Annotated in this window: 50 protein-coding genes (1 of these 50 only partly in view); 16 read left to right on the forward strand and 34 right to left on the reverse strand. The window is 71.3% G+C overall.

Translation table 11 applies throughout. From position 1 onward, the window contains the following. From QMK24_RS16640 to QMK24_RS16655, 4 genes are all read right to left on the reverse strand, one after another. Positions 1-561, reverse strand: a 561-nt coding sequence (locus QMK24_RS16640; protein ID WP_283466802.1) for an alcohol dehydrogenase catalytic domain-containing protein, incomplete at its 3' end; no start/stop codon positions are given. A 298-nt stretch (positions 562-859) separates the two neighbouring features. Then, on the reverse strand, positions 860-2260 hold the full coding sequence (locus tag QMK24_RS16645; RefSeq protein WP_283466803.1) for an aldehyde dehydrogenase family protein: 1401 nt from the start codon (positions 2258-2260) through the stop codon (positions 860-862). 159 nt (positions 2261-2419) lie between these two features. After that, positions 2420-4630: a molybdopterin-dependent oxidoreductase gene (locus tag QMK24_RS16650; RefSeq protein ID WP_283466805.1), complete on the reverse strand. Its 2211-nt coding sequence runs from the start codon at positions 4628-4630 to the stop codon at positions 2420-2422. A gap of 120 nt (positions 4631-4750) precedes the next feature. Continuing rightward, complete coding sequence (locus tag QMK24_RS16655) at positions 4751-5371, reverse strand: TetR/AcrR family transcriptional regulator (protein ID WP_283466806.1); 621 nt, start codon at positions 5369-5371, stop codon at positions 4751-4753. Positions 5372-5489: 118 nt separating this feature from the next. Here QMK24_RS16655 and hmgA point away from each other — a divergent pair, with 118 nt between their 5' ends. From hmgA to QMK24_RS16670, 3 genes are all read left to right on the forward strand, one after another. After that, positions 5490-6797, forward strand: a complete 1308-nt coding sequence (gene hmgA, locus QMK24_RS16660) for a homogentisate 1,2-dioxygenase (RefSeq protein ID WP_283466808.1) — start codon at positions 5490-5492, stop codon at positions 6795-6797. Then, on the forward strand, positions 6794-7540 hold the full coding sequence (locus QMK24_RS16665; protein WP_283466810.1) for a GntR family transcriptional regulator: 747 nt from the start codon (positions 6794-6796) through the stop codon (positions 7538-7540). The genes hmgA and QMK24_RS16665 overlap by 4 nt, the downstream gene beginning before the upstream one ends. Positions 7541-7711: 171 nt before the next feature. Further along, positions 7712-9019, forward strand: a complete 1308-nt coding sequence (locus tag QMK24_RS16670) for a type ISP restriction/modification enzyme (RefSeq protein WP_502962531.1) — start codon at positions 7712-7714, stop codon at positions 9017-9019. Between the two features lie 210 nt (positions 9020-9229). Here the strand turns inward: QMK24_RS16670 and QMK24_RS16675 are convergent, their stop codons facing one another. Continuing rightward, positions 9230-9493: a hypothetical protein gene (locus QMK24_RS16675; RefSeq protein WP_283466813.1), complete on the reverse strand. Its 264-nt coding sequence runs from the start codon at positions 9491-9493 to the stop codon at positions 9230-9232. A gap of 289 nt (positions 9494-9782) precedes the next feature. Here QMK24_RS16675 and QMK24_RS41830 point away from each other — a divergent pair, with 289 nt between their 5' ends. Then, on the forward strand, positions 9783-10181 hold the full coding sequence (locus QMK24_RS41830; protein ID WP_502962532.1) for a hypothetical protein: 399 nt from the start codon (positions 9783-9785) through the stop codon (positions 10179-10181). On the opposite strand, the gene QMK24_RS16685 is transcribed toward QMK24_RS41830, so the two are convergent. Continuing rightward, on the reverse strand, positions 10151-10945 hold the full coding sequence (locus QMK24_RS16685; protein ID WP_283466817.1) for an SGNH/GDSL hydrolase family protein: 795 nt from the start codon (positions 10943-10945) through the stop codon (positions 10151-10153). The two genes, QMK24_RS41830 and QMK24_RS16685, sit on opposite strands and share 31 nt — an antisense overlap. A gap of 241 nt (positions 10946-11186) precedes the next feature. Between QMK24_RS16685 and QMK24_RS16690 the strand changes: the two genes are divergently transcribed. Continuing rightward, positions 11187-12356: a DUF5925 domain-containing protein gene (locus tag QMK24_RS16690; RefSeq protein WP_502962533.1), complete on the forward strand. Its 1170-nt coding sequence runs from the start codon at positions 11187-11189 to the stop codon at positions 12354-12356. A 103-nt stretch (positions 12357-12459) separates the two neighbouring features. Here the strand turns inward: QMK24_RS16690 and QMK24_RS16695 are convergent, their stop codons facing one another. From QMK24_RS16695 to QMK24_RS16710, 4 genes are all read right to left on the reverse strand, one after another. Further along, a complete protein-coding gene (locus tag QMK24_RS16695; protein WP_283466822.1) occupies positions 12460-12834 on the reverse strand; it encodes a GntR family transcriptional regulator in 375 nt (124 codons plus the stop codon). 27 nt (positions 12835-12861) lie between these two features. Beyond that, a complete protein-coding gene (locus QMK24_RS16700; RefSeq protein WP_283466824.1) occupies positions 12862-13473 on the reverse strand; it encodes a CGNR zinc finger domain-containing protein in 612 nt (203 codons plus the stop codon). Positions 13474-13593: 120 nt separating this feature from the next. After that, entirely contained in the window at positions 13594-14241 is a 648-nt protein-coding gene (locus QMK24_RS16705; protein ID WP_283466827.1) for a class I SAM-dependent methyltransferase, read from the reverse strand. Then, the gene (locus QMK24_RS16710) at positions 14238-15818 is read right to left on the reverse strand and encodes a carboxyl transferase domain-containing protein (protein WP_283466829.1); all 1581 of its coding nucleotides are present in this window, start codon (positions 15816-15818) and stop codon (positions 14238-14240) included. Before QMK24_RS16710 ends, QMK24_RS16705 begins: the two co-directional genes overlap by 4 nt. Positions 15819-16050: 232 nt before the next feature. Between QMK24_RS16710 and QMK24_RS16715 the strand changes: the two genes are divergently transcribed. Further along, positions 16051-17061, forward strand: coding sequence for a lytic polysaccharide monooxygenase auxiliary activity family 9 protein (locus tag QMK24_RS16715; RefSeq protein ID WP_283466832.1), 1011 nt, complete (start codon positions 16051-16053; stop codon positions 17059-17061). Positions 17062-17170: 109 nt separating this feature from the next. Here the strand turns inward: QMK24_RS16715 and QMK24_RS16720 are convergent, their stop codons facing one another. Beyond that, complete coding sequence (locus QMK24_RS16720; RefSeq protein WP_283466834.1) at positions 17171-17617, reverse strand: MarR family winged helix-turn-helix transcriptional regulator; 447 nt, start codon at positions 17615-17617, stop codon at positions 17171-17173. Positions 17618-17702: 85 nt separating this feature from the next. On the opposite strand from QMK24_RS16720, the gene QMK24_RS16725 reads away from it, so the two are divergent. Next, positions 17703-18077 carry a cupin domain-containing protein gene (locus QMK24_RS16725; RefSeq protein ID WP_283466836.1) on the forward strand — a complete coding sequence of 125 codons (375 nt, stop codon included), beginning with the start codon at positions 17703-17705 and terminating at the stop codon, positions 18075-18077. 36 nt (positions 18078-18113) lie between these two features. On the opposite strand, the gene QMK24_RS16730 is transcribed toward QMK24_RS16725, so the two are convergent. Then, positions 18114-18974, reverse strand: a complete 861-nt coding sequence (locus tag QMK24_RS16730; protein WP_283466838.1) for an esterase/lipase family protein — start codon at positions 18972-18974, stop codon at positions 18114-18116. A 183-nt stretch (positions 18975-19157) separates the two neighbouring features. Then, entirely contained in the window at positions 19158-20390 is a 1233-nt protein-coding gene (locus tag QMK24_RS16735; protein WP_283466840.1) for an MFS transporter, read from the reverse strand. Between the two features lie 110 nt (positions 20391-20500). Here QMK24_RS16735 and QMK24_RS16740 point away from each other — a divergent pair, with 110 nt between their 5' ends. After that, a complete protein-coding gene (locus QMK24_RS16740) occupies positions 20501-20968 on the forward strand; it encodes a PPOX class F420-dependent oxidoreductase (RefSeq protein WP_283466841.1) in 468 nt (155 codons plus the stop codon). Positions 20969-21042: 74 nt separating this feature from the next. Here QMK24_RS16740 and QMK24_RS16745 read toward each other — a convergent pair whose 3' ends face one another. Continuing rightward, the gene (locus QMK24_RS16745; protein ID WP_283466843.1) at positions 21043-21972 is read right to left on the reverse strand and encodes a slipin family protein; all 930 of its coding nucleotides are present in this window, start codon (positions 21970-21972) and stop codon (positions 21043-21045) included. 204 nt (positions 21973-22176) lie between these two features. On the opposite strand from QMK24_RS16745, the gene QMK24_RS16750 reads away from it, so the two are divergent. After that, positions 22177-23067, forward strand: coding sequence for an alpha/beta fold hydrolase (locus tag QMK24_RS16750; RefSeq protein ID WP_283466919.1), 891 nt, complete (start codon positions 22177-22179; stop codon positions 23065-23067). A gap of 7 nt (positions 23068-23074) precedes the next feature. Here QMK24_RS16750 and fxsT read toward each other — a convergent pair whose 3' ends face one another. The 5 genes from fxsT to fxsA form a co-directional block, all read right to left on the reverse strand. Next, positions 23075-26983, reverse strand: a complete 3909-nt coding sequence (gene fxsT / locus QMK24_RS16755) for an FxSxx-COOH system tetratricopeptide repeat protein (RefSeq protein ID WP_283466844.1) — start codon at positions 26981-26983, stop codon at positions 23075-23077. Next, positions 26983-28326 carry a TIR-like protein FxsC gene (locus QMK24_RS16760; protein WP_283466846.1) on the reverse strand — a complete coding sequence of 448 codons (1344 nt, stop codon included), beginning with the start codon at positions 28324-28326 and terminating at the stop codon, positions 26983-26985. The genes fxsT and QMK24_RS16760 overlap by 1 nt, the downstream gene beginning before the upstream one ends. Before the next feature lie 87 nt (positions 28327-28413). Continuing rightward, positions 28414-29229: an AAC(3) family N-acetyltransferase gene (locus QMK24_RS16765; RefSeq protein ID WP_349307851.1), complete on the reverse strand. Its 816-nt coding sequence runs from the start codon at positions 29227-29229 to the stop codon at positions 28414-28416. A gap of 13 nt (positions 29230-29242) precedes the next feature. Then, a complete protein-coding gene (fxsBH, locus tag QMK24_RS16770; RefSeq protein WP_283466848.1) occupies positions 29243-31603 on the reverse strand; it encodes a radical SAM/SPASM protein FxsBH, inactivated beta-hydroxylase extension form in 2361 nt (786 codons plus the stop codon). Positions 31604-31612: 9 nt separating this feature from the next. Beyond that, entirely contained in the window at positions 31613-31783 is a 171-nt protein-coding gene (fxsA, locus tag QMK24_RS16775) for an FxSxx-COOH cyclophane-containing RiPP peptide (protein ID WP_283466851.1), read from the reverse strand. A 279-nt stretch (positions 31784-32062) separates the two neighbouring features. On the opposite strand from fxsA, the gene QMK24_RS16780 reads away from it, so the two are divergent. Then, positions 32063-32998, forward strand: coding sequence for a DUF4231 domain-containing protein (locus QMK24_RS16780; protein ID WP_283466852.1), 936 nt, complete (start codon positions 32063-32065; stop codon positions 32996-32998). A gap of 80 nt (positions 32999-33078) precedes the next feature. Here QMK24_RS16780 and QMK24_RS16785 read toward each other — a convergent pair whose 3' ends face one another. From QMK24_RS16785 to QMK24_RS16815, 7 genes are all read right to left on the reverse strand, one after another. Further along, positions 33079-33558 (reverse strand): hypothetical protein, encoded by a 480-nt coding sequence (locus QMK24_RS16785; protein ID WP_283466853.1) that lies wholly within the window; start codon positions 33556-33558, stop codon positions 33079-33081. After that, positions 33555-34523 carry a helix-turn-helix transcriptional regulator gene (locus QMK24_RS16790; RefSeq protein ID WP_283466854.1) on the reverse strand — a complete coding sequence of 323 codons (969 nt, stop codon included), beginning with the start codon at positions 34521-34523 and terminating at the stop codon, positions 33555-33557. Before QMK24_RS16790 ends, QMK24_RS16785 begins: the two co-directional genes overlap by 4 nt. A gap of 150 nt (positions 34524-34673) precedes the next feature. Further along, positions 34674-35702 carry a S1 family peptidase gene (locus QMK24_RS16795; protein ID WP_283466856.1) on the reverse strand — a complete coding sequence of 343 codons (1029 nt, stop codon included), beginning with the start codon at positions 35700-35702 and terminating at the stop codon, positions 34674-34676. Positions 35703-35907: 205 nt separating this feature from the next. Continuing rightward, on the reverse strand, positions 35908-36645 hold the full coding sequence (locus QMK24_RS16800) for a DUF1684 domain-containing protein (protein WP_283466858.1): 738 nt from the start codon (positions 36643-36645) through the stop codon (positions 35908-35910). Positions 36646-36650: 5 nt separating this feature from the next. Continuing rightward, positions 36651-36860, reverse strand: coding sequence for a hypothetical protein (locus QMK24_RS16805; protein WP_283466927.1), 210 nt, complete (start codon positions 36858-36860; stop codon positions 36651-36653). Continuing rightward, a complete protein-coding gene (locus tag QMK24_RS16810; RefSeq protein ID WP_283466861.1) occupies positions 36860-37864 on the reverse strand; it encodes an LLM class flavin-dependent oxidoreductase in 1005 nt (334 codons plus the stop codon). The genes QMK24_RS16805 and QMK24_RS16810 overlap by 1 nt, the downstream gene beginning before the upstream one ends. 731 nt (positions 37865-38595) lie before the next feature. Further along, positions 38596-39804 (reverse strand): DUF5685 family protein, encoded by a 1209-nt coding sequence (locus tag QMK24_RS16815; protein WP_283466863.1) that lies wholly within the window; start codon positions 39802-39804, stop codon positions 38596-38598. A gap of 290 nt (positions 39805-40094) precedes the next feature. Here QMK24_RS16815 and QMK24_RS16820 point away from each other — a divergent pair, with 290 nt between their 5' ends. After that, on the forward strand, positions 40095-40538 hold the full coding sequence (locus tag QMK24_RS16820) for a cell division protein SepF (protein WP_283466864.1): 444 nt from the start codon (positions 40095-40097) through the stop codon (positions 40536-40538). A gap of 101 nt (positions 40539-40639) precedes the next feature. Here the strand turns inward: QMK24_RS16820 and QMK24_RS16825 are convergent, their stop codons facing one another. Both QMK24_RS16825 and QMK24_RS16830 read right to left on the reverse strand, forming a co-directional pair. Then, complete coding sequence (locus tag QMK24_RS16825) at positions 40640-41842, reverse strand: acyl-CoA dehydrogenase family protein (RefSeq protein WP_283466865.1); 1203 nt, start codon at positions 41840-41842, stop codon at positions 40640-40642. Between the two features lie 48 nt (positions 41843-41890). Continuing rightward, complete coding sequence (locus QMK24_RS16830; RefSeq protein ID WP_283466866.1) at positions 41891-43609, reverse strand: MFS transporter; 1719 nt, start codon at positions 43607-43609, stop codon at positions 41891-41893. 812 nt (positions 43610-44421) lie between these two features. Here QMK24_RS16830 and QMK24_RS16835 point away from each other — a divergent pair. After that, positions 44422-45432: a phosphatase PAP2 family protein gene (locus tag QMK24_RS16835; RefSeq protein WP_283466867.1), complete on the forward strand. Its 1011-nt coding sequence runs from the start codon at positions 44422-44424 to the stop codon at positions 45430-45432. A 172-nt stretch (positions 45433-45604) separates the two neighbouring features. On the opposite strand, the gene QMK24_RS16840 is transcribed toward QMK24_RS16835, so the two are convergent. The 3 genes from QMK24_RS16840 to adh all read right to left on the reverse strand — a co-directional run bounded on the left by QMK24_RS16840 (position 45605) and on the right by adh (position 48040). Beyond that, positions 45605-45823, reverse strand: a complete 219-nt coding sequence (locus QMK24_RS16840) for an I78 family peptidase inhibitor (RefSeq protein ID WP_283466868.1) — start codon at positions 45821-45823, stop codon at positions 45605-45607. A gap of 181 nt (positions 45824-46004) precedes the next feature. Further along, on the reverse strand, positions 46005-46349 hold the full coding sequence (locus QMK24_RS16845; protein ID WP_283466870.1) for a DUF779 domain-containing protein: 345 nt from the start codon (positions 46347-46349) through the stop codon (positions 46005-46007). Between the two features lie 167 nt (positions 46350-46516). Beyond that, positions 46517-48040, reverse strand: coding sequence for an aldehyde dehydrogenase (gene adh, locus QMK24_RS16850; RefSeq protein ID WP_283466872.1), 1524 nt, complete (start codon positions 48038-48040; stop codon positions 46517-46519). A 178-nt stretch (positions 48041-48218) separates the two neighbouring features. Here adh and ctaD point away from each other — a divergent pair, with 178 nt between their 5' ends. Next, on the forward strand, positions 48219-49910 hold the full coding sequence (gene ctaD / locus QMK24_RS16855) for an aa3-type cytochrome oxidase subunit I (RefSeq protein ID WP_283466921.1): 1692 nt from the start codon (positions 48219-48221) through the stop codon (positions 49908-49910). Between the two features lie 21 nt (positions 49911-49931). On the opposite strand, the gene QMK24_RS16860 is transcribed toward ctaD, so the two are convergent. From QMK24_RS16860 to QMK24_RS16870, 3 genes are all read right to left on the reverse strand, one after another. Beyond that, on the reverse strand, positions 49932-51200 hold the full coding sequence (locus QMK24_RS16860; RefSeq protein WP_283466874.1) for a glycosyltransferase: 1269 nt from the start codon (positions 51198-51200) through the stop codon (positions 49932-49934). A gap of 88 nt (positions 51201-51288) precedes the next feature. After that, positions 51289-52578: an ABC transporter substrate-binding protein gene (locus QMK24_RS16865; RefSeq protein ID WP_283466875.1), complete on the reverse strand. Its 1290-nt coding sequence runs from the start codon at positions 52576-52578 to the stop codon at positions 51289-51291. Positions 52579-52666: 88 nt separating this feature from the next. After that, a complete protein-coding gene (locus QMK24_RS16870) occupies positions 52667-53191 on the reverse strand; it encodes an MTB12 C-terminal domain-containing protein (protein WP_283466876.1) in 525 nt (174 codons plus the stop codon). A 77-nt stretch (positions 53192-53268) separates the two neighbouring features. Here QMK24_RS16870 and QMK24_RS16875 point away from each other — a divergent pair, with 77 nt between their 5' ends. The 3 genes in view from QMK24_RS16875 to QMK24_RS16885 are tightly spaced (at most 1 nt apart) and all read left to right on the forward strand, a layout consistent with a single transcriptional unit that may run on beyond the window. Next, positions 53269-53811 (forward strand): hypothetical protein, encoded by a 543-nt coding sequence (locus QMK24_RS16875; RefSeq protein ID WP_283466878.1) that lies wholly within the window; start codon positions 53269-53271, stop codon positions 53809-53811. A gap of 1 nt (position 53812) precedes the next feature. Then, a complete protein-coding gene (locus QMK24_RS16880; protein ID WP_283466879.1) occupies positions 53813-56494 on the forward strand; it encodes a branched-chain amino acid ABC transporter permease/ATP-binding protein in 2682 nt (893 codons plus the stop codon). Continuing rightward, positions 56491-56892 carry the 5' portion of an ABC transporter ATP-binding protein gene (locus tag QMK24_RS16885; protein WP_283466880.1) on the forward strand. Its footprint extends 357 nt past the window's final position, so 402 of the gene's 759 nt are visible here — the first part of the coding sequence; the start codon lies at positions 56491-56493; the stop codon falls past the right edge of the window. The genes QMK24_RS16880 and QMK24_RS16885 overlap by 4 nt, the downstream gene beginning before the upstream one ends.

Genomic DNA, 56892 nt, shown 5'->3' on the forward strand with positions numbered 1-56892 from the left:
CCCGAAGACCGCGACCGACTCACCGGTACGGACCCGGGCGGCATGGTGGACCGCCCCGTAACCGGTGAGGACGGCGCAGCCGAGCAGCGCGGCGTCGGTGAGCGGAATGCCGTCCGGCAGCGGCAGGACGGCGTTCTCGGAGACGACCGTCTCCTCGGCGAAGACGGCGGTGCCCAGGCCGGGGTACAACTCGCTCCCGTCGGCGGCGAGTTTCGCGTAGGGGACGGTGGCCGCGGCTCCCGCGTTGGCGCACAGCCACGGCTCGTCCAGCGCACAGAAGTGGCAGGCACCGCAGGAGGGTGCCCAGTTGAGGACGACGCGGTCGCCCGGCACGACAGCCGTGACGCCCTCGCCGACCTCGGTGACGGTCCCGGCGCCCTCGTGGCCGAGGACGGCCGGGACCGGCTGCCGCAGGGTCCCGTTGGACAGGGACAGGTCGGAGTGGCAGACGCCCGCGGCGGCGAGCCGGATCCGTACCTGGCCGGGACCGGGGGCGGGGATCTCGATCTCAGTGACGATCAGGGGCTGGCTGACGGCGGGAAGGACGGCGGCGCGGACCACGGGGTTCCTCTCGGACGCACTGTTGGCGCACTGTTGGCGCACTGTTCGGGGCGCGGAAGTCATCAGGACCGGCCGGAACCGGCCCGGTGCAGCAGGACCGGGCCGGTTCTTCCCGGGCAGGCCCTGGCCGGCCAGGAACAGGAAAAGGACCGGGCCGGCCAGGGCGGAGCCTGCCAGAACGGACCGGGGCAGGTCACATCCGGCGGGAGCGGGTCGGAAACGCGAGCGGGTCGGAAACGCGAGCGGGTCGGAAACGCGAGCGGGTCAAAACCAGGAGCCGGTCAGAAGCAGAAGCCGGTCAGAACTGGAGCGACTTGGTCTGCAGGTACTCCGCCAGTCCGTGGGCGCCCAGCTCGCGGCCGACACCCGACTGCTTGTACCCGCCGAACGGCGCCAGCGGATTGAACCGGCCACCGTTGATGTCGACCTGGCCGGCGTCCATCCGGCGGGCGAAGGCGACGGCTTCCGACTCCTCGGCGGACCAGACCGCGCCCGCGAGACCGTAGACGGTGCCGTTGGCGATCCGCAGGGCGTCGTCCTCGTCCTCGTACTTCAGGATGGCGACGACCGGGCCGAAGATCTCCTCCTGGGCGATGGTCATCTCCGGGGTGACGTCGGCGAAGACGGTGGGCCGGATGTAGTAGCCGGTCCCGAGTCCCGCAGGGGCGTCGGGGCCGCCCACGACGACCCGGGCGCCTTCCTCGATACCGCGCTGGATGTAGCCGCGGACGCGGTCGCGCTGCTTGGCGTTGACGACCGGGCCGAGCCGTTCACCCGGTACGTACTTGGCCGCCGCGGCTGTGGCGATCTCCACCGCCTCGTCGTAGCGGTCGGCGTCGACGAGCATGCGGGTCCAGGCGCTGCAGGTCTGGCCGGAGTTGGAGAAGACGTTGCCGAGGCCGGTGTTGACGGCCTTGGCGAGGTCGGCGCTCGGCAGGATGACGTTGGCGGACTTGCCGCCGAGTTCGAGGGCGACGCGCTTGACGGCGCCGCCCGCGGTGGCGCCGATCTGCTTGCCGACGGCGGTGGATCCGGTGAAGGAGACCAGGTCCACACCGTCGTGGGCGGCCAGAGCCTGTCCCGCGACCGGGCCGAGACCGGTGACGAGGTTGAACACCCCGGCCGGGATGCCCGCCTCATGGACTGCCTCGGCGAAGAGCTGGGCGGTGAGCGGGGTGTCCTCGGCGGGCTTGAGGACGATCGTGCAGCCCGCGGCGAGTGCGGGTGCGACCTTGGCGACGATCTGGTGCAGCGGGTAGTTCCAGGGGGTGATGGCGCCGACGACGCCCACCGGCTCCTGGAAGACGGTGGAGTTGCCGACCTTCTCCTCGAAGGCGTACGAGGCGGCGAGCAGCGCGTACGAACCGGCCACGGCGATCGGCAGATCGGTGTGGACCGCGGCGGCGAAGGCGAGCGGGGCGCCCAGCTCGGCGCTGATCGTCCCGGCGATCTCCTCACGGCGGGCGGCCAGCCGGTCGCGCAGCGCGCCGATGAGGGCGGCGCGGTCGGCGGGCGCGGTCGCGGCCCAGCCGGGGAGCGCGGCCCGGGCCGCGCTCACGGCGGCGTCCACGTCCTGCGCCGTACCGGCCGGTACGGATGCGATGACCTGCTCGTCCGCCGGGTTGACCACCTCGATCGACTCGTGCCCGGCGGCCGGCCGCCACGCCCCGTCGATGTACATCCCGTCGTGAGCCTTCACGTCGTCGTCCTCCCGGTATGGCGGATCTGTCTGACCCACCCAAACTAGCGCCGTTAGTTTTTGCACGCCAGAGGCCCTCACGTGCCCTGGCTCACGCCCTCGCCCGTCCCGTCCGGACGGGCGGACGGCCGGATCCCCGGCTGTCGGTATCCCCCGCTGTCAGCGACCTCCGGAGGCGGCCGAGATCTGGACCGGGAACCCGTTGAGTACGGCGGTGCCGGAGAGCGGGTCCAGCCGGGTGCCGTCCAGGAGTTGGTTGACGTTGGCCCCGGGGTGGAGGCCCGCGGTGGCGAGCCGGGTGCCGTCGCGGTCGTGCCCCCAGCCGTGCGGAAGGCTGACGACACCGGGACGTACGGCGTCGGTGACCTCGACCGGGGCCTCGATCTCACCGCCGTCGCCCTTCACGAGGGCGGTGGAGCCGTCGGTGAGCCCGAACCGGGCGGCGTCGTCGGGGTGGACCTGCAGGGTGCACAGGTTCGTACCGCCGGCGAGCGCCGGCACGTTGTGCATCCAGCTGTTGTTGGACCGCAGGTGGCGGCGGCCGATGAGGACGGGCCCCGCGGCCCGTCCGGTCAGGGAGCGCAGCAGCCGCGGCACATCGGCGGCGATGGGCGCCGGGGCGAGTTCGATCCGGCCCGAGGGGGTGCGGAGGATCTCGGGGACGCGCGGGGCGAGCGGCCCGAGGTCGATGCCGTGCGGGTGGGCGAGCACATCGTCGAGTGTGAGGGCGTAGGGGCCCATCCGGAGCATCAGGTCCAGGCGCCGCTCGTATCCGGTCCTGCCGCTGAGCCGGCCCGCCGCCGCGCCCGGATCATCGCCGTGGAACGGCGACTGCGGGTCGGCGGTCGCGCGGGTGAGCAGCCGGGCGATGGCCTGCTCGTCCACGACGGCGGGGTCCGCCCCGGCTCCCGCGCCGGACAGGATGTGGACGAGCCGGGCGTAGATCTCGGGCTCGTCCGGCCGGCCGTCCTCCAGGGGAACGGCCGCGCGGGTGTAGCGCACGGTGTTGCGGACGGCGAGCGTGGAGAAGGCGAAGTCGTAGTGAGCGCTCTGCGCCGGCCGCGGCGGCGGCAGGACGACGTGGGCGTGCCGGGACGTCTCGTTGAGGTACGGGTCCACGCTGATCATGAAGTCCAGCCCGGCCAGCGCCCGGTCGAGACGGTGGCCGTCCGGCGCGGAGAGCACCGGGTTCGCGGCGAGGGCGATGACGGCCCGGATCCGGCCTTCGCCGGGGGTGTCGATCTCCTCGGCGAAGGCGGCGGCGGGGAGTTCGCCCTTCACCTCGGGATGGCCGGAGACCCGGCTGTACCAGCGGCCGACGGTGAACCCCTTGCCGGGCGCGGCGGCCCGGGGAGCGCGGGCGGTGGGGGCGAGCGGGAACATGGCGCCGCCGGGCCGGTCGAGATTGCCGGTCAGCACATTGAGCACGTCGACGAGCCAGCTGCCCAGGGTGCCGAACTCGACGGCGGTACTGCCGAGCCGCCCGTAGACGGCGGCGCTGGGCGCGGCGGCCAGTTCGCGGGCGAGGGCGCGGATCTCACCGGCCGGCACCTCGCAGACGCCCTCGACGGCCTCCGGGGTGAACTCCGCAGCGAGGGCGCGTACCTCCTCCACGCCGGTGACCTGGTCGGCGAGCGTGCCGAGATCGGTCAGCCCCTCCGCGAACAGCACCTGGACGAGGGCGAAGAGCAGGGCCGCATCCGTGCCCGGCCGCAGGGAGATGTGCCGGTCGGCGGCCTCCGCGGTGCGGGTCCGCTTGGGGTCGATGACCGTGATCCGTCCGCCGCGCCGCCGCAGGGCCTTGAGCTTGCCGGGGAAGTCGGCGGCGGTGGCCAGGCTGCCGTTGGAGACGAGCGGGTTCGCGCCGAGGATGAGCAGGTAGTCCGTGCGGTCCAGGTCGGGGACCGGAATCGCGTTGGGGTCGCCGAAGAGGTAGCCGCACGAGACGTGCTTGGGCATCTGGTCGAGGGTGCTGGCGGAGAAGATGTTGCGGCTGCGCAGGGCGCCGATGAGCTGCGAGGGGTAGAGGCCGCCCGCGACGGTGTGGACGTTGGGGTTGCCGAGGACGACACCCACGGCGTCGGGCCCGTGCGCGGCGGTGACCGTGCCGAGTCCCGCGGCGGCCGCCGCGAACGCCTCGGCCCAGCCGGTCTCGACGAGCCGGCCGTCCTTGCGGACGAGGGGCCGTCGCAGCCGGTCGGGATCGGCGTCGAGGGCGCCGAAGGTGGCGCCCTTGGGGCAGATGAAGCCGGCGCTGAACACGTCGTCGCGGTCACCGCGCGCGCTGGTGACCTTGTCGTCCTCGATGGTGAGCGTCAGGCCGCAGGTGGCCTCGCACAGCGGGCAGATACGCAGAGCGGTACGGGTCATCAGGCTCTCCTGGGACGGCGGCAGCGCACGTACACGGCGAGCATACCGACCGGTATGCATGCGGGAACCCCCGTGGCTGAATCAATTGACCGAATCCATTGACCGCATCAAGCGGCCGAATCAATCGGCCGCGCGGTCGAGATAGGCGCGCAGCAGGCGCTTGGTCTCGGCGATGACGGCCGGGTCCCCCGACGGGTCGGTACGGAAGGCGAGCTGGATCAGGGCGTCGGCCGCTTCCACGCTGATCACGAAGGTGAGCCGGGTGTACACGTCCTCCGGATCGAGGCCCAGCCGGCCGGCGAGCAGGGCGAGCAGCCGGTCGGCGAGGTGGTGGTTGGGCTCACCGGAAATGCCGAATTCAACGAGTTCGAATCCGGGGGTGACCCCCTTCATGGCGATGTACTCGTCGACGACGACGTCGATGGCGAGATCGAGGGACAGGAGTCCACCGGTCCTCCGCCGGCCCGGGGCAGCGGAGGCCGGTTCCGCGAGGCGGGCCGTGACGCGGTCGAGGTACCGGTCGAGATTGCGGTGGGCCAGGGCGTCGGCCATCGCGCGCTTGTTGCAGAAGAACCGGTAGACGGAGCCGATGGGAACGGCGGCGCGGGCGGCCACCGCGCGGGTGCTGAGGCTCTCGTACCCGCCTTCGTCGAGCAGTTCCGCGCAGGCGTCGAGGATGCGGGTGAGGCGTTCGGTGCTGCGCTGCTGCACCGGGGTTCGGCGGAGCCCTTGGCCGGTCACGGCACACCCTCCTTTTCAGGCCACCCTAGCGGCGGCCCGCCACAAGGTCATTGACGGTTTGCACCACCCATTCCTATGGTCGACCATAGGAATGGGACAACGGCACCGGGAGCGCACGATGGGCAGCACACACGACACAGACCTCACGTACTCCCCCGGTTTTGGGAACGAGCACGTCAGCGAGGCGGTGCCCGGAGCGCTGCCGATCGGCCGGAACTCTCCCCAGCGCGCCCCGCTCGGCCTGTATGCGGAGCAGCTCAGCGGTACGGCGTTCACCGAGCCCCGGCACCACAACCGCCGCAGCTGGCTCTACCGGATCCGCCCGTCGGCCGCCCACCCGCCGTTCCGCCGAACCGACAACGGGTCGCTGCGCAGCGCGCCCTTCCTCGATGTGGAGCCGGACCCCAACCGGCTGCGCTGGAGCGCCCCCGCCCTGCCGGAGACCCCCACCGACTTCGTCCAGGGCCTGGTCTCCGTCGGCGGCAACGGTGACGTACTGCGTCGCGAGGGCATCGGCATCCACTGGTACGCGGCCAACAGGTCGATGACGGAGCGGGTCTTCTCGTCCTCCGACGGCGAGTTCCTGATCGTGCCCGAGCACGGCACTCTGCTGCTCCGTACCGAGCTGGGCGTGCTCCGGGCCGGTCCCGGCGAGGTCGCGCTGATCCCACGGGGCATGCGTTTCCGGGTGGAGCTGCTGGATCCCACCGCCCGCGGCTATGTGTGCGAGAACTACGGGCAGGCCTTCCGGCTCCCCGACCTCGGCCCGATCGGTGCGAACGGGCTGGCCGCCGCACGGGACTTCCTGGCGCCCGTGGCCGCCTTCGAGGACCGCGAGGAACCGGTCGAGGTGATCAACAAATTCGGCGGAAACCTCTGGGCCGCCACCTACGACCACTCACCGCTCGATGTCGTCGCCTGGCACGGCAGCCTCGTCCCGTACGTCTACGACCTGCGGCGGTTCAATGTCCTGGGCTCGCTGAGCTACGACCACCCGGACCCGTCGATCTTCACGGTGCTGACCTCACCGTCCGACACCCCCGGACTGGCCAACGCCGACTTCGTGGTCTTCGCGCCGCGCTGGCTGGTCGGCGAGGACACCTTCCGCCCGCCGTACTTCCACCGCAATGTCATGAGCGAGTTCATGGGCCTGATCGAGGGCGCGTACGACGCGAAGGCCGAGGGCTTCGTCCCCGGCGGCGCCTCCCTGCACAACATGATGTCGGCGCACGGCCCCGACCGCGCCACCTTCGACAAGGCCAGCGCCGCCGAGCTGAGGCCCCAGAAGGTCGACGACGGCCTGGCCTTCATGTTCGAGACCCGCTGGCCCGTCGTACCGACCGCCGGCGCGCTCACCGCGGATCACCGGCAGGAAGGCTACGACCAGGTGTGGCACGGCCTTGAGCGGCACTTCAGGGCGTCATGACCCCCTTCGCCCCGGACTCGATAGTCCTCAACCGCAAACTGCCGCTCTGGTACCAGGTCTCGCAGTCGCTGCGCGCCTCGATACTGGGCCGCCGCCCGGACGCCTCGCTGCGGCTGCCGACCGAGGACGACCTGGCCGGCCACTACGGCGTGAGCGTGCTGACCATGCGCCAGGCCCTCAAGGAACTGGAGACGGAGGGGCTGATCAGCCGGCACCGGCGGCGCGGCACCTTCATCGAGCCGACCGCGCTGCGCGGCGCGCCGGTACGGCTGCTGGGCTCGGTCGACGCGATCGTGGCCCAGCAGTCCGGCGGCCACACGGCCGTCATCGGGCGCGAGACCGTGCCCGTTCCGCCGGAGGTCGCCGAGCACTTCCCGGACCTGGCGGAGGCGACCGCCTTCCGGCGGCTGCGCTGCGAGGAGAGCGGTGAGCCGGCCAACTGGGCGGAGAATTTCGTCCGCCCGGAACTCGGCGACCGCATCGACCTCGCCGATCTCGAACGCTGGCCGATGACCAAGGTGCTGCGGGACGTGCTCGGCGTACGGATCAGCCGGATCACCGACACCGTGGAGGCCCGGCTGGCGGACCCGGAGACCGCGCGGCTGCTCCAGGTCCCGCTGCTCAGCCCGATCCTCCACTACACCGGGGTGACCTACGACGAGGCGGGCCGCGCGGTGGACGTGGTACGGATCCACTACCGCGGGGACCGGTTCTCGTTCACGGTGACGATGGAGGCGCGCTAGCTGGTTACGCGTCCTTCGGCCGCGTTGTCCTCAATCTCCGGACGGGCTTGATTTCAAGCCCGTCCGGAGATTGAGGACGAAACGGCGACAGTGCGGCCCCGTCCGAGGCTCAGTACCATGCCGACGGTGGGAAGCGCATCCGCGAATCCAGGCGCTGGGGAGGCCCGTCACGTGACGCCGCCACGAGCCGTCGGCTCCAACGCCGGGGCGGGCCATGACGCTCCCGCGCTCGCGGACCTGATGCCGTGGTCCGTCGCGCCGCTGCTCTACGGGCGGTCCTGGGCGGTGGCACCGGATGCACAGGCCCTCCGGGCCCGCTGGGCCGCGCTGCTCGCGGCGCCCGACGAGGCCGAACGGGAGCGGCTGCTGCGCCCGAGCCGGGCTCGTGGACTGCACACCCCGGTCCCCCAGCTGCCGGTGCCGCGGCTGGCGGGCCTGCCCGCCGCCACCACCCGGCTCGCCCGCGAGACCGGGCCCTGCCCGGACCCCGTCCGCGTGCTGCACGGGGCCTTCGACCAGCAGTGGCTGATCCCCGACCACCGGCTCATCGACGCCGCCCGTCCCGAGCTGTGGCGGGTCGCCGACGAGCGACAGATCTTCGCCGTGGAGCAGGCCCGTATCCCGAACGTCCCCGGACCTGCCCTGTCGTTCAGCGCCGTACTGCCCGACGGCCGCTCCCCCGCGGGGAAACCGGGCCGTATCCGGCCGCTGTACCGGCGGCCCGGCGGCCAGGACCCCAATCTCGCGCCCGGCCTGACCGAGCTGCTGGGCGAACTGCTCGGCCTGCCCGTGACCGCCGAGGACGTCCTCGCCTGGATCACGGTCGCCGGGCTGCCGGGACGGGACGGCGTCGTGGTGCCGCTCACCCGCGACCCGGACCTCTGGCTCGCGGCCGTCGGGCTGGGGCGTACCACGATCTGGCTGCACACCCGGGGCGAGCGCTGCGCGGATCCCGCCGCGGGGCGGCCCGGCGGCCAGCCCCGGCTGCCGGGCGGGCGGCGCCCCTACGTACGCGCTCCGCTGCCCGGTGTCCCGCGCGCCGGCGAGCTGGAGTACGACCCGGAGCAACAGGCGCTACGGGTCGGAGCCGGGCTGGTCTCACCGGTGCCGGCCGCCGCCTGGGACTTCCACGCGGGCGGAGTGCGGGTGCTGGAAGCCTGGTACGAACGGCGGACGGCCGTCGCGGCGCCGGGGACGCTGGAGGCGCTCCGCCCCTCGCGCTGGACCCGCGCGACCACCACGGAGCTGCTCGAACTCGTCAGCGTGCTCGCGATGCTGGCCGAGCTCCGGCCGGAGCGACGGCGGCTGGCGGAGCGGCTGGAGAGGGAGGCCGGGGCACGGCGGGCGGGCGCGGCGGGGATCTCCGCCGACGCCCTGCGCCGAGCGGGGGTGCTGCCCGCTCCCGTGGGAGCGCGGCGCCCCGCCTCGGTGCTCGACCACCACGAGGAAGGGCCGGACGGTCAGTTCGCGTTGCTGTGAGCTGTGCGGTGCCGTCCTGAGCTGCCGTGCTGAGCTGTGCCGTGCCGTGCCGTGCGGTGCCGGGCTGAAGCCATGCGGTGAGTCGTGCGGCAGGCACGGCGCGTTGACGCACGCGGACGCGCGTAGAGCCCCTGCCGTTCACGGCGAGCACACCGAAACGCCGCTGGCCGCAGCGCTGTGCCGGGACGGTGTGACCGCCGGAAGGTGGGATCAGCGGCGGCTGCCGAACAGCGAGCGCTGCAGGCGCCGCAGAGGCGCGAACAGCGACACTCTCGCACTGCGGCTCGCCTTGGTGCGCGCCGAATCCCGCGAGGTCAGCTCCCGCATCAGCAGCGTCGCCTCCGCGCTCTCACGGTGTGGTACGGCAGGGCCGCCCAGTATCGCGAGATGACGGTCCAGACGCGTGCTGGTCGTGCTGCTTCCGCAGTTGATGGCAGGCACTCTCGGCCTGCTCCGCATTGCTATTTGTTCCATGACACTCCCCACCCGTACGAGGGCACCCGGCCCGGGCAGGGTAACCCTATCGTCCCGCCGCGTCACCTGCGCATCCCCGGTCCCGGATTCACCTTCCCACCTTGGGTGTTGACGCGGAATCAGCGAATTACCGGTCCACGAACGGCAGTTGGACGCAGGTCCAGCGGCCGGGAACCGACGGCGAACCCCGGTTCCGGCCCCGCCCGGCATCGCGGTGACCGGCATCAACCGCACGCGATTGAGGTAGATTTCCCCCGAATCACTCCGGTTGCGGACAGGGGTTCGCGTTATGAGCGCAGGCACGGGTGATGAGCGCGTGATCGCGGACCGCTACCGGCTGATCGGCGGGCTCGGACGCGGCGGAATGGGCGTGGCGTGGCGGGCCCGCGACGAGCTGCTGGGCCGCGAGGTCGCCGTCAAGGAGGTACGGGCTCCGGCCGGGCCCGACGAGCGCGAGGTGCGGCAGCTGTACGCCCGCCTGGAACAGGAGGACAGGGCGGCGGCCCGGATCGTCCACCGGAACGTCATCTGGATGGCGGTGGAGGTCGTGAGTCCGAAGGCGTTCCCGTCGGACCATGTTCCGTTCACGGTGGACTGCCGGGCACCGACGACGCCGCCGTCAACGACGCCGGCGCCGGCAGTGACGACCGGGATCGGTCAGGCGGCTCCGCTGAACGCGGGGAGGTAACCGCCGGACTGCCCGGCCGCCTTGGGGTGATAGGACTCGTCGATCGGCCAGGTCAGGCTGTTCAGCCACGGTGAGCCGGAGCAGAGTTCATGCCCGGTGAAGGTGCCGCGCACATCGGCGAAGGTGAAGCCGTGATCGGCGACGCGCTTGGAGATCACCGTGTCGAGTTCGTCGGCCGCGCCGTTGATGGCGGCGCGGGAGGTATCACTGAGACCGCCCCAGCAGCTGCCGCCGATCTTGTAGAAGTGCGGGTAGCCGAGGACGACGACATGGGCGTTGGGGGCCTTGGAGCCGATGGCGTTGTATACGCCGTCGAGAAGACCGGGGAGGGTGTTGTCCGCGTAGGCGCGGGCTTGCGCGATACGGGCCAGGCAGGTGCTCTCGGAATTGAGCACGCAGGTGGTCATCACGTCGGAGAAGCCCGCGTCATTACCGCCGATGCTGATGCTCACCAGGCCCGTGGACGAATTGAGCGCTCCGAGCTGATTGTTGACGACGTCACCCGTACGGGCACCCGAACAGGCGATGAAGGAGAACCCGGACGGGGCATGGGCCGCCGCCCACAGGGCCGGGTATGCCTTGGTGCTGCGCTTGCAGGAGCCGCTGGCGCTGTCGTAGCTGCCGGCTCCGACACCTGCGGAGTACGAGTCTCCGAGGGCCGCGTACGCGGGGGTGGTGGCGTGCGCGGGTACCGCGCCTATGAGAGCGAGGCCGGTGGTGAGGATCAGCGCGGATGCGGCTGACGCAAAACGGGACAGTCTCATGGAACCTCCCTGGGCAGGATCTCTGCAACACCCGTTGTACCCGCCGGTAACCCTCGGGCGTAAGTGTCATGCTCATGAATTTTTTGCCGTGCACGTTGCATTCATATGAAACGTCCGCAACTCATCAACTCCCCAGCACAGCAGCCGACTCCGCTCGAAGTCCGCTCGAAGTCCGCAGCCGGTTCCGGGTAAGGCTTCCGGCCCGGAAAAGCACTGGGCGGATGCGGGCCCGTGCCGGATCATGGGCCGCATGTCCGTGAACCCCCGTGAACCGAGGAGGCTTGTGCCGCCGAGCCCGCCCGCCCTCGCACACACCCCACTGGTGCCACGTCCGCCGCACCGCGCCGTACCCGTTCATCTGCGCCTGGACGACAGCGATTCACCGTCCGACGTCGTCGACGCGCTCTTCCTGGGCCGCTTCACGTCCGGCGAACAGCCGTACTCGCGCGGCGCGTCGCTGGAGAACGTCAAGTCCGGTCTGACGCTGATCCCGCCGGACGCCGCCGTGCTGCGCCAGGCCCGCGACAAGGACCGCAGCGCCACCCTCGCCGAAGGCGACGGCTGGACGATCCTGATCTCCCGCTGGAACCGCGGCGCCGACGTCACCGTCGCCGCAGTCACCGACGAACTGGCCGAGCAGGTGCTCGCCCGGGCCGTCGAGGACGCCGAGGACGAACCGGAACCACAGCCCGAGAGCGTCACCATGGGCTTCTGGTACGTCTCACCCCGGCGCGGCCCGCACCGCACCACCCGGCAGATCTCCGCGGCCACTTGGGAAGAGCTGCGGGGCAACTACACGGCCCCGGTGGCCGAGGCCATGGACGGCCTCATGAAGCTCACCAAGGACGACATCACCGGCCGCCTGCTCCTCCTCCACGGCCCGCCCGGCACGGGGAAGACCTCAGCGCTGCGCACCCTCGCCCGCTCCTGGCGCGACTGGTGCCAGGTGGACTGCGTCCTTGACCCCGAACGGCTCTTCAACGATGTCGGCTATCTGATGGACATCGCCATCGGCGAGGACGACGGCACCGCCGGCGGCCGCTGGCGGCTGCTCCTGCTCGAGGACTGCGACGAACTGATCCGCGGCCAGGCCAAGCACCAGACGGGCCAGGCCCTGTCCCGTCTCCTCAACCTCACCGACGGACTCCTCGGCCAGGGCCGCAACGTCCTCGTCGGCATCACCACCAACGAGGACCTGGAACGGCTGCACCCCGCCGTCGTCCGGCCGGGCCGCTGTCTGTCCCGCATCGAGGTCGGACCGCTGACCCGTGACGAGTCCGCCGCCTGGCTCGGCACCACCGAGGGAATCGGGCGCGAGGGCGCCACCCTCGCGGAGCTGTACGCGCTGCGGCGCGGCGCGGGCTCCTCGATCCCGGCTCCCGCCGCGGCTTCCGACGGCCTGTACCTCTGAGTTCCGGCGGGCGGTTCGGGTGTCCGCACGTCGGCGCCCGCGTCGCGTGACAGCCCGGGCCCCGACCCGCAACGGGTCGGACGCGAACCACCAGCCAGCCGCACTACCCCTCGTAAGCGGCGCGCAGCGCGTCCTGGACGGCAGCGAGGGCGGAGGCGCGGTCCAGGCCGAGGCGGCGGGCGCGTTGCGCGAAGTCCGCGGCGGCGGCCGCGGCCTGACGCTCGGCGGCATCGCCCGCGGCAGCGACGAACGTGCCGTGGCGGCCCCGGGTCTCCACGACACCATCGGCTTCGAGCGCGCGGTAGGCCTTGGCCACCGTATTGGCCGCCAGACCCAGTTCCTCGGCGAGACCGCGGACGGTCGGGAGCTTGTAGCCGACGGGGATGCGGCCCGAGCGGGCCTGGTCGGCGATCTGCTCGCGCACTTGCTCGAAGGGGGCGGTGGCCGCATCGGGGGCGACGGTGATCCTCAGGCTCATGCCGGGATCCTGGCACAACGGACCGGATCAGCCCGCCTCCACGTCCGCCGACCCGCGCCGCCGTTGATAGTGGCGGGCGACCCTGGCCCGGTTGCCGCAGGCCGGCTTGCACCACTCCTGGCGGCCGTGTCCCTTGACGAAGTAGCGCACGCACCGTGGTGCGGCGCAGGCCCGCAGCTGGTCGCGTTGCGGGCCCGTCAGGAAGTCGATGGCGGAACGCGCCAGGCCGGCGATGAGCCGCACCCGCGAGTCGAGTTCCGTGGACAGCACCAGGGCGGCGGGGGCTTCGCCGTGGCGCCAGTCCAGCTGGGGGGCGACCGGTTCGCGGGCGGCGGCGCTGTTGAGGCGCGCCAGGGCCTGGTCGGTGGGTATGAGACGGTGGGCGTCCGCGCGGCTCGGCGGGGCGGGGCTCACGGCCTGGGCGAACAGCGCCCGTACCGCCTGCCGCAGGGCGACGATCTCGCTCCTGAGTTCCTCGTCGGCGGCGAAATCCCCGGCGGAGAGGCTGCCGGTGAGCAGGGCGTCCTGACCCCGGACCCAGCGGGTCGTCTCCTCGACGGTGGCCAGGTCGTCGGCGACACCGCCCTCCCCGTCGTGCCGGATCGTGCTCACCAGATCCAACGCCGGACAGCGCTCCATCGGACTCCCCCTCTCCGCCGCGGATCCATTCCTCGGGCCATGCGTTCACAGCCTACGACCCCTAATGAGAATGGGAGACTCACTCATTAGCCGCCCGGCACCTGGCGCCCGGCGGCGGCCCTACACGCTCGCGAACCGGACGACCGCGGCGTACCGCTCGTCGTGAACGGCCTTCCCCCAAAGGGCGGGGTCGTGTGCCAGCTGCTCGACGCGGATGTGTCCTGCGAGGGGCGCGGCCAGTTCGGCGAGGGCGTCGGCGGCGATGCCCACCGGGCTGATGTCGCCCCACCTGCCTTCGATGAGGACCATGCGTCCGCCGGGCCTCAGCAGCCGCGCCCAGTGCCGCAGCACCTCCGCCGGGTCGCGCAGCGTCCACAGCACATGGCGGACCAGCACCACATCGAACTGCCCGGCCTCGACAGGCGGTTCTGCCGCGTCCCCCTCCAGCACCCGCGCGCCGGTGCCGTCGAGTTTCCTGCGGGCCTGCTCCACCATTCGCGGCGACAGGTCGACGGCCGTGACACGGTGGCCCTGCCGCGCCGCGAGCAGCGTCAGGCTGCCGGTGCCGCACCCGAGATCGAGGACATCGCTGGCCCCGCCGGGCAGCCAGGACCGCAATCGTTCGTCCCAGGCGGCCCGTATCCCGGGGTTGCGCAGGCCGTGGTCCGGCTCGTCGTCGAACCGCTCGGCGGCGGCGTCCCAGTACTCCGTACTCCCGGTGCTCCCGGTGCTCCCGGCACTCCCAGTACTCCCGGTCTCAGCGCTCATACCGGAATCGTGTCACCCGCCTCTGACAATCCGAGGTTGCGATACCTGCGGCGCCGGGCGGCCAGCCGCTCGTCACGGTCACGGACCCGCAGAGCGGCCAGCTCGGTGCCCAGCAGAGCGCCGAGACGGGTGAGGAATTCCGTGGGGTCGTCGGCCGCGTCGGGGGTCTCCTCGACGATGGTGTCGACGATCCGGTTGGCGAGCAGATCGGCGGAGCCCACGCCCTGCCGGTCCGCGACCTCGAACGCCCGGTCCGTCGTCCGGTAGAGGATCGCGGACGCGCCTTCCGGCGGGAGCGGCGAGAGCCAGGCGTGCCGTGCGGCGATGACCCGGTCGGCGGGAAGGAGCGCCAGCGCGCCGCCTCCGGCGCCCTGGCCGAGCAGCAGGCACAGGGTGGGAGCGGGGAGGGTGACCAGATCGGCGAGGCAGCGGGCGATCTCCCCAGCGAGGCCGCCCTCCTCGGCCTCGCGGCTGAGTGCCGCGCCCGCCGTGTCGATGACGGTGAGCAGCGGAAGGCCGAGCTCGGCGGCGATCCGCATTCCGCGCCGTGCCTCACGCAGCCCGGCAGGCCCCAGCGGGGCGGGCCCGGCCTCGCCGGGGCGCCGGTCGTGGCCCAGGACGACGCACGGGGTCGGCCCGAACCGGGCCAGCGCGAGCAGCAGTCCGGGGTCTCGTTCCCCCGCGCCCGTACCGCTCAGCGGCGTGACCTCGCGCCCGGCCCCCGCCAGCAGCGCCCGCAGCCCCGGCCGGTCCGGCCTGCGCGAGCGCCGGATCGACTCCGCCGTGGAGACCCCGTCGACCCCGTCGACCGCTGCCGACCGCGCGGCGGCACCGCCGGAATCGACACGAGAACCCCTCTCGATACCCGTCTCACCACCCAACTCGTCACCCGCCTCGCCGCACAGCACGTCCAGCGCCCGGGCCGCGGCCTCCGCCAGCTGCCCAGCCGGGAGCACGGCGTCGACCAGCCCGTTGGCCAGCAGGTTCTCGGCGACCTGGACGCCGGCCGGGAAGGGCTCGCCGTACAGCGCCTCATGGACCCGCGGGCCGAGAAACCCGATCAGCGCGCCCGGTTCCGCGGCCGTGACATGGCCGAGTGATCCCCAGGAGGCGAGCACCCCGCCCGTGGTCGGATGCCGCAGATAGACGAGGTAGGGCAGTTGGGCCGCCTTGTGGTCGGTGATGGCGGCAGCGACCTTGACCATCTGCAGGAACGCGATGGTCCCTTCCTGCATCCGCGTACCGCCGGAAGCAGGGGAAGCGAGCAGCGGCAGTTGCTCCCGGGTGGCCCGCTCCACCGCTGTCACCAGCCGCGTCCCGGCCGCCACCCCGATCGATCCACCGAGGAACCCGAACTCCCCCACGATGAGCGCGACCCGCCGCCCCCGGATCCGGCCCTCACCCGTGACCACGGATTCATCAAGTCCGGTACGCAGCTGTGCCTTCTCGACATCGGCGCGATAGTCCTCCGCCACGGGCAGCCCGGTGACGGGTTCGTCCCATCGACGCCAGCTGCCGGCATCGACGGCGGCCTCGATCAGTTGCAGCGCGGCGGGCCGCCGGCTCGGTTCAGTCATGGCGCCACCCTGCCACGAGCCCTCACGCGAGCGCGTTCTTAATCGGCGCTCAGGGGCCCCTTAATGGCGGCATAAGGATCGGCTTTGCGCAGTTGGCGGCGTGATTTCGGCGGGTGGACGCGGCTAGCGTGCTGGTCGTCCGGCCGGTGTGCGGACGGAGAGCGGATCCGGACCGGATGTCGTTCTCCGCTTCTTGCCGGACCTGGCACCACCGTCGAAGGAGACACCCGGAATGACCGTACGTCGCAAGGCCGCCGCAGTCGCCGTCATGGGCTTCGCGCCGCTTGTGCTGACCGGCCTCGCCGCCGCTCCCGCGAGCGCGCACGGCTCCATGGAGAATCCCGTCAGCCGGGTGTCCGCCTGCTATGCGGAGGGCCCGGAGAATCCGCGGTCGGCCGCGTGCAAGGCCGCTGTTGCGGCCGGCGGGAGGCAGGCGCTCTACGACTGGAACTCGGTGCGGGACGGTGAAGCGGGCGGGCGCAGCCGGTCGAAGGTACCCGACGGGCAGCTGTGCAGCGGAGGCAATGCGGAGTACAAGGGCCTCGACCTGGCACGAGCGGACTGGCCGGCCACCGGCATGAGCAGTGGTTCGTTCACCTTCAAGTACCGGGCGACCGCACCGCACAAGGGCTCCTTCGACCTGTACATCACGAAGGACGGTTACGATCCGTCGAAGCAGCTCAAGTGGTCGGACCTGGAGGCGAAGCCCTTCGCGTCCGTCACCGATCCGACGCTCACGAACGGCAGTTACGTGTTCTCCGGCACGGTGCCGAAGCGGGCGGGCCGGCATCTGATCTACAGCGTCTGGCAGCGTTCCGACAGCACCGAGGCCTTCTACTCCTGCTCGGACGTGGTCTTCGGCAAGGACACCGGAGGCTCGGCTCCCGCTCCCTCCGTTCCTTCGCACACTCCCGCGCAGGGCGCCTCGCACAGCGCTCCGGCCACCGCCGATCCCGCGCCGTCCGCGTCCGCGCCGTCCGAGGCGCAGATAGCCGCGGGCACCTCGAAGTCCACCGTGCACCACGACCACACGGCGGCCATCACCTCCGCGCCGGCCGGCAACGCGCCGAAGGCCGACGGCTCGGCCGCTCCCGCCGACGGCACGAACCTCGCCGAGACCGGTGGTTCCAGCAGTACGGGACCGCTCGCCATCGGCGGCGCCGCGGTGGTCGCGATCGGCTGCTCGGTGCTGCTCACCACCGTCCGCCGCAGGGCCGCCGCGGCGGGGCGTCACCGCTCCTGACGGCCGTCTCCCCCTGGTCCGGTGCCGCTGTTCCCCCACGGGCAGCGGCATCGCCGTTTCACCGGCCGGTCGTATACGGGGCGTATACGACCGCAGCTCACGCAGGCGTCTACCAGTTGGGGCGGATGGGGCCGCCCGGCGCCAGGCGCGCGAGATCGTCGCGCAGGGCGTGCAGCCGGCGCTCGCCGAGGAGCGCGGCCCAGGGGCGTACGGCGTCGGCCGCGGACTCCTCCGCGGCGCGCGTGCAGGCCCAGCCGCGGTCGGTGAGAACGACGAGGCGGGCGCGGGCGTCGTCCGGGTGCGGGCGGCGCTCCACGTAGCCCTTGCGGACGAGTTCCTCGACCATCTGGCTCGCCGCCTGGCGGGTGACTCCGAGGTGTTCTGCCAGGTCGGCAGCTGTCGCGCCGCCCGGGGCCAGGCGGGTGAAGGCGAAGCCGTGGGCCGGCCTGAGGTCGTCGAAACCGCGGGCGACGACGCCGTCGTGGATGGCGGCGGTGAGACCGCCGGCCGCGGCGAGCAGGGTCGCGGTCAGGCTCATGGCGTCAGCGTTGTTCACGGGGACAGCTTGACACACTGCGCAAGCTACTTGACTATATAGTCAAGCAACTTGCTCAATCAGCTTGACTATATGGAGGTACGCCATGCCGGTTGTCCCCGCCGCCGAAGCCATCGTCCACGAGATGCACGGCATCCGTTTCGTCTCATACATCGTGCCCGCGCACGGCAGCAAGGAGCTGTGCGCCTGGCGCGGCGAGATACCCGCCGGCACCGCGGGCCCCGCCCACACCATCACCCGCGAGGAGGTCTTCCTGATGCTGAGCGGCTCGCTGAGGTTCAGCATCGACGGCGAAGTGTCCACCCTGGTGCCGGGCGACGCCGCCGTCGCCCCCGCCGGCTCCTCCCTGGGAGTCAGCAATCCCACGGAGGAACCGGCCACCATGTGGGTCACCACCAGCGTGGGCCTCGAGGCCGTGCTCGCCGACGGTTCCCGCATCTCCCCGCCGTGGGTCAACTGAACGTCGACCGAACGTCAACCGAACGTCAACTGAACGTCAACTGAACACGGATAGGCAGTTCGTCGTCGTGGCGTGCGCCGGGTCGAGGGCGTTCGCCGCCTCGTGGAAGGCGATCCGGTCGGTCAGACCGATCGCCACATGCTCGGAGATGTCGACCGCGCACAGGTCCTGCAGCAGGACGTTGTGCACATCGGGGCCCGACAGGAACTGCGTCGCGTACGGCGTCACGACTTCGTCGTACCGGGTCGCGATCACCGTGTAGTGCACCCCGGGGACGGTGTCGCCGCCCGCGTTGAGGAGCTGCTGGAAGGCCGATCCGGCCACCTGGTCGGCGAGCCCCGGAGTGATCGAGTGGATCGCGTCGGCCGCCCCCGGGAAGTACGGGAGCAGCTTCGTCAGACCGCCGAGGGTGGTTCCGTGGTTGTCGGGAGCCAGGCCGACCAGGGCGTTCACCTTCGACGCACCGCCGAGGAACTTCAGGTAGTAGCGCGGCATCATGCCGCCCTGGGAGTGCCCGACCAGGTCCGCCTTCGGCGCCGCGGTGGCCGCCAGTACGCGGTCGGTGAAGTCCGCCAGCTGCTGCGCGGAGTCCGCGATCGGGCCGAGGCCGTCGAAGAACGGAACTCCGGGCAGCTGGCCGTAGTCGAAGGAGAAGACGCAGTAGCCGCGGGCCACCAGATAGGGCGCGAAGCCGAGCCAGTTGTCGGTGCCGTTGCCGAAGGTTCCGTGCACGAGGACAACGGGACGGGGGTGCGCTGCGGATGGCCGGCAGGAGAAGTCGTTCCATCCGCTGGATGGCGCCGACTGCGCACTGGCGACGGTGGCCGCGGCCGGGGCCGCGGTCACCGCGAACGTCAGCGCCAGCGCGCTGACTAGCCGTTTCCAGGGCAGCTTCATGTGATCTCCTCGCAGGTCAGGGAAGTCTTGACACTCCGCTCACCCTGTGATCCGGATCACATGGTTGTTACGTTCACGTCAACTTACGCGCCAGTAGCAAAACTGGCCAGTTACGCGTCGGTAAAAAATTCACCGCACCGGGCACACCGGTAGCGAGGGGGTGGCGGTCAGCTCCGTCGGCCGTCAGGCGGTGAGAGTCGGCGCTTGCTCGTCGGCGTGCGGGCCGGCCGGCTTCGGCTCCGTCGGGACCTTGAGCAGGCAGTACGCCGCGGCGAGGATGCCGGCCGCGCCGACGGCGGTGAGGAGCAGGCGGTGGTCGACGACGGCGACCAGGGCGGCGCCCGTCACACCGCCCACGGCGGTGGGGGCGAAGACGAGCGTGTTCGCGGTGGCCGCGACCCGGCCGATCAGGTCGGGGGGCGTCTCCCGCTGGACGGCGGTCAGCACGGTGATCAGCACCCAGGGCAGCCCGACCCCGATCGCCGCGCCTCCGGCGAGCGCCGCGGAGACCCATGGGGTGGCGCGTACGGCGATGCCCAGGGCGAAGAGCAGCATGCCGGTGGCCGCGAAGACCCGTTCCGGCATCCGCCGCAACAGCGCTCCCGCGGCCACACCGCCGACGACGGAACCTGCGCCCTGCACCGCGTACAGCACGCCGACGAAGGCTGGCGAACGGTGCAGCCCCGCGTCGACCACCGCGTAGATCGCGGAGCTGCCGAGCGCGGACAGCAGCATGGCGGCGGAGCCGACGGCCACCAGGCGGCGCAGCAGCCGGTGCCGGCGCAGATGGCGGACGCCCGCGGCGGTCTGTTCGCGCCAGCTCGACGTGGCCGGTGACGGCGGCTCCTCCCGGACCCGGACCATCGCGAAAACGGCCGCGGCGAGCGCGAAGGTGACGGCGTCCAGTACGGCGACCGAGCCGCCGCCGAAGCGGACGAACAGGCCGGCGCCGGCCAGCGGGGCGAGGAGCTTCATCGCCTCGTTGGCCGTCATGCGCAGTCCGTTGAAGTCGCCGCGCAGCTCGCGGGGGACAGTGGCGGTGATGACGGCGGCCTCGGCCGCGTCGCACAGGACGGAAGCGGTCCCGTACAGGACGAGTACCGCGAACAGGATCCAGACCAGGTCCGCCGTACGGACCACGAGCAGCAGGGGCAGCAGCGCGGCCATCGCGGCGTTGACCCACACCAGCAGCGGGCGCCGCCGCACCCTGTCTGCCACCGTGCCGAGCAGCGGGCCGGTCAGGGTGGGGGCCCAGAGGCAGAAGCCGACCAGCGCCGCGAGACTGCTGGATCCGGTGAGCGACTTCACCCAGATACCGGCGGCCAGCATCATGGCCGAGCTGCCGAAGCCGGAGACCAGTACGCCACCCAGGTACATTCCCGCGTTGCGGTCGCGCAGGACCCTTATCGCCGTCATAACTCCCAAGCTAATGGTTGGGGGTTATGACGGCAATGGTCCGGCCACAGCGGAAGAAGCGGCGGAACGAGCAGCGGAACAAGTGGCATCCGGGCCGCGTTGGGACGGCTATGAGCCAGGAATCCGGAACCAGTCCGCTGCTCGACCTCTTGCGGCAGCACCCCCGCGGGGCGCTGGTCACCCTCAAACGCGACGGGCGTCCGCAGCTGTCGAACGTGGGGTACACCTACGACGAGAAATCCCACACGATCCGCATCTCGGTGACCGACGACCGGGCCAAGACCCGCAACCTGCGCCGCGATCCCCGGGCGAGCCTCTACGTCAGCACTCCCGACCTCGGCGCCTATCTCATCGCCGAAGGTGATGCCGAGCTGACCCCCGTCACCACCGATCCGCAGGATGCCACAGCCGACGAGCTGGTCGAGGTGTACCGGGCGATCTCCGGCGAACACCCCGACTGGGACGAGTACCGGGCCGCGATGGTCACCGACCGGCGACTCGTGGTGCGGCTGCGGGTCACCAAGGTCTACGGCTGGGGCCGCGAGGCCGGCGGAGTGAGCCTGGCCCTCGACGAATAGCGACCCAGCGACTAACGACTAACGGACGACGGGATCACCGGTCCGGGCGGACGGACCCGCGGACAGCCGGACGATCACTCCTCGTTCTTGCCCTGGGCGTTGCTCTCGATCGCCGCGGGAGCGGGCGGTGACTCGGGCACCGCCACCGGCGCGGGAACAGCGGCGAGCGGCGGGACGACGGCGGCAACCGGTGCCGGCTCAACGACCGGCGCGGCCACGGGGGCGGGGGCCGCCGCGGGAGCCGCGGGAGCCGCGGGAGTCGCTCGCTCCAGGAAGCGCAGCAGCTCCACCGGGAAGGGCAGTACCAGCGTCGAGTTCTTCTCGGCGGCGACGGCCACCACCGTTTGCAGCAGCCGCAGTTGGAGCGCCGAGGGGTTGTCCTCCATCTGCCGCGCCGCCTGGGCGAGCACCTTCGACGCCTGCAGTTCCGCGTCCGCGTTGATGATGCGGGCGCGGCGCTCGCGCTCGGCCTCCGCCTGCCGGGACATCGACCGCTTCATGGCCTCCGGCAGCGACACGTCCTTGATCTCGACCCGGTCGATCTGCACGCCCCAGCCCAGCGCCGGGCTGTCGATCATGAGTTCCAGGCCCTCGTTGAGCTTCTCCCGGTTCGACAGCAGCTCGTCCAGGTCGCTCTTGCCGATGATCGAACGCAGCGAGGTCTGGGCGACCTGCGACACCGCGAAGCGGTAGTCCTCGACCTGGATGACGGCATCGACCGCGTTGACGACCTTGAAGTACACGACCGCGTCCACCTTGACCGTGACGTTGTCGCGGGTGATGCCGTCCTGTCCTGGGATGGGCATCGTGATGATCTGCAGGTTGACCTTCCGCAGCCGGTCGATACCCGGGATGACCATGGTGAAGCCGGGGCCCTTGGGCTCGGCCCTGAGCCGGCCCAGCCGGAGAACCACTCCGCGCTCGTACTGCCGCACCACCCGGGACGCGGCGATGAAATACACCGCTCCGACCGATAGGGCGGCAGCCACCAACTCCACGATCATTGCGGCCCCCTGCCGTCATACGTGCAGTCTTCCCAGTGTACTGCGCGGGCTCCCGCCGGGCACCGGTCGTACGGGCGGGTAGCGGAAGCCGCGCCAATCAGGGTGATCTGTGCGACGGTGGGGAATGCCACGATGCACACGGTCCGGACCCGGCCTTGATGCCGTCCGGACAGGTTCTGCACGGTGCCTGAGGGGAGGCGGCTGGTGCGCAAGAAGGTGCAGGCGGCGGACGGGCGGCAGCTGGCGGTGGAGAGTGTCGGGGACCCGCGCGGGAGGCCGGTCTTCCTGCTGCACGGCACCCCGGGCAGCAGGTTGGGGCCCGCGCCACGGGGGATGGTCCTCTACCAGCAGCGCGTACGGCTGATCACCTACGACCGGCCGGGGTACGGAAGCTCCGACCGGCTGACCGGGCGGCGGGTCGCGGATGTCGCCCAGGACGTGGAGTCGATCGCGGACGCGCTGGGCATCGAACGGTTCAGCGTGGTGGGCCGTTCCGGCGGCGGGCCGCATGCGCTGGCCTGCGCCGCCCTGCTGCCGCACCGGGTGACGAAGGCGGCCGCGCTGGTCGGGCTCGCGCCCTGGGGCGCGGACGGGCTGGACTGGTTCGCCGGCATGGCGGCCTCCAACGTCCGCGAGTACACCACGGCGGCGGCCGGCCGCGACGGTCTGGCGGCCAGCCTCGTACCCCGCTCCGACGCCATCCGGGCGGACCCGCGGCAGCTGCTCGCCCAGTTGCGCTGGGAACTCACCGAGTCCGACCGCCGGGTCGTCAACGACTCCGGTATCCGGTCGATGCTGGTACGCAACTACCGCGAGGCGCTGCGTCATTCGGCGGACGGCTGGATCGACGACGCGCTGTCCTTCTGCAGCCCCTGGGGGTTCGATCCGGCCGATATCGCGGTCCCGGTCCTGCTGTGGCACGGCGAGGACGATGTCTTCTCCCCCGTCGGCCACTCCCGCTGGCTCGCCGAACGGATACCGGGCGTGACCACCATCCTGCAGCCGGCGGCGGCGCACTTCGCCGCGCTGCGCGTCCTCCCCGACATCCTGACCTGGCTCCTGTCGGAGACGACTCGGCCGATGAGAGCGGGGTAGCCGCCGCCTACACCGCCAGAGGTTCCAGGTCCCGGTGGACCCGTTTGCCCAGCCGCGCCGTCACCGTGTGCGGATGGTTCTCGCCGAGCAGCCGGGCGAGCTCGCCCGCCGCCTCCCGCGCCTGCCCGGCCTCCTGTTCGTACCCCAGCGCGGCCAGGGTGACGGACAGGTTGGCCCGGCAGACCAGGGTGTCCGGGTGGTCCGGCCCCAGGGTCCTGCGGAATCCGGCTCCGGCGGCGCGCTCCAGCTCCTCGGCCCGCTTCAGGTCTCCCGTCTCCGCCAGCACATTGGCCAGGTTGACGGCGCAGGACAGGCTGTAGGGGTGCTCCTCCCCCAGCACCTGCCGCAGAGTGCCGAGGTTGTTCTCCAGCAGCATCCGCGCCTGCTGCGGGTCGTGGCAGCCGCGCAGATAGATCGCGAGGTTGTTGACGGCGGCGAGCGTCGCGGGATGGCGGTCCCCCGGGGTTCTGCGGTACTTCCCGACGATCTCCTGCGCGAGTTCCAGCGCCGCGGTGCGCTCGCCCGTCGCATACAGGTCCGCCGCGAAGTTGAGGGTGCAGTCCAGGGTGTCCGGATTGTCGATGGTGTACTTCGCCCGGTAGTGGTCGCGGGTCTGCGCGGTGAGTTTGCGGGCCTCGTCCAGCCGCCCCGCCTTCCGCAGGGACACCGCCAGGCTCTTGGCGGTGCGCAGCGTCTCGGGGAAACTCTCGCCGAGTGCCTGCCGGTAGGAGTCGTAGGTGGTGCGCAGCAGTGTGGTGGACTCCTCGTAGTGACCCAGTTCGCGCAGGTCACGCGCGAGGTTCAGGGCCGAGAAGAGCGTGTACGGGTGCTCACCCCCCAGTACGCCCAGCCGCCGTTCCAGGATCTCCTTGTCGATGGTGCGCGCCTCCGCGTATCTGCCGACCATCCGCAGGCAGACGCCGAGGTTGTTGGCCGCCGCGAGGGTGCGGGGATGGTCCTCGCCGAAGAGGTCCGCGAAGCCGTTGTACGCCTCGGTCGCCATCTCGAGGGCCGGGCCGAACTCTCCGAGGGTGCCCAGGTCGGTGGCGAGTCCGCTGGTGGTCATGAGGATGTGGGGGTGCGAGGGGGGCAGGACGCGGCGCTGCCGTTCCAGAGTGTCGGCGTCCATGTCCCGCGCCTCCACGTACTTGCCCTGGGAGCGGAGGATGTTGGCCATGTGGAAGCGCAGATACAGGCTCTGCAGGTCGTCGGCGCCCATCTTGCGCTGCCAGGTCTCGCTGAGTTCCGCGCCCAGCGCGAGCCCGGTCCGCAGGTCACCGCGCTTCCACAGATAGCGCACCCGGTCGATGAGCAGCCGGCGGGTCTCCGGCTCGTCGCAGGTACTGGCTCCCGATGCGCCCAGGTGCGGCCAGATCTCGGTGAACCGGCTCCAGTTGTCCGGGTCGTCGGTCGGCTCCTCCTGGCGCGGCCGGGCGCCGACGAGGATACGGTGCACGGCGTGCTGGGCGTCCTCCTGCTCCTCGGGGGTGAGCTGCGAGCGGATGACGGCCTGGACGAGCCGGTGCACCTGGATGGTGTTGCTCACCCGGTCGACCTTGGCGAGGGCGAACCGGCCGATCTCCCGGATCACGCCGCCCAGCACTAGCTTCTCGCGCAGCGAGTCGTCGTACGGCACCAGCGCGCGGATCATCTCGTCGCTGTACAGCAGGTTCATGGAGATCGGCTCGGGGGCGAAGAAGGCGCACAGCTGGAGCAGCCGGACCGCCGCGGGTGAGCGTTCCTGGAGCCTGCGGATGGAGACGTTCCAGGTGGCGGCGACCGGTTCGGGGTAGTTGGCGGGCTGGTTGAGCGACAGCACCCGGGCCGCCTGTTCGTTGAGCTGCTCCAGGTAGGAGGCGACCGGGGTGGCGGTCTCGGCGAGCCAGGCGCCGGCCTGCTCGACCGCCAGTGGCAGGTCGCCGACGGCGGCGGCGACCTGTTCGGCGTCGGCGATGCTCAGCCCGGGAACGCGGCGCAGCATATGCTCGACGCTCTCCTCCCGCAGGAAGACATCGACCTGCAGGGCGTCGCCGTACTGCGACCAGGTCTGGTTGCGGGAGGTCACGAGGATGTGGCCGGGCCCGCCGGGGAAGAACCGGCGCAGTTCCTCCGGGTCGTCGGCGTTGTCGAAGACCAGCAGCCAGCGGGAGGTCGGGTTGGAGCGGGCCAGCAGGTCGCAGACCTCCTGCGCGGCCACCGCGATGTCCTCGCCGACGCGCAGTCCCAGCCGGATGGCGAGCTCGGAGAGGGCGGACTCGATGAGTTCGGTCTGTTCCGCGGAGACCCACCACACCAGGTCGTAGTCGGCCATGAAGCGGTGCACGTACTCCAGGGCGATCTGGGTCTTGCCGACGCCGCCGAGCCCGTAGAGGATCTGCGGCTGCGGGGCGGCCGCGGCCGTGCCGCCGCCGAGCTGGTCGCGCATGCGCTCCAGGACGCCGCCGCGCCCGGTGAAGGTCGGGTTGCGCGGCGACACGTTCCAGATCCTGGGCGCGGTGCCGGGAAAGCGCGGGCCGGCCGTGGCGCTGTCGCCCGACTGCTCGGCCGGCGGGGCGGAGCGGCCCATGGCGCGCAGCAGCGCGGTGGCGGCGTGCGCCTCGTCGAGCCGTACGAGATCGGCCAGTCCCTGGTCGACGAAGGTCGCGGGCAGCCGGATGTCACCGACCCGGACGGCCACCAGCTGCCGTCTGCCGCCCAAGGTGTCCCCCGCGGCCGGGCCCTCCCACACCGGGCGGGTGCCGGTGGAACGCAGATAGGCCGCCGACAGCAGCACGACGGTACGGGCCGGGACTTCGGCCCCCGGCGCGCTGGTCACGGTGTCCCACGGCAGCACGCGGAATCCGGCCCGGATGAGCTGCGCCTGGATCCAGTCCGCCCACATGCGGTCCTCGGGCACATAGCTCAGATACAGATCGGCGGGCAGCGCGGGGCGGTGGTGACGGGTGAACGTGTCGCGGTAGCGCAGCCGCAGTTCCTCGTCCATGGGCGGTAGCGAGGTCACCTGGGCGTCGGTGATGACGGTGGCGAGCCGCTCGAAGGCGGAGAGCAGCGAGGCGGTGAGGCCGGTCTCGTCGCCGAAGGTCGCCAGCGTCTCCTCGTAGGCGTAGTAGGGCCGGTACGGGATCTCCACCGAGCCCCAGTACGCGGCGAGTTCCTCGCCGGCCATGCCGTTGGGGAACCCGTCGAACTTCGTACGGGCCAGCGAGCGTCCCGCGTCGGCCTTCTCCTTCTCGCCCTCGTCGATGCGCATGGGGACGGGGAGGATGCGGATCTTGCGGTCGCGGAACCGGTCGTCGATGTGCCGGGCCACGGCGGCGGCGCCGTCGATGCTCTGGTCGCTGAGGGTGAAGCAGTCCACCAGGATGTCGGGAAGGTGGACGGTGCAGATGTCGGCTATGTCGCTGAGACCGGTCCTGCTGTCGATGAGGACGTAGTCGTAGTGCCGCTTCATGTCGTCGCGCAGCGCGTCGAAGAACTGGCCGCCGCCGAGCCGGTCGTAGAAGTTGTCCCAGTCGAAGTTGCTGACGGTCGCGGAGTATTCGCGGTTCTGCCGGCCGGCGGAGACGAAATCGAGGCTGCCGCCGTCCGGGAAAGTCCATTCGAGGGAGACCGCGTGCGGCAGGATCCGCGCGTAGTCGCGGTGCCAGTCACCGGGGCGCTGCACGGGACTGGTCGCGGCCCAGGCGAATTCGGTGATGAGGTCGATGACGCCCGAAGTGGCGCCGATGGTCGACGGGTCGAGGAAGGGGTGGAAGAACCGGTGCAGGCCCGGCGCTTCGAGGTCCCAGTCCACGACGAGGACCCGTCTGCCGTTGGCGGCCAGGATCCAGGCGGTGTTGGCGAGGGCCATGGTGCGGCCGGTCCCGCCCTTGTACGAGTAGAAGGTGACGATGCGTCCGTCACGACTGCCGCTCATCACAGTTCCTCCGCATCGTCGGGTGTGGCGCGGGGGGCCCGGTGGGATGCCGGGCCCGGGGCGATGGCCGGCGGGCCGGCTGGGTCTCCCGCGCCGACGGCTTCCGGCCCGACGAGCCGGAAGCGTTCGGGGCGCCGTCCTGTCGGGGGGAATGCCTGGGCGTGCTTGAGGTACTGGGCCGCCGCCAGCTCCACCACTTGCGGCAGGATTCCGCTGAACGCCTGCAGGCTGTGGATGCCGCTGACGGCGGACCGGCAGGCTGTGCGGCCCTGGTCCATCTTGAAGGGCATGGTCTCGTCCACGGCCGCGGTCAGCGCGTCCTCCGCCGCGTGGCTCTCCGGGTCGTCACGGTTCCACGGCACCATGACACTGACCCAGGGCTGCGGGGAAGCGTCTAACCGGCCGAGCCGTTCACGCCGCTTGGGATCACTCAGCGCCCAGCGGTCCAGCAGCAGTATCTCGGGGCCCGTGGGGGCCGTCTTGTCGTCCTGGCGGTCGGGCTCCTCGTCGAAGGAGACCAGGGTCGCCTGATAGTCGAGGCTGTGCGCCAGGTCGGCCGCGAAGGAGGCCAGCGGCCGGGCCGACGAGGGGTGGAAGGGGTTCCAGTCCAGGGCGCTCTCCCCGTAGTAGTCCGTGCTGCGGCCCTCCGGCGGACGGTCCCGGGTGGCGGCGGCCACGGTGACCCGCAGATTGCGTGCCCCGCGCGGGGTGCCGAAGGCGCTGGGGACCTTGCGGTAGTCGACGGCGGGCCCCGGTTCCACCCCGCCGGACTGGGCGACGCTGACGATGCGCTTCGCGAGTTCGTAGACGGCGCGTTCGTAGTCCTCACGGAAGATCCGGAGCTTGATCAGCCCGTACAACCCCTCCGTCACATAGGGGACGCCGAAATCCCGGTGGTTGAACTGCAGGCGCTCGGCGGCTCCGGGCAGCGCGTGCGGCGCGACGGGTACCCACAGCGCGGGCACGATCGCGTCGGTGGCCCGGTTGCTGCGGGTGTGCTGGTGGATGGCGCGCTGGGCGAAGGCGTACCACTCCTTGCCGCACTGGGCGCTTCCGAAGTAGCGGGGCGAGAAGAGCGGTACGAAGACCCGGCAGGTGGCGAGGGATTCCGCGAGCCGCTCGGACCAGCCCTCGCCGGAGTGGATCTCCCGGTCCATGAACCCGGCGGCGGAGCCGGCCGGCAGGTCCGTCAGCGCCATGACGTGACCGCACAGGTCCTGGTAGAGCCGCTCGACCCACATGTCCGGGTCGGGCACCGCCGAGCCGTACCGCGGCGTATGCGCATAGCTCAGAAAGAAATACGGCGCATGGTCGCCGGACCGCTCTTGTCCCGGTACGTGCACGCGTACCCCCCGTCCACTTGCGGTGACTGCCAGTTTAGGAAGGCGCGGTGCATTCGGAACATCAATGCGAGTATTCGGGCCGGGCAATCACGGACGAGCACCCCCGCAACGGCGATTTTCGGTCAGCCATACGGAACCGAAGTCCACGGCTTCCTTGATCCGCAGCAGCACAGAAGCCGCGCCGCCCACTTTTCCGTGCAGAACCGCCTCCGGGTATGGCGGCCGCGTCAATCCGGACTTTTCGAACGCCATTCCCAGTTCTTCGAAGTCCCGGTCGTCCAGGTCGACATCCTCGTACGACGTCCAGCGGCGTTCTCCGTCCCGCAGGACCACACACCGGTACATTCGCCGCGGCGGATCCGGAATTCGGTATTCCGAGAGATGGAAGCTACTGCAGACGTCGTATCCGACCCCGATCATCAGCACACTGGCCCCCGCGTCGTACAGCCGGGCCAGCGGGGACCGCTCCCCCAGGTGGCAGGTGCCGTCATGATCCGCCAGCAGCTCCGCCGCACGGGCGCCGACAGCGGCGAACGAGGTCTGCGGATGGGTGCTGCGCACCGCCCCGGGGGCCCGTCTGACCGCCTCCGCCAGCGCGCCCATGGCCGGTGCTGGGGTATGCGCCGGATCGAACGGCGGCATGGCGTCCCGGTACCGGGCGAGCTGCCCGGCGGACATCCCCCGGGTGCGCTCCCGGTAGTGCGGCGACGTGTCGGAGTTCTCCGCGGTGAACGACGGCACGACCACGGTGCCGCCGGGGCCCAGTACCGCGCGCAGCGCCGTCAGTACGGCCTCGGCCGCTCCCGGAACCGTCCTCATCGACCGCAGTGAGGCGTGCACCAGCAGGGTCATACCGGGCCGCACTTCCAGGCTCCGCAGTTCGGCGGCGAGCCTCTCCAGCACCGGGTCCGCCTCCTCAGCGGCCGGACGCGAAGGCGTCCCGCAGCCCTGAGACGAACCGCTGCCCCAGCGGTGTGAGCGCGCCGGAGCCCGTCAGCACCTCCAGTGCCCGCCCCGTCGCGCCGTCGCGCGGCCCGTCCGGCTGGAGCGCACCCGTCGCGACGCGGGCGCAGGCGTCCGCGAACACCTCGCCCACCGGGACCGGAGCAACGCGCCAGGGCACCCGATACAGCCTCGGGTCGGCCTCGTCGTACAGCTCGCACAGCCCGAGCAGCGCGTCCAGTTTCGCGTACTGGAATCCGCCGACGAGCGCACGGGCGAGCACGGCCGGGTCCCCACCCGGATCCTCGGTGGAGCTCTCCAGCAGGGCGATCCCCAGGGCGCCGAAACCGCGCGCGCCGCCCGCCGGATCCGCCGGGTCCGGGAGCGTCAGCAGCGGTGTGAGTGTGGTGAGTCCTGCGGCGAGTTCGGAGGCGCGGCCCGGCGCCATCGCCTGGACGAGGTCCCACGCACTGGCCGTCGAACGCTGCCACCGCGCCGCCTCCGCGCTGTCCAGCCGGTCGCTGACGGGCCGCCCGTAGCAGCGGCGGTAGGGGTCGGTGTCCTCCAGCGACAGGTCGAGGCGGCCGGCCCGCAGCCGCCGCACCGGCTCCCAGCGGCCGCCGGCCGCGTCAACGGATCCGGTGCCCAGGTCCACGCTTCCGGTGCCCAGGTCCAGCCGGCCGACGCGCAGTTCACGGCCGTCCGCCCGTACCGTCAGGCCGTCCTCGCCGGCCGTCAGCTCCGCGACGGCGGCACCGCTCGCACGTCCCCCCAGGGACACCCGGCCGAGCGTCGGCAGCTGGACGGCGCCGTCGACGACCGGGACCAGGAGCCGGCCGGAAAGCCCGGCCCGCAGCAGCGCCGCGGCGGCGAGCGAGGCGAGGTGCCCGGCCTCCGGCAGCGGGGCGCCGCCGCGTGCGGGATCCCGGCCGTTCAGCAGTTCCAGACAGCGCAGCGCCCAACTGCGGGTGTACGGGTGGGCCAGTACGGAGTCCAGCGTGTCACCGCGCTGGTCCAGGCCGGTGACGAGCTGCCAGGCCGGGTCCCACAGCTCACCGCCACGCTCCCCCAGCGCCTCGTTCACCAGGGCCAGCAGACCGCGGGTCACTTCGTGCTGGGCCGCGGCGAGGGCCAGGACCGCCGTGCCGTCGTCCGTCCCCGCAGCCAGTTCCACCAGGTCCTTGACCGGCGCCCCGACGGAGCCGGCGGTGGGCCCGGCCGGCGAGGTGCGGGCCGTTACCGTCTCGACCAGCGTCTTCAGGTCCGCGCAGAAGACGGACGGGTTGTCGAAGCCGGAGCCGGTGCGGTACCGGTGCGCGTAGAGGCCGCCGCCGCAGGAGGTGACCACCGGGCAGGACCGGCACTCCTGGCTGAGCCCGGCCATCCCGTGCTGCCGGGCGGTCACGCCGGGGTGCCGGGCGGCGGCGTCGAAGGGGTGCGAGAAGACGTCGAAGCCGGTGGCGGGAGCTCCGTCGTACGCGGTCTTCAGAGAATCGGCCTGTTCCAGGGTGCCGTCGGTCTCGATGACGACCAGATCGGTGGGGCCGAGCCCCATCGACTCGGTCAGGCTGGGCCCGCCGCTCAGTGTGGAGAGCACCGAGTCGAAGATCCGGACCGGCACCGGGCGGCCCTGGCCGTTCCACCGGTCGAAGACCGACAGCAGCCAGTCGGCGTACTCGGTCGGCAGACCGCCGGGACGGGCCGGCGGCTCGTCCCAGGTGGCGTGCGGGAGCAGGAAGTCGATACGCGGCGGCCCCAGTTCGACCAGCGCGTCGTACACCGCGAGCGGGTCGTTGGCCACGTCGATGGTGCAGAGCAGGCCCGCGTAGAGATGACGGTAACGATTCTGCCGCAGCAGGGCGACCGCCTCCAGCACCTGCCGATGGCTGCTGCGTCCGTCGGCGTATCGGCGGTGGCGGTCGTTGGCTGCCTTGTCCCCGTCGAGGGAGATCCCCACCCGCACCCCGTACTCGGCGAAGATGTCGAGATACCGCTCGCTGAGCTGCACGCCGTTGGTGTGGATCCGCAGATCCAGCGCACAGACCCCGTCCAGCGCGCGGTGCAGCTCCTCGCAGATCCGGCGCAGCCGCGCCGGACCCGCGAGCAGTGGCTCGCCTCCGTGCAGGATGACGTGCAGGGAGGGCAGTGCGTGTGTCTTCGCGTGCTCGGCCAAGCGCAGCGCCGTCCAGGAGATGGTCTCGTCCGAGATCACCTTCGGCCGGGCGCTCCAGCTCTGATCAGCGTGTTCGTAGACATAGCAATGATCACAAGCCAGGTCACATCTGCTGTGAACCTTCAGTACGAACTGGCGGAATGGGACCAGCGGTCCAGTCATTCCGCAATACTAGAGCGAGGACTGGAAAGTCGGGACCGCCGGAGTGAGGCGCTCAAGGGCGGGCAGAGTACGACGCAAGGTCTTGATGACACCGGGATCACTCTGTGCGTCGAGCCGCTCCAGCGGAACACGGCGCAACTTCGGGACTTCGGGATAGCGGATATTCGCTGGAGTGTTCACGGCAGTCCTTGGGCGCGAGGCGGCGCGAAATGATCTCTCTGGATCACTGCGCCGGCAGCAGTATCGTCGCCGTGGACATTACTCCGCGCACCCTTCGCACGCGAGGTGAACAGGGTTACCCTAACCCCCTAATAACAACTGTGACCACCTGAATGAGTGAACCCAACGTCACTGATCAGGACTTTTCACGAGCGTCAGTGTCGCCGAGGGGGTCACCTGTTCAGACCAGCCGTCGCGCGGCATCCCGGTGTCGTCCGCCGGACGCGAACGGGGGCGCGCATGGAGGGGCCAGGCGATGCCGTCCGGCGGAGCGCCGTCTTCGGTGACGCGGACCTGCCCAAGCTCTTCCAGTTCGCCGATTCCGCCGCGGTCTCACGGCAGCAGTACACCCTGCACTCGGCCAGACGGCAGTTGGTGCTGCTCGTCGCGGCGGCCGCGTTCTCGGCGCTTCCCTGGCGGCTGACGGCCCGCCATATCGACTTCTTCGCGCTGCTCAGCGCGTTGCTGTATGTCGCCGCGCTGGTCTTCGTCTGGCAGGCGGCCCGCCATCGGCACAAGGTCCACTGGCAGTTGCACCGCACCGCCGCCGAGTTCCTGCGCTCCCAGTGCTGGAGCTACGCGGTCTGCGGAGCGCCCTTCGACAGCGGGGCGCCCGACCCGGAGGGGCTGTTCGCGGTCAAGGCGAACGACGTGCTGGGCCGGCTGCGGGCGATCGGCTGGCGCGATCCGCGCCCGCCCGGTACCTCGTTCGCCGACCCGGACCTGGTGACGCGGTCCATGCGGGAGCTGCGCGCGAAGGCATTGACGGTACGCAGAGAGGTGTATGTACGGGACCGCGTCATGGAGCAGCGGGACTGGTACCACCGCCGGGCGCAGGAGTCCCGGCGGGCCGCGCTCCTGTGGTCCGCGGTGACGGTGTCGGCCACGGTCGCCGCACTCGCCGGGGCGTTGGCGAATGCCTTCGAATGGGGCACGTCGATGGACGTCGTCGGCCTGGCCTCGGCGGCGGCGGCCTCGAGCGTCGCCTGGACCGAACTACGGCAGTACCAGCCGCTGGTGGCGGCGCACTCGCTGGTGGCGCAGGAGTTGAGCGGGATGGCCGTCACGCTGGCGAAGGTCACATCCCCGCAGGGATGGGCGGCCGAGGTGGAGACCGCCGAGGCCGTCATCTCCCCCGACCACACCGCCTGGCTGGCGCGGCACGGCGGCCGCTGACCGGCCGCCGGCGCGCGCACGACGTGGTGCGGCGGCGACCCCGCTTGCCACGAGCTCGCTCCCTGCCGCGCACCGGGTCGTCAGTCCCGTTCCACGCCGGGCTGCCAGATCACCGTGACGGGGGTTCCGGTGCGCCGGGCGTACTCCACGATGTCCGCCGTCCCGCCGTGGCCGCGGGCGGGCCGGCCGTCCCACACCGCGAGGATCAGGTCGCTGTGGTCCGCGACGTAGACGCCCGCCGCGTAGAACGCCTGGTCGGAGACCTCGGGGAAGTCCATGCGGACGTGGGTGTGCGCGCGGTCCAGGAGGCGGTGGTAGCGGTCGAGTTCGTCGGCGCCGGCGAAGGAGACCTCGTAGCCGGCGCAGGGGGTGACGACCGTCAGTTCGGCGCCGCAGTCCAGGGCGACCTCGGCGAAGAGCTGGTCGGCTCCGGCGGCGAGGCTGCTCAGCGCCTCGACCGGCCCGGGATGTTCGCGGACGGCCGCCGTCAGGGTGTCGCGCGCCAGCCCGTACACCGCGTCGGGGATGTTGCGGTGGCCGGTCACTCCGATCCTGGTCACCGCGGTGGCGTCCGGTCCGCGGCCCGCAGCAGACGGGCGGCCACCACCCGTAGCTGGTCGGCGAGTTCGGGCGGCTCGTGCACCTCGAACTCGACTCCGAGCAGGGCGATGAAGACGGTGATGCCGTCGAGCGACTCGGCGCCGGTGCGCAGTTCGCAGGTCCGGTCGTCGATCGCCTCGATCGTGCCGAAGCCCGTCCAGCCGAAGTCGGCGACGGCCTCGGCGGAGGTGTGGAGGGTGACCCGTGCCTGGTAGCGGTACGCCCGGGAGGTGACGCCCTTGGCGACGTATGCCGCCGCGTCCTCGGGAGGTTCGCGCGGTGTGAAGCGCGGCCCGGTCGGCGACTTGGGCTCGATCCGGTCGACGCGGAAGATCCGCCAGTCCTCCCGGCCGGTGTCCCAGGCGAGCAGGTACCAACGGCGGCCGTGGTTGACCAGGCGGTACGGCTCGACGGTACGGCGGCTGGGCGTGCCGCTGTGGTCGCTGTAGTCGAACCGCAGCCGTTCGCGGTCGCGGCAGGCCGCGCCGATGACGGTCAGCACCTCCTGGCCGACGGTCGCCCGGCCGGGCGCGGGTGCCGGGACGGTGATCGCCTGCATCGCCTGGACCCGGTGCCGCAGCCGGGAAGGGAGCACCTGCTCCAGCTTGGACAGCGCCCGCACCGAGACCTCCTCGATCCCGGCGACCGTGCCGCCCACCCCGGTACGCAGGCAGAGCGCCACGGCGACCGCCTCCTCGTCGTCCAGGAGCAGCGGCGGCAGTGCGGCGCCCGCGCCGAGCCGGTAGCCGCCGGCCGTGCCGGGGGCGGCGTGCACCGGATAGCCGAGGGTCCGCAGCCGGTCGACGTCGCGGCGCACCGTGCGCGCCGTGACGTGGAGGCGTTCCGCGAGGTCCGGTCCCGACCAGTCGCGCCGGGACTGGAGGAGCGAGAGCAGGCGCAGCAGGCGCGCCGAGGTCTCCAACATGCGTCCAGTCTGCCAGCTGTCGCGGACAGCTACTGACCGCATGGATACGTGGAATACCGGACCGGCGCGCCCGCGCCGGAGCCCCCGCCGGCAGGGTCGGCGGGGGCTCCGTCCTGCTCATCGCAGGTTGGGGGGAGCGTCCGTGATCGGTCAGTAGACGCTGACGCCGTAGGCGCTGAGCGCCTCGGTGACCGGCTGGAAGAACGTGGTCCCGCCGGAACTGCAGTTGCCGCTGCCGCCCGAGGTGAGGCCGACCGCGATGGTGCCGTTGTAGAGCGAGCCGCCGCTGTCGCCGGGCTCGGCGCAGACGTTGGTCCTGATCATGCCGTAGACGATGTCACCGCCGCCGTAGTTGACGGTGGCGTTGAGGCCGGTGACGGATCCGCTGTGGACACCGGTGGTGGAGCCGCGGCGCTTGACGGGCTCACCGACGTAGGCGTTGCCCGCGCTGGTTATGTCCTGGCTGCCGACCGTTCCGGGGTGCGAGACCGAGGGGTTGTCGTAGCGGACGATGCCGTAGTCGTTGCCCGGGAAGCTGTTGCCGGTGGTCGGGCCGATGGAGGTGCCGGAGGATGTGCTCCAGGCCGGGTACCCGGAGGTGCAGTGGCCGGCGGTGAGGAAGTAGTACGTGCTGCCGCTGCGGACGTTGAAGCCCACCGAGCAGCGCCACTGGCTGGTGTATATGGCGTCGCCACCGGAGAGCAGCTTGCTGAACGTGCCCGCCACGCGGTTGATGCTGACGGCGTCGCCGTAGCCTCCGGTGGCCTGCTTCAGCCGGGCGAGCTGGGCGGCGGTCACCCGGCTGTCGACACTGACGTCGAGCTTGTTGGTCCTGGGGTCGATGGACCAGGCCGTGCCGGCGATGTCGGCTGCCCTGGTGGCTTCGCCGGCCCTGCTGAGCTGTTCCGCGCTGAACCGGACGGTCCTGGGTACGGCGCCGGCCGCCCGTACGGCGTTGGCCGCCGCGTCCGAGGTGACGTTGACGACGGTGGCCTTGGCCGCCGCGTCATAGTAGGTGCCCGCGGTGGTGGCGGAGCCGAGCGAGGTGGCTACCGCGGCAGCGGTCTCCGGGGATGCCGTGGCCGATGGGGCGGCGCCGGCCGCGGGCAACGAGAACGCGGTGGCGGCCAGCAGGCCGGACGTCACGGCGATCACGCTCACGCGTCGGGAGATCTTCATTCATTCCTCCTGTGGGGGGTGGAGGTCTGCCGGGCCCGCCGGAGCCGCACCGAATACCGAACTCGGCGTGACCCTGACAAGCACTGGAGGGGAGTATTCAGAGACCGCGCGCAACACACAAGGGCGCCTTTCGGCCGCGATACACCGGCGTGGCGGCGCCCCGGCGGTCGTGCGCACCGCCGGGGCGCGGGCAGCTGACGCCATCTCAACCGGTGAGAACCCTGCTCTCACCCGCTTCCAGCGCGAACGGCAGCGTGTTGCCGGGCGGCGGGAACGGGCAGACGAACGCGTCGGCGAAAGCGCACGGCGGGAGCAGCATCCGGTTGAAGTCCAGCACCACGCCGCCGTCCGCGGCGGGCGCGGGGGTCCGCAGGAAACGGAAGCGGTAGCTGCTTCTGCCGCTGGTCGCGTCGGCGATGACGCCCCAGAGCGTGCCGTCCGCCTCGACCGCGACCGCGAGCGTGTGCTCCGTACCGTCCACGGTGAAGGCCAGTTCGCCGCTGACGCCGAGCTCGCGCTCCCGGCCGTCGGCGTGCGGCACGCGCACGGCGCGGCCCTCGGGGTACGGGCGGAAGTCCGCGCGCAGCACCCACCGTTCGTCGTAGCCGAAGGCGTCGATCCCCGCGAAGTCGCGGCGGGCGTCGGAGGCCGGGTCCCAGATCCGGATGGCGAGCAGGCCCTCGCGGTCGATCGCCACGATCCGCTTGTCACCGAACAGCACCGGCTCGCCCTCGGGGACCAGCCGCCCGAAGACGCCGTCACCCCGGTGGACCACCGCGCCGTCCTCCTCCCGCCACTCCCCCGGCAGCCCGGGAATCTTCCCGTCCTCGGCGTCCGACAGCCAGTACGTGCCGGTCAGCGCCAGTGGCCCGTACGGCGCCCCGACCGACTCGGTGCGCCGCTCGCGCCAGTTCTTCCAGACCTGCTCAGTCTCGGTACTCATAGTGATCAAGCCTTCCATAGCGGCTGCGGCAGGCCGAGATGCTCGCGCAGCGTCATGCCCTCGTATTCCGTGCGGAACGAGCCGCGCTCCTGCAGGAGCGGGGCAACCCGGTCCACGAAATCGTCGAGCCCGCCGGCGAACGCGTCCGATGGCCGGAATTGGACCGTCCGGATCGTCGGCGCAGAGATCCCCGGCCCGGCGGCCAGGAATCCCATCAGGGCCTGTCCGGGCGGTCGAGGCCGAGGTGTTCGCGCAGGGTCGTGCCCGGCTGGAAGCGGCGGAACAGTCCGCGCTGCTGAAGCACCGGCACGGTCGCGTCCACCAGCCGGGCCGTGTCCCGGCGCGGATCGGCGGGCCGTACGTGGAAGCCGTCGGCGGCTCCGTCGCGGTGCCAGTCGCCGAACAGGTCGGCGAGGGCCACGGCGTCGGCCGGGTCGTACAGTGCGACGGCGAGAGAGATCAGGACCGTCAGCCGGTCGGGGTCGCGGCCGCGGGCCGCCGCGCGGCGGCGCAGGTCGGCGCGGGCCTCATGGGCCTGCCGCTCCGCGTCCGGGCCTTCGACCCGTATGTACGCCACGTCGGCGTGGAGCGCGGCCACCTCGCGCCGCAGCGCCGGCGTCGCGTCGATCGCCATCACCGGCCGTCCCTGGGGCGGTCTCGGGACCGTCGACGGGCCGCGCACGCCGAACCGCTCGCCCTCGAAGTCGGCATGGTGCACCTTGTCGCGGTCGATGAAGCACCCGGTCGGCAGATCACGGATCTCGGCGTCGTCCTCCCAGCTGTCCCCCAGCCGGGCGGCCACGTCCGCGGCCTCTCCCGCCTCCCGCCACGGCACGTCGTCCGGTGCGGTCGGCCGCCGTCCGAAGTGCCGGGCCCCGGCCTCGGTGTCCGGGACCTTCACCGTCCAGCCCGCCCGGCCGCGGCTGACCCGGTCGAGCGTGGCGAGGGCCGGCGAGACATGGAACGGCTCGGTGTGGGTCGTGGTGACGGCCGGCACCAGGCCGATCCGGTCGGTGGCGGTCGCGACCCGGGTGAGGACGGCGAGCGCGTCGAGCCGCCCGCCACCGCCCTCGGGCAGCGCCGGGTAGTCGTCAAGCGTGACGAAATCCAGTGCGCCGCGCTCCGCGAGCCGGGCCAGTTCCACGGAGTAGGGGGCCTCGTACTGCTCCGGGCCGTCGATCGCGACGGCCAGGTGCAGTGGGCGGATGGGGCGTGCCATGGGTCTGCCTTCCAGAGGCGGGGCGGGAAGCGGGAGCGGGGGTGCCGGAGGCGGTGGGCCGCGGTGGGCCGCGGTGGGCCGCAGCTCAACGGCTCAGCGGCTCGTGGGCTCAGGAACTCGGTGGCCTCGTACACGCCGTGTCGTACTGGCGGAAGGCGGGCGCGTCGTTCCGCCGGAAGGCGGGCGCTGGTCCGCGGCCGGGCGAACGCCTCGGCGAAAGGACGTGGTCGTCGTCGTGGTCGTGCGATCCGGACAGCTCCGCGCGAGGGCGGGCGCCGGCCACAACAGCCACGGCAGATAACGGACCGGGGGATGCGGGCATGTGGAGGCTCCGTGGACACTCGGAAGAATCACGGGAATTCGCCTGCACACAAGCCGCGTCCCTCAACGCGACGGGGTCATCACGACCCTGGCATGAGGCTAAGCCCAGGCCATCGCCCGCTGTCAAGCATGTCCAACTGGTGGGCACCGCGTCTCAGCGCGGTTGACGGATGATTCAACGGCTGTTCCACTGGCCCCATGCGTAGCTGTCAGCTGGTCACCCGTGACCACATCGACTTCGGTCGAGTGTGGTCGTCCTCGTGTTGTCGCTGACCATGTAGTTCCGCCCGTGATCCGGCCCGCGCGCTCTGCCGCCCCGGCTTTTCCTGACAGCCCTGTCGCCTTCGCACACGCATTCCCCTTCTCTCCCTCCCTCGTGCATTCGCCCGCTTCGAGTTCGAGAAGGTCCTTCAACAGCCGCAGTCACAACCGCAGTCGCAGCAATCGCAACCATCACAGCAGTCGCAGGCATCGCAGCAATCGCAGTCGCAGTCCCGGCACCAGCCCTCGCGGCGATTGCCGTTCCACGGATCGTCGTAGTGGTCCCGGCAGCACAACTGACAGGTGCAGCAGAGACCGCTCCACACCGCGCACCCGGCTATCAGCCCACGGCGGCGCGGCGGTTCCGGCGGCGGAAAGCCGTTGGGCGGAAAGCCCGGGCCACTCGGTGCGTAAGGGCTCTGGCCCGGCGCGTACGGATTGCCGCCCGGCTGCTGCAGAACCGGCGGCCGCTGCGCCGACTGCTGATGCCCGCACGAGCCCCCGAAGGCGCGGTCCACCGAGCGACGCAGCTCGTGGGCGAGCAGTACATGCACGAGCCGGCCGTCGCTGAACTCGGCGTCCTTCAGCGCGAGCCGCACCCCGCGTACCGCGTCGTCGCACAGCCGGCGCGCCTCGGCGCGGCCGGTGCCGGTCGCCGTCAGCGGGTTCCACGCACCGGACGCCGCGTCAGCGGCCTGGTCCTCGACCGCGTCCAGCAGATGCGCGAGACGGCCGAAGAGCCGTCCCGCCTCCTCCAACGGCGCGCGGTTGCCGGGCCGTCCGGCGAGTACCGCCGTGTAGCCGAAGGCCGCCGCGGTCGCCGTCTCGGTCGGTTCGGTGACCGTGAGCAGCGGGGTGCCGATCCGGGCCAGCGTCTCGATCCCGGCCTGCCGGTCTACCGCGTCCACCAGCACCGCCGTGTCGAAGCCGAGTCCGCTACCGGTTCGTGCCCCGGCCCGGTCCCAGCGCCGGGCGACGGTCCGCGCCGCCGCCGCGACCGGACGCCGCGCCATGGCGCCGTCCTTGTCGTCGATGTGGTCGCGCATCTTCGCCGACGCGAGCACGAGCGAGACGGCGGCGGCCAGCCGGGCGCCCTCGCCCTTCACCACCGGGGCGGTCCGCATGCCGCGCAGCGGGCAGGGGCCGGCGGTCCGCCGCCACTTCCCCGACCGGTCCGCGCCCGGGACCTGGGCCTCGACAAGCGCCGAAATGATCAGGCCGTCGTAGTTCGTGGCGATCCGGGCCAGCTGCCCGTGGTCGTCGCGCAACGCGAGGCATAGGCCGCACAGGTGCGCCATCCAGGAAGTCGCAAGTCCCTCCGGCATCCTGTGCCGGCACGGCCTGATAATTCCGAACAACGCTCCCCCACCGGCTTGATCATACGATCGGCCCGCCATGCTACCTATCGAACGATCTCATGACCGCCATACGGCCGTCCGGCCGTGCCGCGTCACCCGGAAGAGGGGAGCGCTCCCCTTGTTTCGTCACCTTCCGTGCGGCTATGGCTACCTGACTCCCCGACACCTATCTTGTGCACCAGTACCGTCACAAGTCCCCTGAGTGGCGGCTATCCGCTTGGCGCATCATCGGCATCATGGACGACCATAGGGGTGCGGACGATATTGACCGCGTGTGAGAGGAGGCGTCCATGGGTTCGGTTCGACGGGCGAGTGCCTGGTTGGGCCTCGTCGACGACAACGGCGACGAAAGCTACTACGACGAGGAGTACGCCGACTACGGCGAGGGGTCGGAGCGCGGCAACACCTGGGTGACCGACCCCAGGGTCCAGGTCGCGAGCGAGACGGCGGAGGAACAGGGCCGCCAGATCGCCACCGTGACCCCGGACGGGTTCCGCGATGCCCGCGGCATCGGCGAACTCTTCCGTAAGGGCGTCCCGGTGATCGTCAACCTCACGGGTATGGAGTCGAGCGACGCCAAGCGCGTGGTCGACTTCGCGGCAGGCCTCACCTTCGGGCTTCGCGGCTCGATCGAGCGCATCGCCACCCGGGTCTTCCTGCTGACCCCCGCCGACTACATGGTCCTCAACGCCGAATCCAAGCGCGGCGCCGACGGATTCTTCAACCAGAACTGACGGAACACCGGAACCCCGGACCGGAACGGCGACTCAGAACACCCGACCGGAACCACGGACCGGAACAACGGCAGCGAACAGCCGGAATTGAGCCGGGCGGCTCACCGGAAGGCGTCGAGTCCGGTGAGTGCCTTGCCCAGCACCAGCTGGTGCATCTCCACGGTGCCCTCATACGTGAGCACGGACTCGAGGTTGGTCGCGTGCCGCATCACGGGGTACTCCAGCGAGATGCCATTGGCGCCCAGGATGGTGCGCGAGGTGCGGCAGATCTCGATCGCCTCGCGCACATTGTTGAGCTTGCCGAAGCTGACCTGCTCCGGCCGCAGCCGCCCGGCGTCCATCCGCCGCCCCAGATGATGGGCGAGCAGGATGCCCTTGTGCAGCTCGACCGCCATATCGGCGAGTTTGGCCTGAGTGAGCTGGAAACCGCCGATGGCCCGGCCGAATTGCACCCGGGTCTTCGCGTAGTCCAGCGCCGATTCGAAACTGCTGCGGGCCGCGCCCATCGCGCCCCACACGATGCCGTAGCGCGCGTGGCCCAGACAGCTGAGCGGGCCCTTCAGCCCGGCGCCCTCGGGGAGTACGGCATCGGCGGGCAGCCGTACGTCGTCGAGCACGAGTTCGCTGGTGACCGAGGCGCGCAGGCTCCACTTGTGCTTGATCTCGGGCGCCGAGAAGCCCGGAGCATCGGTGGGGACGACGAACCCGCGAAAGCCTGGATTGTTGGGGGCGTCGCCGGTGCGGGCCCAGACCACCGCGACCCCGGCCACCGAACCGTTGGTGATCCACATCTTGCGGCCGTTGAGCACCCAGTCGTCGCCGTCGCGCTTGGCGTACGTCCGCATGCCGGCCGGATCGGACCCGTGGTCGGGCTCGGTGAGTCCGAAGCAGCCGATGACCTCGCCCGCGGCCATCCGCGGCAGCCACTCCTGCCGCTGTTCCTCGGAGCCGAAGCGGTGGATGGCGTACATCGCCAGCGATCCCTGGACGGAGACCAGCGAACGGATTCCGGAGTCGGCCGCCTCCAGTTCCAGACAGGCCAGGCCGTACTGGACGGCGCTGGCTCCCGCGCAGCCGTAGCCGGTGAGCGACATGCCGAGCGCGCCGATCGAGCCGAGTTCACGGGCGAGTTCACGGATGACCGGCAGCTCACCGGCCTCGTACCAGCCGGCCACGTACGGCAGTACGCGGTCCGCCGCCCAGGTCCTGACGGTCTCGCGCACCGCTCGGTCCTCGGCACTGAGCAGGTCGTCGATCCCGAGCGGATCGTACGGATCGAACGGCGGCAGCGCGCTCCCGGACATGACGGTCCCCTCAGTGATCTCAGGTGATCTACGCGGTCGGGGACGACGCTACGTGCGTGCTCCCGCCACGTAAAGGGCCGCCTGGTGTGCATCGGCGGACACATGGAGTCCGCCGCCGGCCGCCCGCGGATCACCGGACGTCCGCAGATCACCGGCGGCTGTCCGCAGCCCGCCGGGCGCCCGCAGCTCGTCGGGGCCCGCCGCCTTCAGCGCGACGGAGCCGCACTCCATCACCCGCGGCAGCCGGAGTGCGGCGAGCGCGCCGAGCAGCAGCAGTCCCGCGCTGACGAGGAGGGTGAGGTGCAGCCCGTTCACGAAGGAGTGCCGGGCCGCCTGCCGCAGCGCGGCGCCCGCCGATCCGCCGAGCCGGCCGGAGACGTCGTACGCCTCCCCCAGCGAGTTCCCGGCCTTCGCGCCGGCGGCGGACGGGACCCCGGGGACATGTGCCACGCCGGGCCCGTACGCGGCGTTCATGACGCTGCCGAGCAGGGCGATGCCCATGCCCGCGCCGAGCTGGTAGGAGGTCTCGCCGATGGCCGCGGCGCCGCCCGCCTGGGCGGCCGGAGCCTCGCTGAGCATGGATTCGTACGCCCCGAAGATCGTGGTCTCCAGGCCGAATCCGAGCAGTACGAAGGCGCTGGTGAGCAGCCACGGCCGGTCAGTCTGCCCCATCAGCGTCAGCGACAGGACGGAGACGGCGGTGAGCACGAAGCCGGTGCCGACCATGGCGCGTGGACCGAACCGGTGCAGCAGGCGCGAGCCGCACAGGCCCGCCGCCATCGCGGCGAAGGTGAGCGGCAGCAGGCGCAGCCCGGTCTCGAAGGGGCTGAGGCCGAGCACCAGTTGCAGATACTGCACGGCGATCAGTTCGAGGCCGACGAGCGCGAGCATGGCCAGGACGATGCAGCCGACCGAGGTGCTGAAGGTGGGCCGGGAGAACATCCCGATGTCTATGAGCGGGTGTTCGCGGCGCTTCTGACGGCGTATGAAGAGGATGAGCAGCGCCGTGCCCACCGCGAGCGGGCCGAGCGCCGCGAGGTCGAGCAGGCTCGCGCCGCCGCCGAGGCGCTTGACCCCGAGGACCACGCCGAGGACCCCGAACGCGGCCATCAGCGCGCCGAGGACGTCCCACGGGCCGCATCCCTCGCCCTTGGACTCGGGCAGCAGCCAGCGGGAGAGCGGGAGGATCACGGCCATCAGCGGGATGTTGATGAGGAAGACCGAACCCCACCAGAAGTGTTCGACGAGGAAGCCGCCCAGGACCGGCCCGACCGCCGCGCCGACGGCGGCGACCGCGCTCCACACACCGATGGCGAGCGCGCGTTCCCGCCGGTCGGGGAAGACCTGCCGGAGGATCGAGAGCGTGGCGGGCATGATCATCGCGCCGCCGACGCCGAGCAGCGCGCGGGCGCCGATGAGGACGTGGGCGCCGGTCGCGAACGCGGCGAGCGCCGAGGCGAGGCCGAAGAGCCCGTAGCCGATCAGCAGGATCCGGCGCCGTCCGACCCGGTCGCCGAGGGTGCCGAACAGGATCAGCAGCGAGGCGGCGACGAGCGGATAGGCGTCGACGATCCACAGGAGCTCGATCGAGCCGGGGTGCAGGTCCTCGGTGAGGGCGGGGACCGCGACATGCAGCACGGTCGCGTCGAGCGCGACGAGCAGCAGGCTCACGCAGAGGACCACCAGGACCGTCCAGCGGCCCGCCGGACGCTGATGCGGTGGGACGGCCGTCGGCCTCACCGTGCCGACCAAGGTCGTCCCGGTCATCTACGTACCTCCCAGCGGGGTGAGCGAGGTGCTCTCGCAACCGCGGAACGGGACGGCGCTACACCATCCCGGTTGACCGGCGGTAAAGGCGAGTGAGACGTCAGAGTACGCGAGGTGGTCGCCACGCCATGTGGCTCACCTCACGTTGACGGAACGGGTGACTCCGTGTGGGAGCCGGGAGCCTGGGCGGGACACGGGTCCCGTCCTGGTCAGCGCGGGTCCCGGCAGAGGACCCGGTTCGGGGCTGAGGGCTCGGATCGGGGTTCGGTTCGGGGCTGAGGGCTCGGTTCGGGGCTGAGGGCTCGGGCCTGGGCTCGGGGCTCGCGGCTCGATTCGGGCTCAGGGCTCAGGGCTCAGGGCTCAGGGCTCAGGGCTCAGGGCTCAGCCGCAAGGTGGCGGTACCCAGGGGAACCCATAGTGCGGGTGGTGACGGGCCGGCCGTCGATGAGGCCACGCGGCCCGGCGCCCGCAGCGCCCGTCTCTGCCCTCCGTGATCGCGGCGCTCGAAGGCGCAGGTCACGCGGTCGCGGCAGCGACGGCCCCAAACGCTGTCGCACGTCCACAGCCTCAAGATCACCGCGGCGTCCCGCCATTCGGACGGGGAAACTCCGTGGAACGCGAAGGGTAATAGCCGATAAAAAGGCGGGTGCGATGTGAGTATCGACACCCGAACATAAAATCAAGGAGTTCACTTATTCCGCTGAATCCACGAGCCCCCAAAGGGAGCGGTGAGACGCACTCCACATCACATCGTCATTACAAAGACGGCCGTTCGGCCGGTCACTGCTGTCACACGCTGTAACGTCGATTAGGTGCGTACCGATGAGAAGCTCCACCGGCCGGCGGAGCACCCGACCACACGCGACCTGCCTCGCATGAGTCGAACACGCCTCTGGCTGTTCGGCTCGACGCTGGCGGTCTACGTGGCCATCGTCGTGGGCGTCGTCACCTCCTCGAAGCTCGTGACGCTGGACTGGCAGGTCATGCTGTTCAGGCCTTACAAGCAGTGGCCGCAGATCCACGCCTTCCTGGACTACTTCGTGGTCCTGGGACAGCGCGGCCCGACTGCCGTGATGGTCGCCGCCTGGCTGGGCTGGCGCGCCTGGCGGCAGCGCAGCCTGCACCCGATCCTCGCCCTGGGTACCTCACTGCTCCTGCTGAACATCACCGTGGGCGCCGTGAAGTACGGGCTGGGCCGGCTCGGCCCGCACTACGCCACTGCCGTGGGATCCCCCGAGCTGTTCGCCGGCGGGGATATATTTCCCTCAGGGCACACCGCCAACGCGGTCGTGACCTGGGGCATTCTGGCGTACTTGGCGACCACACCGCGAGTGCGCCGGTGGGCTTCGGTGATCGCCGCTCTGCTGGCCCTCGGGGTCGGCATGACCACCATCTACCTCGGCACCCACTGGGTCAGTGATGTGCTGCTCGGCTGGGCCGCGGGCCTGCTCGTACTGCTCGCTCTGCCCTGGTTCGAGCCCGCGATGGCCTGGGCCGAGGAATTCCTGCAGGCCCTCTGGCGACGCCTCCGGCACGGTTCGGCACTCTCGCCCATCCCGGCTCCCGCGCTGGGCTCGCTTCCCGGCCTGGTGGCGCAGCGCGCCGCCATGGACGGCGGACAGTCCGCCTTCGAATCCGTCGGCGCCTCCGCCGGGAGCCACCCGGCCGCCTTGCCGCACGCGCCGGGGCGCCCGCCGACCGCACGCCACGAGCGCATGCCGGTCACACCGACCGGCAGCCGCCGCCCGCCCGCCGAGCGTCCCATCCGCCCCACCCCGCTCGCCCACCAGCAGGTGCGCGGCCGCGGCGCCGCGGGCAGCTAGAGCCGTGACCGGCACGGTCCACCGGGTTACGCGTCCTTCGGCCGCGCTGTCCTCAAGCGCCGGACGGGCCGAATTCAGACCGTCCAGGGGGCACCTCCCAGGGGTGGCCGGCGGGGCTTGAGGACGAACCGGCTGCCGCCGGGCCCGCCTCGGCCCCCGCTCCGGATACGCGTCAACCCTGCCAGCAGCGCGTCACTCTGCCGTCCGCGACGCTGAAGTTCAGCCGTCCCGCCACGTACTCCATCGTGATGATCGCCCCCGCGGGCAGTGACCGGACCGTGCTCCAGCCGCGCTCTCTCGCCCGCCGCTCCGCCTCGTCCGTGGTCAGCCCTACGTACGTCTGCTCGGGGTCGTCCTGCGGCCGGGATCCAGGTGTCGGTATCGGTGCCATACCCGCAACCGTAAGTCCGGCACGGACGCCGGGGAAGGCGGGACCGCCCTTCCCGGTCATTGATCGTCACGCTTCTGTCACAGAATCCGCTTCGGCGTTTGCCATGTCGCGGAAATGTTCGGAAGACCGGCGGAAGGCCGACAATTCGCTGTGGACACGCTATGCGCATGACTTGCGCACATCATGTCCGCAATGACTCCAACTCTTCGTCGGTCAACAGCCGCGAGCGGATGAGAAAGCGATTTCCCGTCGGCGCTTCGAGCGAGAACCCGCTCCCCCGACCCGGCACCACATCAATGGTCAGATGCGTATGACTCCAGTACGCGAACTGGTCCCGGGCCATCCACACCGGCACCGGCTCCATCCCCGCCACCCCCAGGTCTCCCAGGTGCACGTCCGAGTCGCCGGTCAGGAACTCCCCCGCCGGATAGCACATCGGCGAGCTGCCGTCGCAGCACCCGCCGGACTGGTGGAACATCAACGGACCGTGCTCATCGGCCAGCCGCCGCAGCAGCTCCGCCGCCATCCCGGTCACCTCGACCCGGTTTGCCACATCCACGGTTCACCGTCCCCTGTCCCGCACCACAGCTGCCCACAGACAGACTGCTCGCGTCCCGCCCGTTGCGCCAGCCTCGAACCGGTCCCGGGCCCTCCGGGCCGCGTCTCCACGGCCTGGAGGGCCTCAGCCGGGGCCTAGAAGAAGCCCAGGCCGTTCGGGCTGTAGCTGACCAGCAGGTTCTTGGTCTGCTGGTAGTGGTCGAGCATCATCTTGTGGTTTTCGCGGCCGATGCCGGAGTTCTTGTAGCCGCCGAAGGCGGCGTGGGCCGGGTAGGCGTGGAAGCAGTTGGTCCAGACGCGGCCGGCCTGGATGGCACGGCCGGCGCGGTAGGCCGTGTTCATGTCGCGGGTCCAGACGCCGGCGCCGAGGCCGTAGAGGGTGTCGTTGGCGAGGGAGACGGCGTCGTCGAGCTGGTCGAAGCGGGTCACGGAGACGACCGGGCCGAAGATCTCCTCCTGGAAGATCCGCATGCTGTTGTCGCCCTCGAAGATCGTCGGGGCGACGTAGTAGCCGCCGGCCAGGGCGCCGCCGAGGTCGACGCGTTCGCCGCCGGTGAGGAGTTTGGCGCCCTCGGCGATGCCGATGTCGATGTAGGAGAGGATCTTCTCGAGCTGGTCGTTGCTGGCCTGGGCGCCGATCATGGTGTCGGTGTCGAGCGGGTTGCCCTGCTTGATGGAGCGGGTCCGTTCGAGGCAGTCGCCGAGGAAGCTGTCGTAGATCGACGACTGGATGAGGGCGCGGGACGGACAGGTGCAGACCTCGCCCTGGTTGAGGGCGAACATGGCGAAGCCCTCGAGGGCCTTGTCGTAGAACTCGTCCGGGGCCGCCGCGACATCGGCGAAGAAGATGTTGGGGCTCTTGCCGCCGAGTTCGAGGGTGACGGGGATGATGTTCTGGCTCGCGTACTGCATGATCAGCCGGCCGGTGGTGGTCTCGCCGGTGAAGGCGATCTTGGCGATGCGGGGGCTGGAGGCGAGCGGACGGCCGGCTTCGGTGCCGAAGCCGTTGACGATGTTGACGACGCCCGGCGGGATGAGGTCCTGGATCAGGTCCATCAGGTACATGATCGAGGCCGGGGTCTGCTCGGCCGGCTTGAGGACGACGCAGTTGCCGGCGGCGAGCGCCGGGGCGAGCTTCCAGACGGCCATGAGGATCGGGAAGTTCCAGGGGATGATCTGGCCGACCACCCCTAACGGCTCCTGGAAGTGGTAAGCGATGGTGTCCTCGTCGATCTGGGAGATCGTGCCTTCCTGGGCGCGCAGCACTCCGGCGAAGTAGCGGAAGTGGTCGATCGCCAGCGGGAGGTCGGCGGCGAGGGCCTCGCGGACCGGTTTGCCGTTGTCCCAGACCTCGGCGACGGCGAGTTCGGTGAGGTGCTGCTCCATCCGGTCGGCGATCCGGTTGAGGACGGACGCCCGTTCCGCGGGGGCGGTACGCGACCAAGCGGGTGCCGCCGAGTGGGCCGCGTCCAGGGCGAGTTCGACGTCGGCGGCGGTGGAGCGGGCTATGTCGGTGAACGCGTCTCCGGTGACGGGCGTCGGATTCTCGAAGTATCCGCCTTCGACCGGAGCGGTCCATTCGCCGCCGATCCAGTTCTCGTACCGGGAGGGGAAGGACGCGGGGCTTCCAGAGTTTCCCGGGGGCTGATAGACCGTCATGGGCCTTCTCCTTTGGTGTTGCCTGGTGCCGGCGAGGGCTGATGCCGCGCACGCTACTGCTGCTGAACCGGCTCGGCCAGATGGCCTACGCACTCTCGCGCAGCGGCCTGGTCGGAGAGCATCATGGGGTCTTGCTTGCCCGGAGAACCGACAGGTGTCCGAGAACAAAGGGGCGTCGATGACCGCACCGACGAAGGAGACGGCGCCCGAAACGGCTCGGGAGCGTCATCCTGGCCGGGTGGTGGTGGATTGGCTCACCACCACCGATCACAAGAAGATCGGCCATCTCTATCTGATCACGTCGTTCGGATTCTTCCTGGCGGCGGGGGTGATGGCGCTGCTGATGCGCGCCGAACTCGCCCGCCCCGGCCTGCAGTTCATGACGAACGAGTCGTTCAACCAGGCGTTCACGATGCATGGCACGATCATGCTGCTGCTCTTCGCCACTCCGGCCTTCGCCGGTTTCGCCAACGAGATCATGCCGTTGCAGATCGGTGCGCCGGATGTGGCCTTTCCGCGGCTGAACATGTTCTCCTACTGGCTGTACCTGTTCGGCGGTCTGATCGTGGTGGGCGGTCTGCTGGTCCCGGACGGGCCGGCGAGTTTCGGATGGTTCGCGTACGCGCCGCTGAACAGCATGACCCGCTCCCCCGGTATCGGCGCGGATATGTGGATCATGGGACTGGCGCTCGCCGGTTTCGGCACGATCCTGGGCGCGGTGAACTTCCTGACCACGATCATCGGGATGCGCGCGCCGGGCATGACGATGTTCCGGATGCCGATCTTCACCTGGAACATCCTGTTCACCTCGATCCTGGTGATCATGGCGTTCCCGGTGCTGGCGGCGGCGCTGCTGGTCCTGGAGGCGGACCGGCGCTTCGGCTCCGTGGTGTTCGAGCCGCAGAACGGCGGGGCGCTGCTGTGGCAGCACCTGTTCTGGTTCTTCGGCCATCCGGAGGTCTACATCATCGCGCTGCCGTTCTTCGGCATCATCTCCGAGATCATCCCGGTGTTCTCGCGCAAGCCGATCTTCGGTTACGTGATGCTGATCGGTGCGACGATGGCGATCACCGGACTGTCCATCGTGGTGTGGGCGCATCACATGTTCGTGACCGGTGCCGTATTGCTGCCGTTCTTCTCGTTCATGTCGTTCCTGATCGCGGTGCCGACAGGGGTGAAGTTCTTCAACTGGATCGGCACGATGATCAATGGATCGCTGTCGTTCGAGACACCGATGCTGTGGGCGGTCGGATTTCTGGTGAGCTTCCTCTTCGGCGGGCTGACCGGTGTCATTCTCGCCTCACCGCCGCTGGATTTCCATGTCAGTGATACGTACTTCGTCGTGGCGCACTTCCACTACGTGGTGTTCGGCACGGTGGTGTTTGCGATGTTCGCCGGATTCTACTTCTGGTGGCCGAAGTTCACCGGAAAGATGCTCGACGAACGGCTGGGGAAAATCCATTTCTGGACGCTGTTCGTCGGATTCCACACCACATTCCTGGTACAGCACTGGCTGGGTGTCGAGGGAATGCCGCGACGGTATGCGGATTATCTGGCGGCGGACGGATTCACCACGCTCAACACGATCTCGTCGATCGGTGCGTTCCTGCTCGGAATGTCGACGCTACCGTTCCTCTACAACGTCTGGAAGACAGCAAAATACGGCGAAAAAGTGACGGTTGACGATCCGTGGGGGTTCGGCCGCTCGCTGGAGTGGGCCACTTCCTGCCCGCCGCCGAGGCACAATTTCGCGACGCTGCCCAGGATTCGCTCCGAATGCCCGGCCTTCGATCTGCACCATCCGGAGGTGGTGGGCCTGGGCCGACCGGCGCCGCGCTCCGACGAACCGTCACTGGACAAGCGCCACTGATCACGCGTCATCGATGCGGCGTCACTTGCGCAGCATGCGCCTGGCCTTGCGGCCCGCCGCCATCGCCACGTCACCGAGGGTGTACGCGGCGCCGAGCAGTTGCCCGGCGCCCGACACGAGCGCGGCGCGCCCCTGGCCGCCGGGGCGGGCGCGGGCGTCGAGCAGCCGCTGGAAGAGGTCCGCGTGCAGCTGGGCGATCCGGTCGGGGTCGTAGCGCTCGCCCTTGGCCAGCGCCGCGCGGCCCATCGTGGCGCGCAGCTCGTCGTCGTTGATCAGCCGCAGCAGCGCGGCGGCCATCGCGTCGATGTCGCGGGGCGGTACGAGCAGGCCGTCCACACCGTCGAAGATGATCTCGCGCGGGCCGAGCGGACAGTCGGTGCTGACGACGGGAAGGCCCGCCCGCATGCCCTCGACGATCGTCATCCCGAAGGACTCCATGCTGGAGGAGACGGCGAGGACCGACGCCTTGGCCAGTTCCGGCTCCAGCGGCGAGGCGGGTCCCATCAGGCGGACGGCGTCCCGGACGTGGAGCTCGCCGATGAGGGCGGCCAGCTTCTTCTGCTCGCCGCCGGCGCCGTACAGCCGCAGGGTCCAGTCCGGCCGTTCCGCCGAGACCTTGGCGAAGGCGCGGATGAGGTCGTCGTAGCACTTCGCGGGGGCCAGCCGGCCGGCGGCGACCACGACCGGCTCGGTGCACTTCGAAGGGGCGGTACCGGAGGCGGGGACGCTGTTGGGAACCGGTGCGACCAGCACTCCGGGAATCCGGCGGCGGTAGGCGGCGGCGTCGGCCGCGGTGGTGGTGACCACCGCGTCCAGCCGTGGGTACAGCCGGCGCAGCAGGAGGACGAGTTTGGTGGAGTGGGTGTCCAGGGTGAGGTGCTCCTGGGCGACTCGCACGATGCCGCGCGGGGCCTGCCGTGCGATGTGCACGTTCAGGCCGGGGCGGGTGCCGACGACGACGTCCGCGTCGAGCCGCGCCAGGTGACGGCCGATGCGTTCGTCGGTGAGGGCGCTGTAGTGGTCGTGGCGGCGGTCGGACGACGGGAAGACGGTGGCGGGGATCTTGCGCCGGGGGTCCTCGAGGTCGGTGTCCTGGCTGTCCTTGCGCAGATCGACCAGATGGCGCAGCCGTACCCGGGGGTCGTACGCGAACAGCGGATCGTCCAGGTGCCGGAAGACGGAGATGATCTCCACATCGTGCTTCTCGGCCAGCTTGCCGGCGAGGTTGCACGTCGTACGGATCGTGCCGCCGATTCCGTACGCGTTGTGGATCAGGAATGAGATGCGCATGCGTTCCCGTGTCTCCCGGCTGGGCTGCCCGATGGATTCGCCGCCCGTGGTCGTCCAGGGACGATAGCAAGTCCTGGCCGGACGGGTTTTAGGGACGATAGGGCAATTGGGGAACCGTGAGGCAGTTGCTCGCCGGCTCACCTCCCTGGGTGACCCAGCCGCCGTGCCCGCCCTGCGCGGCGTCCGACCAGCGGGCGACGGACAGACAGGTACGGCGGGTGGCGGGCGGATCCGGCAGCGCGGCGAAGGTGACGGGGGCCAGCAGTCCCCGCGCGTCGTAGGGCTGCGCCCGGCTCATGTACCGCTCGACGCAGCCGCGGTCCGGGGCCGCGCCGCCCGCGGTGCAGCCGGCGAGGGCGTCGGTGAGCCACATCGCTGCGGCCCAGCCCTCCAGCCGCCACTGGGAGAACTGGCCCGGCTCCTTGCCGTGGGCGCGCTGCCAGGCGGTCATGCCGGCACGGAAGGCGGCGACGGCGGGCTGGCCGGTCTCGTCGTAGTTGCGGCTCGCCGAGGTGGCCCAGAGCGCGTTCCGGCAGCCCGCCGCGTCCTGGTAGTCGGTGGGCACGGTCGAGGCCCAGTTCTGGACGTTGGTGACCTTGGCGGAGACCGTCGCACCGGCCGCCTGCATGGCCCGGCACAGCCGGCCGTTGCCGTGGGTGTCCATGGCATCGAAGAGAATGTCGACACCGCGGGCCCGCAGATCGGCGGCGACCGCACGGAAGTTGGGCAGTGCGAAGTCGACTTGTTCACTGATCGTCTTGTAACCCTCGGCCCGCAGTCCCTGCAGGAGCTGCTGCGCGTACCGCGCTGAGGCGGACTGGTTGTAGTAGACGACCGCGGCGGTACGGGCCTGCTGCTTCTCCTTGAACCAGCGGTAGACCTCGGTGCCGGCGTACAGCGTGCCGCCCCAGCCGGGAGTGCCCTCCCGGGGGGCGTCGCTGCCGTAGATGCCGTACAGATGCGGGTAGGTGTCGTACGCCGTGCCAATGGGGATGCCGCCGATGTCGGGGACGCCCTTGCGGCTCACGTACGAGACTCCCGCGTAGTCGAGGGCGCTGGTCGCCACCAGCGCGAACACCTTGTCCTGGTCGACAAGTCGGCGTACGCACTCGCTGTTTCCCACGCCGCTGCCGCCGTCGTCACAGGTGACCGCCTCCACCCGGTGCCCGTAGACGCCGCCCCTGGCGTTCAGCGCGTCGAGATACGCGAGCGCGCCGTCCCGCGGTCCGCTGAAGGCCCCGCCGCCGACCGGGCTCGTGGCGCTGGTGACGATGCCGACGCGGACCGGCGCCGCCGCGGACGTCGTGGCGGTCGGGCGGTCGGTGAAGTCGCGTTCGGGCAGCCGGCTGCCGCAGCCCGCCACCACGAGGGCTGCCACAGCGGCGGCCCGGGATCTGACGCTCAGCCGGGCGCCCCGCCGGGCACGGGTGCCGCCGCGGCCACGGGTGCCGCGCGCCACCGCGCGGTCAGCAGCCCGGCGCCGTGGTTCCACCGGAATCCAGGGCGATCAGGGCGCAGAGGCTCTTGACCGAGACCTTCCACACCTGGTCCTGCAGTACCGACGTGCCCAGCGTGTTCGGCAGCACGTCATTGCCCTCCAGGGAGAGCGTGTACGTCACCTCGGCGGCCGTGGCCGAGGTGAGATGGACCTGGCCGACCTTCGCACGTACCTGGCCGACCCGGCCGTCACCCGAGAACGAGTTGAGCAGCGGCCCGAGCTGTTCGCCGTTCTCCAGCAGTTTGGCCTTCGCGTCGATGCTCGTCCCCGGGGCGAAGAACTTCTCCCAGTTCTGCCGGATCTGCACCTCGGCCGTCCCGCTGTCCGGCGCGGCGGCCGTGGTGGTGGTGTCGGTAGCGGCGCCGGACCCGGTGGAGGGGGATTTCGACGGCGTGTCACCGCCACTCCCGCCGCCCCCGCATCCGGTCAGCGCGACCAGCATCGCCGTGGTCAACAGCACCGCGGCGGACTTCGCGCGTGCGGAACGGACCATGTGCTCCACCATCTCCCGTTCGGACCATACGGTTCGGGGTATTGCCCCCACCGGCATATTGGCGCTAATCGGTGAACATGCCCATACGCGGTGAGAAGCAAGCCGACTCGACACCCACTTTCGGCCCGTGGGGCCCCTACGTCCACTACGTCCACCGGATCGGCTGGCTCCTGCTCGCGGCCGGCGCCGTGCTGTGCGTGCTGGGCTGGTACGGGGTGGCGGGCGAACGGTACGCGGAACGCCAGATTCCATACCTCGCCTCCTCATCGATCCCCGGCGCGGCTCTCATCGTGGCGGGCGCCGTCCTGGCCTCCCGGCCCGGGCCACGGCCCTCCGACCCCGCCTCCGATCCCGACTCCGACCGGCAGGGCCCGGGACGAGCGGCACAGGACGCACGGAACGCGAGGAACGCGAGGAAGGAGAAGGACGAGCGGGACGGCGCGGGGATCGAGCCGGTCGCCGTCTCGGCGGGCCCGCCCGTCGCGGTGCCCGGCGGCACCCTGCTGCACCGCCCCGACTGCCCGCTGGTCCAGGGCAAGCCGGACGCGGCCCCGGCCGGCCCCGCCGACGTCAGAGCGCGGGCGCTGACGCCCTGCCCCGTGTGCGCGCCGGGCCGCTGACGTGGCCTCGTTGACGTACGACCTCACCCTCGCGGGACTCGCGGTCGGCAGCGCCGCCGCGCTGACGGGTATCGGCCTGGTGGTCACCTATCGCGCGACGGGGGTGTTCAACCTCGCGCACGGCGCGATAGCCATGGTGACGGCGTACGTGCTGCGGGAGTTGGTGGTGGTTCACGGCTGGCCGCTCGCGCCCGCGGCGGCCTTCAGCCTGCTGGTGGTCGCGCCGGGCATCGGCCTCGCGCTGGACCGGGCCGTCTTCCGGCCGCTGGCGGCCCGCGAGGCGGGCCCGGCCGAGACGCTGGTCGCCACGCTCGGGGTGTTCGTGCTGCTGGTCGGCGCCGCGTATCTGGCGTGGGGCGGCGACGCACGGGGCGACGCGCCCGTGATCGTGCCGGAGGATCCCTGGGCGCAGCTCGCGGCGGTGGCCGCGCTGGCGGGCGCGGTCGGCGCCGTCACCCGGTGGTCGCGGTTCGGCACCCGGTTGCGCGCTGTCGTCGACGACCGGCGGCTCGCCACGCTGGGCGGGATCGACGCGGACCGGATCGCGGCGGCCGGCTGGGCGTTCGGCTCGTTCACGGCGGGTCTGGGCGGGGTGCTGCTCGCGCCGTACATCCGGCTCGATCCGTACGGGCTGTCGCTGCTCGTCATGGAGACGATGGCGGTCGCCGTCGCCGCCGGAATGCGCAGCCTGCCGGTGGCGATCGGCGTCGCCCTGGCGGTCGGGGTGGGACAGAGCCAGCTCACCCGGCTGCATCCGCGGGGCAGTTGGCAGGAACCACTGCTCCAGGCCGTGGGCGCGAACCTGTTCGTCGTCGCCCTGCTGATGGCGGCCCTGCTGATGCCCGCGATCGGCGAAGCGTCGCCGGGAACCGCTCCCGCGCCACCGGTCACGGTCCGCTTCCGTGCCCCGCCCTGGGCGTGGGCGGTCTGCGGCATCCTCTTCCTGCTGCCGCTCGGCCTGGCGGGCACCGATCTGACGACCTCCGTACAGGTCCCCGCGATGGGCCTGATCCTGCTCTCGCTGGTAGTGGTGACCGGGCTGGGCGGTCAGATCTCCCTCGGGCAGGCCGCCTACGCAGGGCTCGGCGCGCTGTTCACCGCGCTGCTCGCGGCCGGCCGTTTCCCCGCGGTGCCCGCGCTCCCCGAACTGCCCGCGCTCGCCCTCGCGGTGGTCCTCGTCGCCCCGCTCGGCCTGCTGACCGGTGCGCCCGCCGTCCGGCGGCGCGGTCTGGCGCTCGCACTGGCGACGTTCGCGGTGGGAGTCGCGGTGAGCCGCTTCGTCTTCGCACAGCCGTACGCCACCTCGGGTCTCGAACTGCGGCGCCCGGCGGGGTTCACCGCCGACCGGGCGTACTACGTCCTCGAACTCGGCCTGCTGGCCGCCTCGCTGGCCGTCGTGCACCTGCTGCGCCGGGGCAGGACCGGCCGCGCCCTGGCCTCCGTGCGCGACCATGAGGCGGGCGCCGCGGCGGCGGGGGTCCCCGTCCCCGTCCTGAAGCTGTTCACGTTCGTGGCGGGTGCGGGGTTCGCGGCGCTGGGCGGCGGGATGCTCGGGATGGGCGTCCAGAGCTTCGACGTCCAGGCCTTCGACCCCTTGCGCGGACTGCTGTGGTTCGCCGCCGTGCTCGTGCTGGGCGCGGACAGCCCACTCGGCGCGCTGGCCGCGGCCGCTCTCCTCGTCGGCCTCGACGCCGGCACGCGGGAAGGCGTCGCCGCCGCGGTCGTCGGGGTCCTCGCCGTTCTCCTGGGCCGCACCCCCGGCGGTCTCCCCGCCGTCCTGCGGCTCCGGTACCTCCCTCTGGTGATCCGTGCCGCAGGCTTCGCGGCACCGCCGGGCGGGCCGCCCGGTCCGCCCGATGTGCGACCGTCCCGCCGGTCCGTCCGCCGGGTGGCACCACGCGCGAACGCGACGCCCGGCGGGGTCCGGCTGACCGCGCGGCGGATACGTCTGAGCTATGACGGGATCGCCGCCGTGGACGGGGTCGACCTGGTGGTGCCGCCCGGCAGGGTGACGGCGCTGACCGGGCCGAACGGGGCGGGCAAGAGCACGCTGTTCGACTGCCTGTGCGGAACGGCGCGCCCGCAGGGCGGCCGGGTGCTGCTGGGGGGCCGGGACATCACCCGGCTGCCGCCGCACCGGCGCGCCCGGCTCGGACTGGCGCGCACGTTCCAGCAGTTGGCGGTCTTCCCCGGGCTGAGCGTCGCCGAGAACATCCGGATCGGCGCGGAACAGGGCGCTGTCCGCGACCCGGAGGCGGTCGAACGGATCCTGCGGCTGCTCGCGCTGGGTCCCGTACGAGACGCTCCCGCCGCGGGCCTGCCCACCGGCACGCTGCGCCGGGTGGAACTGGGCCGGGCGCTCGCGGGCGCCCCCCTGGTACTGCTGCTCGACGAGCCGGCTGCCGGACTCGACAGCGACGAGGCCAGGACGCTGGGCAACGTGCTGCGCGCACTGGCCGCCGACGGCATGGCGCTGCTGCTCGTGGAGCACGATCTCGAACTCGTCGGCGCGCTCGCCGACTTCGTGTACGTGATGACCGACGGCCGGATCACCGCGGCGGGCCCGCCTGCCGCAGTGCTGCCCGGCACGGTGCCACCCGCCGCTGCACTGCCCGCGCCCCGCCTCCCCGCGGAGACGGCGGCGGATCCACCGGGCCCGCGAGGCGGGCGAGGCCCGCGATGAGCATCGAGATCGCGCTGTACGACGCGAGGGTGCGCTACGGCCCTCTGGAGGCGCTGCACGGGGTCGACCTGGCCGTCCCCCGCGGCAGCGTCACCGTGCTGCTCGGCCACAACGGCGCGGGCCGTACCACCGCGCTCCGCGCGTTCGCCGGCTCGGTGCCGCTCAGCGCGGGGCGGGTGCTGTGGCAGGGCACCGACGTGACGCGGCTGCCCGCGCACCGGCGGGCCCGGCTCGGGCTGGCGTTCGTACCGGACCGGCGCCCGGTCTTCGGCTCTCTCACGGTGGCCCAGAACCTGGCGCTCTTCACGGACGACGGCGCGGGTCCGGGCGCGGGTCCGGGCGCGGGTCCCAGCTCAGGCTCCCCCGCCCGTCGCGGTGCCTCCCCCGGGGCCTGGGCC

It is taken from the genome of Streptomyces sp. PH10-H1 (assembly GCF_030063355.1).
Classification (GTDB): Bacteria; Actinomycetota; Actinomycetes; order Streptomycetales; family Streptomycetaceae; genus Actinacidiphila.

What these genes read in the sequence shown, in the direction of transcription:
- QMK24_RS16650 (WP_283466805.1), bottom strand. Translation starts at nt 4,630, where the DNA reads ATGACCCGTACCGCTCTGCGTATCTGCCCGCTGTGCGAGGCCACCTGC.
- hmgA (WP_283466808.1), top strand. Translation starts at nt 5,490, where the DNA reads ATGGGCAGCACACACGACACAGACCTCACGTACTCCCCCGGTTTTGGG.
- QMK24_RS16665 (WP_283466810.1), top strand. Translation starts at nt 6,794, where the DNA reads ATGACCCCCTTCGCCCCGGACTCGATAGTCCTCAACCGCAAACTGCCG.
- QMK24_RS16675 (WP_283466813.1), bottom strand. Translation starts at nt 9,493, where the DNA reads ATGGAACAAATAGCAATGCGGAGCAGGCCGAGAGTGCCTGCCATCAAC.
- QMK24_RS41830 (WP_502962532.1), top strand. Translation starts at nt 9,783, where the DNA reads ATGAGCGCAGGCACGGGTGATGAGCGCGTGATCGCGGACCGCTACCGG.
- QMK24_RS16685 (WP_283466817.1), bottom strand. Translation starts at nt 10,945, where the DNA reads ATGAGACTGTCCCGTTTTGCGTCAGCCGCATCCGCGCTGATCCTCACC.
- QMK24_RS16690 (WP_502962533.1), top strand. Translation starts at nt 11,187, where the DNA reads ATGGGCCGCATGTCCGTGAACCCCCGTGAACCGAGGAGGCTTGTGCCG.
- QMK24_RS16695 (WP_283466822.1), bottom strand. Translation starts at nt 12,834, where the DNA reads ATGAGCCTGAGGATCACCGTCGCCCCCGATGCGGCCACCGCCCCCTTC.
- QMK24_RS16700 (WP_283466824.1), bottom strand. Translation starts at nt 13,473, where the DNA reads ATGGAGCGCTGTCCGGCGTTGGATCTGGTGAGCACGATCCGGCACGAC.
- QMK24_RS16705 (WP_283466827.1), bottom strand. Translation starts at nt 14,241, where the DNA reads ATGAGCGCTGAGACCGGGAGTACTGGGAGTGCCGGGAGCACCGGGAGC.
- QMK24_RS16710 (WP_283466829.1), bottom strand. Translation starts at nt 15,818, where the DNA reads ATGACTGAACCGAGCCGGCGGCCCGCCGCGCTGCAACTGATCGAGGCC.
- QMK24_RS16715 (WP_283466832.1), top strand. Translation starts at nt 16,051, where the DNA reads ATGACCGTACGTCGCAAGGCCGCCGCAGTCGCCGTCATGGGCTTCGCG.
- QMK24_RS16725 (WP_283466836.1), top strand. Translation starts at nt 17,703, where the DNA reads ATGCCGGTTGTCCCCGCCGCCGAAGCCATCGTCCACGAGATGCACGGC.
- QMK24_RS16730 (WP_283466838.1), bottom strand. Translation starts at nt 18,974, where the DNA reads ATGAAGCTGCCCTGGAAACGGCTAGTCAGCGCGCTGGCGCTGACGTTC.
- QMK24_RS16735 (WP_283466840.1), bottom strand. Translation starts at nt 20,390, where the DNA reads ATGACGGCGATAAGGGTCCTGCGCGACCGCAACGCGGGAATGTACCTG.
- QMK24_RS16740 (WP_283466841.1), top strand. Translation starts at nt 20,501, where the DNA reads ATGAGCCAGGAATCCGGAACCAGTCCGCTGCTCGACCTCTTGCGGCAG.
- QMK24_RS16745 (WP_283466843.1), bottom strand. Translation starts at nt 21,972, where the DNA reads ATGATCGTGGAGTTGGTGGCTGCCGCCCTATCGGTCGGAGCGGTGTAT.
- fxsT (WP_283466844.1), bottom strand. Translation starts at nt 26,983, where the DNA reads ATGAGCGGCAGTCGTGACGGACGCATCGTCACCTTCTACTCGTACAAG.
- fxsBH (WP_283466848.1), bottom strand. Translation starts at nt 31,603, where the DNA reads ATGACTGGACCGCTGGTCCCATTCCGCCAGTTCGTACTGAAGGTTCAC.
- QMK24_RS16780 (WP_283466852.1), top strand. Translation starts at nt 32,063, where the DNA reads ATGGAGGGGCCAGGCGATGCCGTCCGGCGGAGCGCCGTCTTCGGTGAC.
- QMK24_RS16790 (WP_283466854.1), bottom strand. Translation starts at nt 34,523, where the DNA reads ATGTTGGAGACCTCGGCGCGCCTGCTGCGCCTGCTCTCGCTCCTCCAG.
- QMK24_RS16795 (WP_283466856.1), bottom strand. Translation starts at nt 35,702, where the DNA reads ATGAAGATCTCCCGACGCGTGAGCGTGATCGCCGTGACGTCCGGCCTG.
- QMK24_RS16800 (WP_283466858.1), bottom strand. Translation starts at nt 36,645, where the DNA reads ATGAGTACCGAGACTGAGCAGGTCTGGAAGAACTGGCGCGAGCGGCGC.
- QMK24_RS16805 (WP_283466927.1), bottom strand. Translation starts at nt 36,860, where the DNA reads ATGGGATTCCTGGCCGCCGGGCCGGGGATCTCTGCGCCGACGATCCGG.
- QMK24_RS16810 (WP_283466861.1), bottom strand. Translation starts at nt 37,864, where the DNA reads ATGGCACGCCCCATCCGCCCACTGCACCTGGCCGTCGCGATCGACGGC.
- QMK24_RS16820 (WP_283466864.1), top strand. Translation starts at nt 40,095, where the DNA reads ATGGGTTCGGTTCGACGGGCGAGTGCCTGGTTGGGCCTCGTCGACGAC.
- QMK24_RS16825 (WP_283466865.1), bottom strand. Translation starts at nt 41,842, where the DNA reads ATGTCCGGGAGCGCGCTGCCGCCGTTCGATCCGTACGATCCGCTCGGG.
- QMK24_RS16830 (WP_283466866.1), bottom strand. Translation starts at nt 43,609, where the DNA reads ATGACCGGGACGACCTTGGTCGGCACGGTGAGGCCGACGGCCGTCCCA.
- QMK24_RS16840 (WP_283466868.1), bottom strand. Translation starts at nt 45,823, where the DNA reads ATGGCACCGATACCGACACCTGGATCCCGGCCGCAGGACGACCCCGAG.
- QMK24_RS16845 (WP_283466870.1), bottom strand. Translation starts at nt 46,349, where the DNA reads ATGGCGGCGGAGCTGCTGCGGCGGCTGGCCGATGAGCACGGTCCGTTG.
- adh (WP_283466872.1), bottom strand. Translation starts at nt 48,040, where the DNA reads ATGACGGTCTATCAGCCCCCGGGAAACTCTGGAAGCCCCGCGTCCTTC.
- ctaD (WP_283466921.1), top strand. Translation starts at nt 48,219, where the DNA reads ATGACCGCACCGACGAAGGAGACGGCGCCCGAAACGGCTCGGGAGCGT.
- QMK24_RS16860 (WP_283466874.1), bottom strand. Translation starts at nt 51,200, where the DNA reads ATGCGCATCTCATTCCTGATCCACAACGCGTACGGAATCGGCGGCACG.
- QMK24_RS16870 (WP_283466876.1), bottom strand. Translation starts at nt 53,191, where the DNA reads ATGGTCCGTTCCGCACGCGCGAAGTCCGCCGCGGTGCTGTTGACCACG.
- QMK24_RS16875 (WP_283466878.1), top strand. Translation starts at nt 53,269, where the DNA reads ATGCCCATACGCGGTGAGAAGCAAGCCGACTCGACACCCACTTTCGGC.